Genomic DNA, 56243 nt, shown 5'->3' with positions numbered 1-56243 from the left:
CAGGCGCTGGTGTACCGACTCAGTGGAGACATGAACCCGCTGCACGCTGATCCCTCCTTCGCGAAGATGGCGGGCTTCGATGCACCGATTCTGCACGGCCTCGCGTCGTACGGCATCGTCTGCAAGGCCGTGGTAGACGGGATTCTCGACGGAGATCCGACGCGGGTGAAGAACTACTCGGTGCGGTTTGCAGGTTCGCTCTTCCCCGGCGAATCCATCACCACCTCGGTATGGCAGGACGGCAACACACTGACGTTGGCGGCGACGTGCCCCGAACGCGAGAACTCCCCGGTTCTCACGCACGCAACAATGGAGATCAACTGATGGACCTCGGTTCGCACCCCACAGCAGCGACACATCCGGGCGGCACGATTCTGACGTCGCCGCCGCAGGACGCCCCCGTCGACCGGGCCACGGCAGCAGCGCGTCGCGTTGTCGACGCGATGCTGCGCACCGACCGCGGAAACGCCAATTTGGACCGGGTTGCGGAGGAGCTCAACAGCATTGCAGAGCATCTCGAACAGCACTCACCCGAGGTGGCCGAGCGGTTGATCGACATGTGGAACGGTGAGGGCGTGACTCGTCACGACCCCGTGACCGGCCCCGAGAACGCCATTGCGCCGCCGCTCGTTCTGGAAGGGCTCGCTGACGGGTCGGTGCAGGGAGTGGTCACGTTGACGCTGCCGTACCAGGGCCCTCCCGGCCATGTGCACGGCGGTGTTTCGGCGCTGCTGCTCGATCACGTTCTCGGCGTCGCGAACGCCTGGGGTGGAACTTCCGGCATGACAGCACAATTGAGCACTCGGTACCATCGCCCGACTCCGCTGTTCGAGCCACTCACGATCAGCGGCAAATTCCTGTCCAAGGACGGCCGCAAGATTCACACCGTCGGTGAGATCAAAACTGCGGACGGCGAATTGTGTGTGTCGGTAGAGGGACTGTTCATCGACAAGACCGTGCCGCGCCCCAGGTAGGGGCTTCGCCCCCGTGCGCCTTTTTGGTAGTGGGAACTACCAAAAAGGCGCACAGGGGTTCTGACGAAGGAGGGCCCAGTGGGCAAGCTCGACGGACGTGTAGCAGTGGTCACCGGTGCCGGTATGGGCATCGGGCGCGGAGTGGCGGGCGCGTTCGCGCGTGAAGGCGCGTCGGTGTTGGTTGCCGAGATCGACGAGGCAGCGGGCCTCGAAACCACCCAGTGGTTGCGGGACGAATGGGGCGCGGAGGCGGAATTCGTCCGGACCGACGTCACTGACAAAGCTCAGGTTGTTGCCATGGTCGACAAGTCCGTCGAGCGGTTCGGACGCCTCGACATCCTGGTGAACAATGCCTGGCGGACTTTCGGTTTCGCGCGGCTCGAGAAGATGTCCGACGAGCAGTTGCGCGGCGGTTTCGACATGGCAGTGATGGCGGCATTCTGGGCGATGCAGGCTGCCCTGCCGGAACTGGAGCGTCACGGCACGGGCCGCGTGATCAACATGTGCAGCCTCAACGGCGTGAATGCTCACATGTACTCGGTGCAGTACAACGCGGCGAAGGAAGCATTGCGAACCCTGACTCGCACTGCTGCCCGCGAGTGGGCTACCAAGCAGGTGAACTGCAACGTCATCTGTCCCGGTGCGCAGAGTGCGGCGTACAAGCGTGTCGCCGAAGCCAATCCGGAGAACGTGGCAGTGATGGCCGCACAGAACCCGATGGGGCGGATCGGCGATCCCCTCGACGACATCGGCCCCGTTGCGGCCTTCCTGGCAAGTGACGACAGCCGTTACGTCACCGGCAACACCCTCTTCGTCGACGGTGGTGGGCACATCAACGGCGTGCAGTGGGCGCCGACCGTCGACTGATCGACGGCGACTCGGCCGGTGTATCCGGCGTCTATTTGGCCGTGAACCCGGCGTCGACCGGCAACGCGATACCTGTGACGTATCGAGCCTGATCCGAAACCAGCCAGGCTATCGCGTTGCTGACGTCGGCAGCTTCGATCAACTCGACATTCAAGAGGTTGCCCACGTCGGCTCCGCTCGATGTCGGGGAGTCCGCAAACAGCTTCGCGACCGCGTCGTTGACGACCATCGGTGTATTCGCGCCAGTCGGGTGCACGGAGTTGACACGAATATTGTGGGGAGCAAGCCAGTGCGACCACGTGCGCCCAAGCCCCACGATGGCGTGTTTACTCGCGCAGTAGCCGTCGGATCCGCCGGTGCCGTCACCTCCACGACCGACAAGTCCCAGAGTTGATCCGGTAAGGACTATTGCGCCACCTGTACCTTGTTCGATCATCGCGGGCGCTGCGGCCTGGACGGTATTCCAGACGCCGAATAGGTTGACCTCCATCTGGTCGCGGAAGGCGCGAGCATCGTCGATATCCGGGGACATCATGCCGATACCGGCGTTGGCCAGGACGATGTCGACGCTGCCCAGCTCCGCAATTCCTTCGGATACCGCAGTTCGCAGTGCGGACAGATCGCGAACATCCACTTCTCGCGCGACGATACTTCGTCCCAGGTTCTCGACCGCTGCTGTTGTCTGCCGCAAATCGTCGGCGGTTCCCATCGGGTAGGCCACCGATTCGATCTGACGGCAGATGTCGAGCGCAATGATGTTCGCGCCCTCCTGCGCCAATCGCACGGCGTGGCTCCTGCCCTGACCTCGGGCGGCCCCGGTGATCAGTGCGGTTTTGCCTTCCAACTGTCCGGGCATGCGTGCTCCGTCCGTCGTGAATCATGATTACTCGGTCATGAGTACTGACCCGAGGGGACGGCGAAATTCGTCGCCGGCGACGTAGTCTGAGTTCAGTTACAGCGGGAACTCGCTTCGGAAGAGAAGAGGCTCGGGATGTCCGATTGGGTGAAGAAGGTCGAAGCTGAAGCCAAAGGGCTCCTCGCCGAGGCGGAAGAAGAGCTGACCGTCCTCGAAGGTGTCGACACCATAGATCCGCTTGCCGACGACGATCCGGCACCAGAAGACGGCACCAAGCCGACGTCAGACTGACCCTGCGACCCGTCGGCGCGCCTCGACACTGCTCGGTATCTCAGAACGGTGGCGGGTCGTCCCCGTAGTCGATGGGTTCTCGGCGGGCTCGCGGTGATTTCCGCCGCTTGTATTGAACGTGCTCCTCTGCTCGTTTCTGTATCCGTCGGCGCTGGCGATTGCGTTCACTCTGGATACGGGCAGCTTTGTTCTCCGCCTGGGTCCGCCGATTTCGACCGCCCTGGGGCGGTGTCGGTTCGTGCGATCCAGCCATCAATCCTGCGGGTCGCGTTCGGTAACAATGCCCGGTCGGCGACGTCAGCGACATGGTCCGATCCACGTTCGACGTGAACCGCCACCGGTCGGAATGCTTGAGGCGATGATGATTGCGGCAGAACGCACTCAAATTCGACGCGATCGTTTTACCGCCACGTTCGGGGTCGCCATGATGGAACGGTTCATTGTGGTCCAGATCGGAATTCCAGGCCGGGACATCACAATGCAGCCATTGGCAGCTGCCCGCAATGATCCGTAACCAGGTATCGAGTACGGCGCCCGGCCGGTAGACGCGCGCCGAAGCAGGCACCGGCTCTACGACGTCATCAGCAGGTGCTCGGACGTTTCGAATTACGGCGTCACGGGCGATATCGCGAGCATGCTCAGCGCTGATCACCCCGTACCCGTCGAGGTGGGCGGGCTCACCGCCACCGTGCAGAGTGGAATCAGTCATCACGACGTGAACCACGGGCCGACGAACGACAACACCACCGCTACGATCCTGCGGGCAATCATCTCGGCCACAGTTGCACGGCAAGAATTGTGATCCGTTGGTCAACTCGAAGAGCGCGTCGGCTCGTCGCTGCTCGTACGTTCGTGAGTCGTTTCGGCATACCGACACTGCCAACTCGCGTAGTCGGCCGTCGAATGCCCGAGCCTGCTCTGCCGGAACGCTTCCCAAGATCTTTGCCATCCCGTCCTCGGCAGCGCTGACCCCGACGAAGCGATCGGTGAGAGCACGGCGTCGGCGTTCTCGCATACCTTCCGGGTCCACCATCGCCACGATCCGATCGATCGCCGCTGTCAGTCGTCTTCCCGTCAAGCCCGTTCCGCCTGCTACTGGTGGGGCGAGAACCTGCTCGAGCAGTAGTCGTTCCACCTCGTCGATCAATTCGTCTTTCACGTTCGCGGTCGCGGAATCGATCAAACCAACTCGGTACAGATCCAACTCGCCACGCGCCATCGCCGCTCGAGTGCGATGCAGACGAGTCTTTAACGAGAACCCCAACCCGATCAGCTTGCCGGCAGCCGCGCGACCCATCGTCAGTGACGCACCGACTTCCGATTCAGCCAACTCGTGTGCGGTCGACGACCACGCACCACTGGCGACGTGCTCCGAGCTTCGCCGCGAAAAGAACTCGGCAATCACAGCGAGCTTGCGTTCGACCAGCATCGCCTCGCATGCATGCAGATCGGTCATGAGATCAACCAGCGCACAATCAGTTTCGGTACCGGTCAGCTGTGCTGAGATACCGAAGAGCTCTGTCGTGGGGTTGACCATGTATCGATCTTATTCGAATATTCGTTCGAATGGCGTCGAATTCTTGAATCAGTCGGAATAGTCGGTTTCCTGAATTTCAGTGCATCTCAAGGGTTAGTCGTAATGCTGTCAGCGGATCCGAGGCATCTCGACGCCCACGCGGACCAGGCCCTTCGGGGTTGACGAAGCGGCCCTCGTCCGAGCGAGTCCACTCGCGTACGGCCCATCTCTCCTTGATCGCCCAACGGCCGTCGCGTCGCTCCATGTGGTCGATGAACCGCGCACCACTGGTGAAGTTGATCATTCCGATGTCTTCGGGCCCGCCCCAGTGTGTGGACATCGAATATGCCTCGCTGATCGCGTGGTCGCCGTGCAGTTCGACCAGGTGGTTGCCGATGTGGTGCATCGTGCCGCCGATCGCGGAGAGTTTTGTTGTGGCCCAGGCGATGTACTCGTCGATGGTGCCGTCGAATCCGGTGTGATGGTCGATCGCGTCCGGGTGGTAGGCGCTGCGGACGAGATCGAAGTCGAGGCGGTCGATGCCACGGCAGTACGTCAGAACCACCTCACGGATTGCCTGCTTGTCGATGAGATCTTGCAGTGCCCGGTCCATGTCACGCCTCCTTGATGCTGGTCATCCAGTCGAGTAGTTCTGGTAGTTCTTCGGCAGCGCAATCGAATACGGCAGGTCGAAAAACGACGACGGAGGCGCCGCGGGCGAACCAGTCCCGGGTCTTGTCTGCGGTTGCCGAGAGGTCGACGGACCCGTTGTCGCGTCGAACCGGCGCCGCAGACACTTGCACGCGCGCCGACTCGGGGTCACGTTGGTGGGCTTCGAACGTGTTGCGCAACAGTGCAACACTGTCGCTGAACGTTCCCAGATCGGTCGGGTTCACGGTCCAGCCGTCGGCGACGCGTGCGATGCGGTCGAAGTTCCGCCGGCTTGGTCCGAAACCGAAGAGCACTGGTATTCGGGATTGGATCGGCAGCGGGAGGCTGTGGTAATTCTCGAAAGCGAAGTCGCGTCCCTTGAAGGTGGCCGGTGCATTGGTCCACAGTTCGCGGCAGGCTGCGACGGTCTCTTCCATGCGCCCGAATCGCGCGTCGAAAGGCATGTTGGTGGCGGTGTATTCAGCTTCTTGCCATCCAACGCCGAAACCCATGACAGTTCGACCTTCGGACAATGAGTCGAGAGTGGCAACCTGCTTTGCAAGCAGGGCCGCCGGGCGAACAGTGGCGATCAGAACCGATACTCCGAGGCGAGCGCGTTCCGACACCGCGGCGATCGAAGACAGAAATGAAATCGGTTCGTACCAAGGGTGATCCAACGGGAACAGAAAGTTGTGTTCGACTACCCGCTGAGCGTGAGCGTCGGCATTGAAGCCGAGGTGGTCGCCGGTGCAGATCAGATCGATCCCGGCACGGTCAGCACGCGCGGCGAAGTCCAGAACCGGGCGAATCTTGCCGTCGAACAGGGCCTCGAGGCCCAAGATGTTGACGCCGATTTCCACAGTCGTCGTTCCTCTACAGTGCCCGCTTGGCATGCGCGGACATCTCGCCCATGTTGTCCAGACAGAAGAGTCTCGAGCTGAACTGCCACGACCCGTCGACGCAGGTGAAGCGATCGAAGTAGCGCCCCGCCAGAATAGGTTGCAGGGCAAGATCTTCGGCACCTTGGATGACCGTGACGTACGAGAGTGCCGTCGCTGATTCACCGTCGACCGCGATTCGCGTGTTGGTCAGCAGATGTTTGGTTCGTGGAACCGGCGGATCACCGTACATTCGAATGAAGCCGCTGCAGGCTGCGAACACTGCGTCGGCGTCGGACGAAATGAGCGTGGTGGCAACCCCGTCCGGCCCGCACTGCCCGTAGTCGGACGAGGCGAACAATGCAGCGACTTCACGCAATCGGCCCTGATCGATCAGATGCGTGTACTCGCAGAGCAGGTCACGGATCGCCGACTCGGCGACGATCCGTGACAGCTCCGCGGTCATACGGTGATCTCGCGCCGAACCATCTTGCCGGTTGCATTGCGAGGCAGCAGATCGCTGGTGATGCGCCACTTCGACGGCACCTTGAAATAGGACAGTCGCTCGGCAGCGTAATCACGCAGCTCCGCCTCCGTTGTGGCGGCTCCGGGACGCAGGACAACCACGGCGGACACTTCCTGGCCGAGGTCGGGGTGCGGCATGCCGATGACAGCGCACTCGATCACGTCGGGGTGTTCGTCGAGCGTCTGCTCGATCTCGGTGGGGTAGACGTTCTCGCCGCCACGCAGGATCAGGTCGGAACGGCGACCGGTGAGACGGAGACGCCCGTTCTCGATTACGCCGAAATCGCCGGTGCGGAGCCAGCGTCCGGGGGCAATTGCCGACTCGGTCGCCTCGTCGTTCTCCCAGTATCCGAGCATGACGAAGGGGCTGCGTACGCACACTTCACCTTCGATGCCGTCCGGCAGCCATTCGCCGAAGGGATCGCGAATCTCCATCGAGACGGTGATGATCGGACGCCCGAGAGTGCCTGGGAACTCTTCGAGTTCGGCGCCGACGGCGACCGCAATGGCGGTGCTGCATTCGGTGAGGCCGTAGCTGTCGACCAGAGCATTGCGTGCGAACGGCACCTGCTCCTTGAGGCGTTCCTTGAACGCGGGCGACGACGGCGCGGATGCCAGTGAGAATGCAGTCAACGAAGAGACGTCGTACTTGGCGATGTTGCCGTGCTCGAGTAGCCGCGATGCCATCGTGGGGACAGCACCCCAGTTGGTGACACGCTCGCGTTCGACCAACCCGAGCACCTTGTCGACGTCGAAGCCGCCCTCGGTCAGGATGACGGCACTGCCCGTCGCGAGACGGGGGACCACCAGATTGTGCAGGCTGGCGATGTGGAAGAGCGGGGAGGTGAGTAGATAACGCAGTGGGCTCGGCTTGGAAGCGTCGTACTCACGGCCGGTGAATGCCGCGCCGATCGCGTCGCTGTACTTGTGGTAGTCGACGACGGCCATCACGTTGCGGTGCGAATGGAGTGCGCCCTTGGGGCGGCCACTGGTACCACTGGTGAACAGGATGACGGCGGGGTCGTCCTCGTCGATGTCGGTGCTCGGCACGTCGGAGCCTGCATACTCCGCGATGAGCGCGGGCAGATCCTCTTCCATGGTGAGGACCGTGATGTCTGCCGGCAGTTCGGGGAGGGCGGCGCCGCGCTTGGCGTCCACGACCAGAACCTTCGGACGTGAGAGCTCGATCCCGTGGGTGACCTCGCGCGGAACCCACCAACCGTTGAGACCGACAGCGATCGCGCCGAGCGCCTGCGTCGCGAAGAACGTCATGACCCATTCGGGAGTGTTGGCAGCGAGGATGCCCACACGGTCGCCCTTGCGGACTCCGTACTTGTCCCGCAGAGCAGTTGCCAGCGCGGCAACGGAATCGGCATGCTCGGTGAACGAGATTCGACGATCGCTGGTGACGAGATAGTCGCCGTCGCCCCAGGCCCGGGATGCCGAGATCAGTTCACCGATGGCGTGACCGCGGTTCTTCATCACAGGCATGACGGTGCCGAGAACCTCTTCTTCGACGATCTCGAATGGCCCACCTGGACCGGTGAGGCGTGAGACCGCCTGGTCCAGAAGCAACTGCGGATCTGCGGGGGCAGTCATGGAATGGCCTTTCGTATTGTGGCGCTTTTCACGTCACAAAATCTCACGAGAAAATCATATCTGTGGCGGCGGTTACCACTGAGCGAGACTGGGACGGTTCCGGCTCTGAGGCGTCGATACGTTCGAGTCGTATCGCAGTTGGAGTAATCGACATTCCGATATCGACTAGGACACAGGACACGATGACGAACACCGCCACCGAAGCATCTTCGAATGCAGCTCTTGCAGCTCCTCAGCGCGAGGACGTCGCGCAGATGTTGATCGACCGTCTCGGTGATCAGCACCTGGGCCTGCGGACGCGGACGCAGGACTGGAGCTGGGACGAGGTGGTGCGCGAGAGCGCAGCGCGCGGCTCGCTGGCGAAGTCGCTTCGCGCGCCCGGACCGTTTCACATCGGAGTACTTCTCGAGAACGATCCGGAGTTCCTGTTCTGGCTCGGCGGCGCGGCCCTGACCGGGGCCACGATCGTCGGCATCAATCCGACCAGGCGTGGAGCTGAACTCGAGGCTGAGGTCCGGTACGTCGACTGCCAGCTGATCGTCACCGACAAAGCAGGCTACGAGAAGCTTGCCGGCCTGGACCTCGGGCTGACCGAAGATCGTTTCGTCCTGGTCGACGACGCGTCGTACCCGGACAGGATTGCAGCACATCACGTCGAGTCGCCTCAGATCGACCTCGGTGTCGACGCGTCGACGCTGTTCTTGCTTCTCTTCACCTCGGGCACCACCGGAATGTCCAAGGCAGTGCGGTGCAGCCAGGGGCGTCTGACGCGGTTGGCCTACGCGAACTGCGCCAAGTACGACATCGACCGCGACGACGTCTGCTACTGCTGCATGCCGCTCTTCCACGGCAACGCGTTGATGGCTCTGTGGGCGCCGGCCCTTTCGCAGGGAGCTACGGTCTGCCTCGTTCGTAAGTTCACGGCCTCGGGATTCATGCCGGACGTTCGGTTCTACGGCGCAACATATTTCACCTACGTCGGTAAGGCCTTGGGGTATCTCATGGCGACGCCGGAACTGCCCGACGACATCGAGAACACCCTCACCCACGGCTTCGGGACCGAGGCGTCGCCGGGGGACAAGGCAGAGTTCATCCGTCGTTTCGGTGCACAACTTTTCGAGGGATACGGTTCGAGTGAAGGTGCCGGTTCAGTAGTGCTCGATCCGAACCAACCTGCCGGAGCGCTGGGCCGTCCCGCGAGCGAGAACATCGTCATCGTCGATCCCGATACGCGCGAAGAGCGACCCCGCGCAATTCTCGACGAGCACGGTCACGTGCTGAACCCCGACGAATCCATCGGCGAGATGGTCGACAAGGCCGGATCGAAGAAGTTCGAGGGGTACTACAAGAACGAAGACGCGATCGCCGAGAAGATTCGCCACGGTTGGTACTGGACAGGCGATCTCGGCTACGTCGACGAGGCCGGCTTCATCTACTTCGCGGGACGCAAGGGCGACTGGATCCGCGTCGACGGTGAGAACACCTCGGCTTTGATGATCGAGCACATCCTGCGTCGGCACCCCAAGGTGATCGCCACGGGTGTCTTCGCGGTGCCGGATCCGCGTTCGGGTGATCAGGTCATGGCTGCGATCGAGGTCGCCGATCTCGCCGATTTCGATCCGGTCGAGTTCGCCGACTACCTTGCCGCGCAGGCGGATCTGGGTACCAAGGCAGCGCCACGATTTGTTCGCGTTTCGACCGACCTGCCCGTCACGGGCTCCAACAAGGTACTCAAACGTGAACTTCAAGCCGATCGCTGGCGGACCGACGAACCAGTGTTCCACTGGGTGGGCCGAGGCACTCCCGAATACACGTTGATGACCGAAGCTGACGTGGTGAACCTGGAGAAGGAGTTCGAGACGCACGGCCGCACGCGGTTCCTGTGAGTGGAGTTGCGCTGGTGACCGGCGCTTCCCGGGGGATCGGCCGAGAGTGCGCGCTTGCATTCGCGCGCGCCGGATTCGACGTTGCAATCACTGCTCGCACCGTTCGTGAAGGAGAGGGACGGGCAGCCCCGCGAACGAGGCAAGGCGAGCAAGTGATTCCGGTGCCCGGCAGCCTGGAGACGACGGTTGCCGAGATCGAGTCCTTCGGTGTGCGCGCATTGGCCGTTCCGATGAACCTGCTCGATCTGGCCTCCGTCCGCGGCGCCGGTGAACGGGTGCTGGCGGAGTGGGGACATGTCGACGTGTTGGTGAACAACGCCTACGCGCAGACGGTCGGAAACATGGACCGGGTGCTCGACATCGAGATCGACGACGCTCAGGCGATGGCGATCGGGAATTATCTGCACCAACTCGCTCTGGTCCAGGTGATACTCCCGTCGATGATCAAGAGCGGCAACGGCGTAGTGGTCAATCTGGCATCGGGCTCGGCGACCATGGATCCGCCTGCGCCTCCCGGCGAGGGTGGTTGGGGTCTGTCGTACGCCGCGTCGAAGGCGTCGTTCGGACGTATTGCCGGAGCGATCAACTCCGAGTACCGAGACGCCGGAATCAAAGCGTTCAACCTGAGTCCGGGATTTGTCATCACGGAATCAGGGAAAGCCCGTGGTGGCGCGGACGCAATCGTGGACGCCGGATTTGCGGCCACACCGGCATCCGTACCCGCTGCAGCGGCGGTGTGGCTTGCAACAGATCCCGATGCGGACCGGTACCTCGGTCGCGTCGTGGATGGTCCGAAATTGATGGCGACACTGGAGGAAACGGTATGAAGCTCGGCGTGGTCGTTCCGGTCGAACTGGGTCGAAGCGGAGACCCTGATTGGATTCTGCAATTCGCCCGTGCGGCCGAGTCGCTGGGTTTCGACGAGATCTCGGCAGTGGAGCACTCGGTGGTCATCGCCGACACCGAGAGCGAGTACCCCTATTCTCCGACCGGAAAATCGCATCTTCCCGATGACTGCGACATCCCGGATCCGCTCGAACTGCTTTCGTTCGTGGCGGGTGCCACAACCACTTTGGGCTTGTCCACTGGAGTTCTGGTGCTGCCCAATCACAATCCGGTAGTGCTCGCCAAACGATTGGCGACGCTCGATCGCCTTTCCGGTGGGCGATTGCGCATCTGCCTCGGCCTGGGATGGATGAAGGAAGAGATCGAGGCGTGCGGCGGTGACTTCGAGCGCCGCGGCAAGGTAGCCGATGAGGCCATCGCGGTGATGCGTTCACTCTGGGCGGGCAAGGAAGCAGTCGATTTCGACGGCGATTACTTCTCGTTCAAGGGTGCGTACAGCTGGCCGAAGCCGCACCGCGAATCCGGAGTTCCGCTCTACATCGGTGGACACAGTCTCGCTGCTGCTCGGCGAGCAGGCCGGTTGGGTGACGGTTTCCAGCCGCTGGGACTGGCCGGTGAAGATCTCGACAAGGCTGTAGCGGCGATGAAAGCGGCTGCGGTGAAGGCAGATCGAGATCCTGCCGACGTATCGCTGGTACTCGGTGCGACACTGCCCAGGCTCGACGAAGCGAAACTCGACTGGGCACGCGGGTTGGGAGCCGATCGAATCGTGTTGTCCGCGAGTCGTCGTGGCACGTCGCTGGAACTGATCATCGACGAAATGGCCGAATGCTCGAAGCGGCTGGGGCTGAGTAACTAGGAGTGCGGGCATGACCGGCAGCCATCGGAGCGGCTGCCGGTCATTGCTGTCGGAACGTCGATCAGTTATTGCTTGGTCAGCAATTTGCTCCGGAGCTTTGCGATCGTGTCGGCGTCAAGTTTCAGCACGTCCTGCGAAAACTTCTCCCACCCACCGAACTGGTCGCGAATCTTGTCGAGTACTGGCTGAATCTGGCTGGGACGCTGCTCCATCAACGGTTTCAACAGATCGACATCGATTCCTTTCGAAGACAGAAACGTGTAGGTCTGTTCGTTCTTGGCTTTGTTGTAGGTGTTCGACAGGACGAAGTCGTCGACGATGGTCTTGTCAGGAACACCCAGAATGCCGAGAAGTAGAGCTGTCATCAGTCCAGTGCGGTCTTTGCCTGCCGTGCAGTGGTAAGCGACTGCGGACTCGGAATCGGCGATGGTCCGTAGGGCTTGGGAATACCCGGCCATTCCGTCAGGCTTGGACAGTTGGTCGACGGCGCCGGTGTCGCTGATCCGGACGGCTTCACCGCCCCCGAGCACCTGCTCCACGATTGCAGGGTCACCAGATTTCAGGGCACTCGTAATCGCTGTGGCAAGAGCCTGAGTGCCGGCATCCAGGACTGCCGTGTTGACCACTTTCACGTTCGCGGGAACCTTGTCTGCTCCGTCCTTTGCGATCTCGCTGTCACCTCGGAAATCGACAACGGTCCGGATGCCTGCGTTCTCGATCGTTTGTTGATCGTCAGCAGTCAGATCGCTCAAGCGGTCGCCACGAAAAACCAGGCCCCACTTGACTGATCGGCCGTCGGCTGTCTCGTATCCGCCGACATCACGCACGTTGGCTGCGCCCTGCAGCGTCACGTGGCGGGTTGACGCGATGGTGGAAGTGCCGTCCTCGTCTATGACCTCGAAGTACCAGCGTGACAGTGGGTCGAGGCCGTCGACCTCAGTGGAGAAGCCGTCGACCGTGCCAATTTCCTTTCCTTCTGCGGCTGGGTTTTTCGGGTCGGTGGCGGCGAATACACGCACCTTTTCCGAGCCGCCGTGTTCCCAGACCAGTGAGTAGTGTCCGGCGGACGCTGATGTCACGTCGAGGTCGGTCGGCGTTTTCGCCGACTCGGCCTTGCTGCATGCGCCGAGTACGAGCATGAGTCCTGCCGCCGACAGCGCAAGAACTCGAGTTTTGCAAGTAGCCATGGGTCCTCCGAATCCAATTGGAAATCGGAGGCTACGCACCAGTGATCACTGTGTCGTGACCGTGTTGTGCAGAGCGGGAAAACTGCAGGCTGGAGTGCTTGTCGCCGATGATGATCAGGGATGGGCCAGCCCGTTCAGGAGCATCGCGCCGACAAAGATGGCACTGCTTGCGCGGGCGCTGCAGGACGGGTTGATCGCAATCGACGAACTCTGATCGAAGCGCGAGCGATCGGGTGCGTCGATCCGGGAGTCAGTCGAGGGCGGTGGCGTCGGTTGTCGGCGTCTTGGTGCCGGGAGTCGCTTCGATGTCGAGAACGACCTGGCTGTCGGTGGCTTCTTCGGGGAAGACGTACCGACGCATGGCCCACCAGCGGAAGGCCGTCGCCAGCAGGGTCCCGATGATCGATCCGCTGATGAAGTCCGCGAAGTTTTCCATCAACACCGACACCTCGGGTTGACGCAGATGGAACACGTACCGGGAGGTCCAGAGTGGTACCTGGTTGATGGCCAAACCGATACCCGCGACGATGAAGAACAGAGCGGCCTCGTGATGGCGCTGTCGACCACCGCGCTGCGCAAACGACCATTCGCGGTTGAGGACGTAGGACAGAACCGTCGCGATCAGGACCGCAAGGATGTTGGCCGTCACCGGGTGCTGAGGCAGAACCGTCCACTTGATGCCGAAGAACAGCACCGTGGTGACGATGAAGGCGATGCCGCCGACCACCAGGAACTTGAGCATTTCTGCGTGCGGCAGGACGCGCACGAGAACCCGCTCAGGAAGCCTATTGACCATCTTTTCGACAAACGCCATTGTTCGAGGCTAACCCTGAATACGACCGAGGGCACAAATCGTCGATGCCCGTGTCGGCAAGATCATCAGAATCCGTACCCGAGAATTGCGGGCTTCTGCGCGTTGAAAGCGAAGTCGAAATTCAGGATCTCCTGCGGATCGGACGCGTGGAGTCGGTGCGCCGCCGCGAAGGTCTTGGCCTGGTGCTCGCCCAGGTACAAGCTGCTCAGGACATCAGAGGGCATCGTGATCGCAGGCACCGCGTCAGTGGCCGTACAGGTGGCCTTGCCGCCCTTGACCTGAAGTGCGAAGGTTCCGCCGGCCTTCAGGAACGGATCTTCGACCTTGACGACTGTGTCCAGGTCAGCAGCATATTCACGAGCCTCGAGAGCCGCGGGAACGTCCATGATGCGCAGCCACAGTCGATCGGAGCGCGTCGTCGTCCGGGCAAGACGGTAGTCCGTCAGCATCAGCCGGAGAGGATCGGCAGGATGCTGGCGTGTCTCGATCCGGGTGACGAGGTCGAGGCCGCAGATCGTGCGCCACAGCGCCGCGTGCGCATCTTCGGTGATCGTCACGAACTCGTCGATCCGGGCGATGCTGTCGCGGCCCTCGCTCGTGTGCCGGTAAGCGATGTATCCGTCCGCGTGTGTCAGAAAGAACAGTCCGGAGGCGCCGTCACGATCCTCCGACGGGTCGGCGAACATGTGGTCCCAGAGTGGTTGCGGACGGACCTGCGCGCCGGGAGTCTGCAGTCGCCAGCGGTCGTAGATCTCGGGAAGAAGCGTCGAGGCAGCTTTGATGTCGACGATGGACACGCCACCGTTGTCGGGCACCTCGGGGCGGAATCGCGCGAAGCGGCGATCGAGGGTGATGCCTTCGCTGAAGGTGGCCGGGCCGTATCCGAAGCGGTTGTAGATGCCGGCCTCGCTTGCCGTCAGGGCGGCAAGCGGTGCTCCGGTCGACTCGATGTGGGCATGAAGCGCAGTGAACATCGAGCGTAGGACGCCACGACGACGGTGAGTCGGGGCGACGGATACCCAGGTGATTCCGCGCGTGGGGAGTTGGCGTCCGCCGGGCACGGTGAATTCCATGTCGATTTCGATGGCCACGCCGACGGGTAGGTCACCGTCGACGGCGAGGATGATGTCCTCGGGCTTGTAGAGCGCCTTCGTCAGTTCGCTGACCGCGGGAGACGGGTGAAAACCGAACCCCACCGAGTCGAGTAGTTGGAGAGCCGGCCAGTCACTCTCGGTAGCGGTGCGGATGGTGATCTTGTTTTCGGGGCTCACGTGTATCGACTCTGGCATAGATTGCGTGAAGACGCACATGAATATCGGGGCTGACGTTTCCGCACCGGCTCCCAGGGGTACCGCCCGACGGACCAGTCCTGCGGCACGGAGAAAACCGATACGGAGAAACACTGTGGCGATCACCGACATCAAGGAATATGCCCATCTGACCGAGGAAGACGTCGAGGCACTCGGGCGCGAGCTGGATGCCATTCGGCTCGACATCGAGGAGAAGCGCGGCGCGCACGACGCTCGATACATCCAGCGGACGATCGCGTTTCAGCGCTCTCTGATGGTGGCCGGCCGCATCGTCTTGTTCGCCAGCAAGAAGAAGCCTGCCTGGATTCTGGGGACTGCGCTCCTGGGGGTCGGCAAGATCATCGAGAACATGGAACTCGGCCACAACATCATCCACGGCCAGTGGGACTGGATGAACGATCCCGAGATTCACTCGAGCAACTGGGAGTGGGACAACACCTGCCCGTCCTCGGGATGGAAGCACTCGCACAACTTCACCCATCACAAGTTCACCAACATCGTCGGACTGGACAACGACGTGGGCTACGGAATCATGCGCGTCACGCGCGATCAAAAGTGGCACGCCGACTACCTCTTTCAACCGATCACGAATTTTGTGCTCGCGACCCTCTTCGAGTGGGGAGTGGCACTGCATCACCTCGAAACGGACAAACTCCGCAAGGGTGAGGTGAAGTGGTCCGAGAAATCGGAGATGGCCAAGGACGTCGGTAAGAAGATCGCGCGTCAGGTGGCGAAGGATTACATCCTGTTCCCCGCCCTGACCGGCCCCGCGTGGAAGACCACGTTGACGGCGAACGTCGTTGCGAACCTCATCCGAAACTACTGGAGTTACGCCGTCATCTTCTGCGGGCACTTTCCCGACGGTGCCGAGAAGTTCACGCTCGAGGAATTCGAGAACGAATCGCGCGCTCAGTGGTACCTACGACAGATGCTGGGCTCTGCCAACTTTCATGCCGGTCCCGTCATGGCCTTCATGAGCGGCAACCTCTGCTACCAGATCGAGCATCACTGCTTCCCGGATCTGCCGAGCAATCGGTACTCGGAAATCGCGGTGCCGCTGCGGGACTTGTGTGACAAGTACGACCTCCCGTACACGACCGGGCCGCTGTGGAAGCAGTACGGATTGACTCTGCGCACCATCTGGAAGTTGTCGCTGCCCAACAGGTTTCTCTCGGCTTCCCAGGACGACGCTCCGGAGACGCACTCGGAGTTGAAGTTCCGCATCCGAGGCGGAATCAAGGAAGTGTTCGGCGTCGATCCGCAGACCGGTAAGCGGCGCGGACTGCGAACAGCGATCGCGATGGTCTCGAGCTGATCAGTTACCGCTTGTGCGCCATTGAACGAACCACGAGATCGCCGGTCGACTGGATTGCCTGCACCAGCACGATCAAGATCACGACTGCGACGAACAGCACCGGTGTGTTGAATCGTTGGTAGCCGTACTTGATTGCGAAGTCGCCGAGTCCACCGGCGCCGATGGCACCTGCCATGGCCGAGAAACCGATCAGCATCACCGCCGTCAGGGTTGCTCCTGCTACCAATCCCGGTACGGATTCGGGCAGTAGCACCTTGGTGACGATGTCTTTGTCGGTGGCGCCCATGGACCGCGCTGCCTCGACGCGTCCGGAATCGACTTCACGCAAGGCGTTCTCGACGACGCGCGCAAAGAAGGGCACCGAACCGATGGTCAGCGGGACGATCGCTGCCGTGGCGCCGAGCGCTGTTCCGACGATCGCCCTCGTTGCCGGGATGAGGAGCACCAACAAGATGACGAACGGCAGCGAACGGCCGACGTTCACCACGGTGCCCAGAACCGAATTGAGGACGCGGTTGGGACGGATTCCGTCGGGCGCGCTCGCGTGCAACAGAACACCGAGAGCGATACCGATGATCACGGTGAGCACGAACGAGACACCGACCATGTAGAGCGTGTCGAGTAGGGCTTCCCATGCTTCGCCCAGGGAATCCTGCCAGGACGTCTTGTTCATGAGAACGTCACCTTCACTCCGCGCTGCGAAAGATGTTCTTCGACAGACTTTCTTGTCTCTTCGTTGGTGACGAGTCCCGTGTGCGAGGCGAACTCCACGCGAAGGCGACCGACCTGATGGGATCCGATGTCCTCGACACCGCCGGAGATCACGGTGACGTCGACGTCGAGATCTCGTGAGAGTTGGGAAATCACGGGTGAGGTGGACAGTGAATCGACAAAGGTGAGGAGCGCCGGAATTCCGGTCGTGGACGTTCGTACCGTTCCGGTCGGCAGTAGCGCCTCTCCGAGGGGTGAGTCCGGGTCTGCGACCAGTTCGGTGAGCGTTCCCTCGTCGACGATGCGGCCCTGATCGATCAGCGCAGCGCGATGGCAGATCCGTCGAACCACGTTGAGCTCGTGGGTGATCAGAACAATGGTCACGCCGAGTCGTCGATTGAGATCGGCGAGCAGGTCGAGGATCGAATCGGTTGTGTCCGAGTCGAGGGCGCTCGTGGCCTCGTCGCACAGGAGGACGTCGGGTGAAGCCGCCAAGGCTCTCGCGATGCCGACGCGTTGTTTCTGGCCGCCGGACAGTTGCGAGGGGAAGGCGTCACGTCGGTCTTCCAAGCCCACCAACTCGATCAGCTCGTCGACGCGGGCACGTCGATCTGCCCGCGAGTATCCCGCCACTTCGAGAGGGAAGGCGATGTTGGCGGCGACCGAACGGGAATGCAGCAGGTTGAAATGCTGGAACACGACACCGATCCGCTTGCGTGTGTCGCGCAGTTGCGCTGGGCTCAACGCGGTCAGATCGGTGTCGCCCAACAGAATCCGGCCACTGGTCGGGCGTTCGAGCAGGTTGAGGCAGCGCAGCAAAGTCGACTTGCCGGCGCCGCTCTTGCCGATGATGCCGAAGATTTCGCCGTCTTCGATTTTCAGGGATACGGAATCGAGTGCATGCAGAACTTGTGTGCCGCTGCGGTATTCCTTGGAGACCGATTCGATCGAGAAGACCATGACGGGTCTCGATCAGGTAGCGCTGGCCGGAATGACCGAGCCCTGGTAGGTCTGCTCGATGAACGTCGCGACGTCGGCGGACGTCAATGCCTCGGCCAACTTCTGTACTCGCGCATCGTTTTCGAGCGAGGTGCGTACGGTCAGGACATTGGCGTACGGGTTGCCCTCGGCCTTCTCGAGCACCAGGGCGTCCTTGGCCGGGTTGAGGCCACCTTCGATTGCGTAGTTGCCGTTGATGATTGCGAGATCGACATTTCCGTCGTCGAGCGTGCGCGGCAGCTGCGGGGGATCGACCTGGGTGAACGTGAGTCCCTTGGGGTTGTCGATGATGTTCTTCTCGCTGATCTGCGTGATGTCGGTGCCGGGGGCGCCCAACTGCTGATCGAGCTTGATCAATCCGGCCTGCTGCAGCAGGTACAGCCCACGGGCGAAGTTCGTCACGTTGTTGGACAAAGCGACCGTTGCGCCCTGGCGCAGGTCGGCCACGTTGGTGACCTTCTTGGAATATGCACCGAGGGGCTCGACGTGGACCTTCGCCACGGCGACCAGGTCGTCGACACCCTTTTCCTTCGACCACGATTCCTGGTACGGCACGTGCTGGAAGAAGTTGGCGTCGGTGTCTCCGGCTTCGAGCACCTCGTTGGCGTCGAGATCGCCGGTGATCTCGCTGACCTCGATCTTGGTGTCACCGAGCAGGCCCTTTTCTTCGACGAACTTCAGGATCTCGGCGTGCGGAACCGAAGAAGCGACGATGCGAAGAGGTGCGTTCTCGTCGGAGGAGTTGTCGCTTGAGCACGCGGCTACGGTTCCGACTGCGACGGCGGCCACTGCGAAGGCAGCGAGGAATCTTCTGGTGCGCGAGCGTGACATGTGAATCTCCAAGACATAGCCGAACGCACGCCGAGATGGCGTGACAGTTGCTGAACGCTAGCCCGGTAAACCTCCCGTGAGGAGATACAGAATCACCGCGATTTTTTCATGTACCTATTGTCCGAGCAGGATGACCGGAACGTCCTCGGCAAAATCGACTACCAGTTCGCGACGCGAGAACAGCCAGGTGCCGTCGATCTTTTCGAAGCTGTCCTGGTAACGAATCTCGATCCGGTTGTCCCGGTGGCCCTCGCCCCGCGGATAGATGTGGTGAGCGGAGCAGTAAGCCTCACCGTGTGCGGTGGTGGGGCCGTCGAGGTCGAGGATCTGCTGCTCGACGATGTGCCGGGTCGAGTGCAGATGTGAGACGGCATCGACCACCGAACTGCTGACGACGGAGTTCCCACGTATCTCCGTCGGCGCACCCGTTCCGTTCAGTGCCGGCGGCAAGACGAATGCCACGTCGTCAGTGAAGAGAGCCGCAAGTGCAGTGGTGTTTCGGCGGTCGACGGCCTGTGCGTACCTGGCGGCCAAGTCGGTGAGAGCGACGCGATCCGAGGAGTCCATGCGCATATCTCACCCTATGTGACGCCGCTCATGTTTCGGCTTCCCGCTCATCGAGACACTCACAGCGCCCACCTGGGCATCTGGTTAGCGTCCAGGCCAAGAGTTGCCAGCCATGAATGCCATAGGAGAAACAGCGATGGATCTGAGGGAATCGCCCGAGCAGCAGGAGCTCCGCAAGGAGTTGCGCGCGTACTTCGCGGCGCTGCTGCCGGAAGAGAAGCGTCGCGCGGCCGGCGAGCAAGGTGTGGGTGGCGAGTACTTCCGCGAGATCGTGAAGTTGCTGGGCAAGGACGGTTGGCTCGGTATCGGCTGGCCCAAGGAATTCGGTGGCCAGGGACGCTCCATCGAAGAGCAGTTCGTGTTCTTCGACGAGGTTCAGCGCGCAGGTCTGCCGTTTCCCTTCGTGACGGTCAATACCGTCGGACCGACGTTGATGAAGTACGGCACCGAAGAACAGAAGGAACGTTTCCTGCCCGGCATCCTGGCCGGCGACATCGTCTTCGCAATCGGGTACACCGAGCCCGAGGCCGGCACCGACCTCGCGTCACTCAAGACTCGTGCGGTTCTCGACGGTGACGAGTGGATCGTCGACGGCAACAAGATCTTCACCAGTGGCGCCAACACTGCCGACTACGTGTGGCTGGCCTGCCGCACCGACGCGGATGCCCCCAAGCACAAGGGAATCTCGATCCTGATCGTCCCCACCGAGGACGCAGGCTTCGAGTGGTCACCGATCAACACCGTCGGCGGCTTGATGGTGACGTCCACGTACTACTCCGGCATTCGAGTTCCGTCGAAGGACGTTGTGGGCGAGGTCAACGGCGGCTGGCAGCTCATCACGGCTCAGCTCAACCACGAGCGAATCGGCCTGGCGGCCATCGGTGGTCGCACGTACGGTCTGTGGAACCTGGTCCTGGACTGGGCCAAGGAAAACGGCGCCATCGACATCCCGTGGGTGCAACAGGACTTCGCTCGCACACACGCCAAGCTCGAGGCCATGCGACTGCTGAACTGGAAGATGACGGCAGCCGTCGCACAGGACACGCTCTCCGGAGCCGACGCCGGTGCCACCAAGACGTACGGGACCGAAACTCACGTCGACGTCTACCGCACCCTGCTCGGAATTCTCGGCTCCGCCGGTCGCATCCGCCCCGAGTCTCCGGGCGCTCTGCTTGCCGGTCAGATCGAGCAGATCTCGCGTCAGGGTGTCGTGAACACCTTCGGCGGCGGCGTCAACGAAGTTCTGCGTGACATGGTCGGCACCATCGGCTTGGGACTCGTTCGCGAAAAGAGGGTCAAGTGAGCGACATTTCGGCGCAACTCGACGCTTTTGTCGGCCAGACGCTTGTTCCCACCACCTGGGGGCCAGACGAGGTCAACATCCCCATGATCCGGCATTGGGCCGAGACCATGGGCGATACCAACCCCGTCTACCTCGACGACGACGCTGCCCGCGCCACCGGCCGTGACGGCGTCGTCGCTCCCGCTCAGATGCTTCAGGTCTGGATCATGCGGACCTTTACCGACAAGATGGCGGGCAACGACCCGTCGCAGGTGTGGACCGATCTGATCGCCACCCTCGACGCAGCCGGCTACAGCTCTGTCGTGGCCACCGATTCCGATCAGGAGTTCTTCGCCGAACTGCGCCCAGGCGATCGCGTTAACTACACCGAGGTCATCGAGTCGATTTCGCCGGAGAAGAAGACCGGCCTCGGTGTCGGACACTTCGTCACGACGCTCAAGACCTACCGCAACGGTGACGATCAGGTTGTCGGCACCCAGCGGTGGCGGACGCTGCGGTTCAAACCTCAGGAATCTGCTGCGCCCGAAGCTCCTCGTGCACTGCGTCCGCGTCCGGCTCTCAACGCGGACAACGCTTTCTGGTTCGAAGCAGCCAAGGAGCACCGTCTGGTGATCCAGCGCTGCACGTCCTGCAAGACGCTGCGTCATCCCACCGGCCCGATGTGCGGGGAGTGCCGGTCACTCGAGTGGGACACGATCGACGCGTCGGGTCGTGGCACGGTGTACAGCTTCGTGGTCAATCACCACCCCAAGATCGACGCGTTCGACTACCCGCTCATCGTTGCGGTAATCGAACTCGAAGAGGGAACCCGATTGATCGCCAACATGGTGGGTATCGCGCCCGAAGATGTCGTGGTCGACATGCCCGTGGAACTTGACTGGATCGACGCCGACCCGGATCTGACGCTTCCCGCGTTCCGGCCGGCCGTACGCGAGGAGCACTGATGGACTTCAATTTCAGCGAAGAGCAGGAAGCAATTCGCGCACTGGCCGACGAGGTCTTCACCAGCAAGGCAACGATCGAGCGCACCAAGGAGATCGAACTCTCCGCCGAGCGCGTCGACCGTGAACTGTGGCGCGAACTCGCGAGCACCGGCCTGCTCGGTATCGCCCTGCCGGAGGAGTTCGGCGGCGGTGGCCTCGGCTTGTCCGAGCTGTACGCACTGCTCGAACAGCAGGGACGTCACGTTGCGGCCGTGCCGATCTGGGAAACGACCCTTGCAGCATTGGCTGTCAACGAATTCGGCTCTGATTCCCTTCGCGCCGAACTCCTTCCGGGAGTTGCCGACGGCAGTCGATTCCTGACCGTCGGTCTCGAAGAGTTCGGTCCGTACACGGGCGGCGACCCACTGACCACGGCTGAGCAGGACGCCGACGGCAACTGGACTCTGACGGGTGAGAAGGCAGTAGTGCCGATGACTCACGTCGCGAACCTTGCTCTCGTTTCGGCAACCGCTTCCACTGGTACGGCACTGCTGCTGGTCGACCTGAGTGCCGAGGGAGTGACGCTCGAACAGACGCAGTCCACCAGTTGGGAGATCTGTGCCAACGTCACCTTTGCCGGTGCCCCCGCGCAGCTGATCGGTGCGGCTGACGGCACCACGGTTCCGTGGCTGATCGACCGCGTTCAGCTGGCATTGGCCGCAATCCAATGGGGCGTCGGGTCGGGTGCAGTCGCGCAGGCCGTCACGTACCTGAACGGCCGCAAGCAGTTCGGCCGTCCGCTGGCGACCTTCCAGGCCGTCAATCATCAACTCGCTGACTGCTACATCGATCTCGAAGCGATGCGCGTGACACTGTGGCAGGCCGCCTGGCGCATCTCCGAGGGACTGGATCTCGGCACCTCGGTACTGGTCGCCAAGTGGTGGGCTACCGACGGCGGACAGCGCGTCGTGCATCGCACCACGCATGTTCACGGCGGCATGGGCGTCGACACCGACTACCCGGTTCACCGTCACCTGTTGTGGGGCAAGCAGATTGCTGCCACCCTCGGTGGTTCCAGCTCCGATCTGGCGCGTCTGGGTGCGCAGCTCGCATCCGGTGTGGAGGTGCTCGCATGACCGTACTTGCCGGTCGCAGTTACGCAGACGTCGTTGTCGGAGAGGCATTGCCCGAGTTGGCGATCCCGCTGACCCGCACGTTGATCGTCGCCACGGCAATCGCCACTCGCGATTTTCAGGACGTGCACCACGATCCGAGCCTGGCGCAGGAGCGTGGCTCGAAGGATGTCTTCATGAACATCCTCACGAGCAACGGTCTTGTCGGTCGATACGTCACGGACTGGGCCGGATCTGCATCGACCCTGCGCCGCATCGCCATTCGTCTCGGGGCGCCCAACTACCCGGGTGACACCATGACGATGACCGGTGAGGTCGTGTCCAAGGAAGACGGAGTGGTCGTGGTCAAGGTGCAGGGTGCAAACAGCCTCGGCAACCATGCATCCGGCACCGTCGCAGTCGCTTTCAAGGAAGAGGAGAGGCCCTGATGGCGATCAGCCCACTCTCGGGAGCCGCCGCCATCGTCGGCATCGGATCCACCGAGTTCTCCAAGAACTCCGGCCGCACCGAACTGCAGTTGGCGTGTGAGGCCATCGTCGCGGCACTCGCTGACGCCGGTATCGATCCGTCCGAGGTCGACGGTCTGTCCACCTACACGTCGGAGACGAACGGCGAAGCGATCGTGGCTCGCAACTGTGGTCTCGGCGAGCTGAAGTTCTTCTCGCGCATTCACTACGGTGGCGGCGCTGCGTGTGCCACCGTGCAGCAGGCGGCCATGGCAGTTGCGACGGGTGTTGCCGACGTCGTGGTTTGTTACCGCGCCTTCAACGAGCGCTCCGGTGTGCGCTACGGCCTAGGGCAGCACGATCGCCCCATGGACAGCACCGCGGATCGCGCGGCATATGCGTGGATGACTCCGCAGGGATTGTCGACTCCCGCTCAGTGGGTCGCCATGTTCGCCCGCCGCTACATGCACCAGTACGGTGCGACGAGTGAGGACTTCGGACGAGTTGCAGTGGTGGCGCGCAAGCATGCCGCCAACAACCCGGCTGCTTGGTTCTACGAGCGTCCGATCACGCTCGAGGACCACCAGAACTCGCGCTGGATCGCCGAGCCGCTGCACCTGCTCGACTGCTGCCAGGAAACCGACGGTGGCCAGGCATTGGTCATCGTCTCTGCCGAGCGCGCAAAGGATCTGGCCAACAAGCCCGTCGTCATCAAGGGCGCCGCTCAGGGCAGTAGCAAGGATCAGCACATGATGACCAGCTACTACCGGCCCGACATCTCCGGTATCCCGGAGATGGGCCTGGTTGCTCGTCAGTTGTACGGCCAGAGCGGCCTGACCCCTGACGACATCAACGCCGCGATTCTGTACGACCACTTCACTCCGTTGGTGCTTCCCCAGCTCGAAGAACTGGGCTTCTGCAAGCCAGGCGAAGCAAAGGACTTCATCCGCGAAGGCAACCTCGAGATCGGTGGACGCCTGCCGTCCAACACTCACGGTGGTCAGGTCGGCGAGGCGTACCTGCACGGTGTCAACGGAATTGCCGAAGGTGTGCGACTGGTGCGAGGCACGTCGACCAACCAGCCCGAGGGCGTCGAAAACGTATTGGTCACAGCCGGAACAGCAGTACCCACCAGCGGTCTCGTTCTCGGCGCTGTTTGAGAGGAAAAGACAGTGACAACTTCGGAAGCTGCGAAGACCGCCGGCGATTGGCGTGGAGCCGATCTCGGGACCCGCACCGTGTCGTACACCGAGCGCGACGCGATCCTGTACGCACTTGCCGTGGGCGCCAAGGCGACCGAGCTGGACCTCGTCTTCGAGGATCAGCTTCGGGTACTGCCGACCTTTGCTCTGACGCTGGCGCAGTGGGCTCCCGACGCTCTGGGTTCGGCGGGCGCCTTCGACACCTCGACGGCGTTGCACGGCTCGCAAGAGCTGAAAGTGCTTGCTCCGCTTCCGCGTAGCGGTGACGTGACCTTGAAGGCTTCGGTCGGCGAGGTGTGGGACAAGGGCGCAGCGGCCGTGTTCGAAGTGAAGGTGGAGTGCGAATACTTCGTCGCGACCTGGTCACTTTTTGCCCCCGGTGCCGGTGGATTCGGCGGAGAACGTGGACCCTCACGTCCGGCGGAGCCGACCGGCGAGCCTTCGTTGACCGGTGTGCTGACCACAGCGGAGAACCAAACGGCGATGTACCGGCTCCTGGGCGACAAGCACCACATCCACATCGATCCCCAGGCTGCGGCGCGGATCAACCAGCCGCGTCCGATCATGCACGGCCTGTGCACGTTGGCCGCCAGCACACTCGAGCTTGCTCGGGTCGCCGGAGTGCATCCGGCTGATCTTGTCAGTCTCGAAGGTCGATTCGCTGCGGCGATCCATCCGGGTGAGGCGCCGTCCATCGTTGCGTGGGGAACTCCCGACGACCTGGCCTTCCAGGTCACCAAGGGTGATCAGGTAGCGATTTCCGGTGCACGAGTGAGCTTCTCCGCTCGCTAGTCCCTCCAGACTCAACTGCGGGGTGCTTGACCCCTCGTCGCGCCCCGCAGTTGTTCACACGAAGAAGCAGCCCCCGAGCGAATCCGCTCAGGGGCTGCTTCGTATTTGTTTCAATCCTGGTGGGTCGCCATGTAGCGAGCCGGGTACTCACCGCCGCCGTGAACGGCGATGTCGGCGCCGTTCACGTACGAGGAGAGCGGGCTCGCCAGGAACAGGCAGGAGTTGGCGATATCGGCCGGCACGGCCATGCGCTCCATCGGAATGGTCCTGGTGACCGCAACGCCGCCGTCGGCGCCGTAGACCTCGGCGGCAGCCTCGGTACGGATCAGGCCGGTGGTGATGTGGTTGATCCGGACCTTCGGCGCCCATTCGAGGGCCAATGCCTTGGTCAGAACGAGGAGGCCTGCCTTGGCTGCGCTGTACGCCGCGGTTCCGGGCTGCGGGTCGATCGCCGAGACACTGCCGATGTTGATGATGGCACCGCCGTCGTCCTGAGTCTGCATCACTGCATTTGCGGCCTGGGCAACGTTGAAGGGTGCCAACAGGTTCAGGGCCACGATCTTCTCGACGAAGCGGGGTGACACCGTCGCAGCATCGGCATCGGGGGAGCCGCCGGCGTTGTTGACCAGGACGTCCAGACGGCCGAAGCGCTCGACGGCATCCTGGACGAGGGCTGCGGCGTCGGCGGGATCGCGGACGTCAGTGGCGCGAAAGGCTGCGCTACGGCCGTCGGCGGTGGGTAGGTTTTCGGGCTCGTTACGGCCACAGACCAGCACGTTCGCACCCGCGGCGAGGAAGGTTTCGGCGATGACGTAGCCGATGCCTTTGGTGCCGCCGGTGACGATCACCGAGCGTCCGCTGAAATCGACGGGGTTGGGCAGTGTCACGGTGGAGCCTTCCTGGTGCGGTGCCGAGCTGAATTGCCGCCCAATGTGATTGACGCGACGTGGTCGCACACCTTAGGGTCAAGCAAGTGCTTGGTTGTTTTGTAGGTCGAGTGTAGACGACAAACGGCGGCAGTCACCAGAATCGACCGGTCCCTCCCGCAAAGGGACCTCTGCGTCGACAGACATTGGAGTAGTCACATGGGCAAGCTCGAAGGCAAAGTTGCACTCATCACGGGTGCGGGTCAGGGAATCGGGCAGGGGATTGCCCTGGCCTTGGCCAAAGAGGGCGCCGTGATCGCCGTTGCCGGCCGCACCGAATCCAAGTTGCACACCACGTGCGGACTACTGGCTGACATCGGTGCGCGCGGTGAGGCGGTGGTCTGCGACGTCAGCAAGAAGGACGACATCACCGACGCCGTGGACCGTACCGTCGAACTGTTCGGCGGAATCGACATCCTGGTCAACAACGCCAACGACTGCAAGCCCGGCCCACTCTCGAGCGTGCTCGACGAAGACTTCGAGCGTTCCTTCGCGACGGGGCCGCTCGCCACCCTGCGCATGATGCAGGCGTCGTACCCCCACATGAACAGTCGTGGCGGTGGCGTCATCATCAACATGGTCACCTCGGCGGCGGTGCGCTGGGATGCCAGTAACTACGGCGCTTACGGTTCCATCAAAGAAGGCATGCGCTCGTTGACCCGCGCTGCGGCCTGTGAATGGGGCAAGGACAACATTCGCGTTCTCAATGTTGCCCCGCACGCCAAGACTCCCGCGTTGCAGTGGTGGATGGACAAGAATCCCGAAGAGGCAGCGGCATTTGTCGCAGGTATTCCGCTGGGACGCGTCGGAGACCCCGAGACCGACATCGGTCGTGCCGTCGTCTTCCTCGTCAGCGAAGACGCCGGGTACCTCACGGGTGCCACGATCCCGCTCGACGGCGGCCAGTCGCGCTGGGGCTGACCGCCATCGACCCGATCAGGTCATCACGGCGCCGCCGTCGACGGCAATCGTCTGGCCGGTGACGTTGCGAGCCTTGTCACTGAGCAAGAAGGCGACCATCTCGGCGATGTCTCCGGGCGTCTGAGCTCGACCCATCGGAACCATCTGTGCGACAAAAGAATCGAAGACGTCAGCATCGGAAACATCTGTGAGCGAGGGATCGCGTCGACGCAGTTCCTTGATGGTTCGAAGCCACATGTCGGTGAGGATCAGGCCGGGCATGACCGTATTCGAGCGAAGTCCTCGAGTCGCACCGATCCGGGCGACGCTGTGACTCATCTCGATCACGGCGGCCTTCGACGGTCCGTAGTGCGCGAGCATGTCACCGCCCAAGCGGGCACCGATCGACGCGATGTTGACGATCGCTGCCGGACCCTCGGTTCTGCTCACGAATTCGCGGCACATCAGGAAGCTGCCCTTGGTGTTCACCGCAAAGGTGTTGTCCCACTGGTCTTCGGTGATCTCGAGGAACGGAGTGAAGACGCCGATTCCGGCGCCGTTGACGAGTGCAGTCGGGCTTCCGGCCGATGCAGCCACGTCGAAGGCGTTCTTGACGTCACCTTCACGTCGAACATCGCATCGTGCCGTGTGGACTGCTACGCCAAGGCTTTCCAGGCGTGCTGCGGTGTCGGCGAGTGCGGCCTCTTCGATGTCGAGGAGAAGCAGGGTGCCGAAGTCCTCCGCAAGGCGCTCGGCAATAGCGGCGCCCAACCCGGCAGCTGCGCCGGTGACAATGGCTACGGGCGCGCTCACGGCAGGTGCGTTTCGAGCAGTGGGGCAAGCAGTTCGGCTGCGCGCGCCGCCGTGATGACTTCGCTCGGGTCCACCTTGGTCACGACTTTCGAAGCAGAATCTTCGTAGACATGCTCACCGATGAGTCGCCCCTGCTCGTCGTACGGCCAGACAAATGCCAAGGTCCGACGCACGAGATACCAACCGTCGGGGTCGATGTCCGACGACTGTTCGGGGGCTGCGGGGGTGGATCCACCCGATTCGTGCACCGCGCCGAACACCCCGTCTCCCAGAATCGATCCTGGGACGAATTGACTGAAGAGAGTCTCACCCGAGAATCCGCTGTCGGAGACCGCGAAGTCGGACTGTCCGGTCCACATGACAAGGGTGTCCGTCTCGGCGAGTGACTGGTAGAAGTTGGTGACGGCGTCCATGCCGTCCAGAACAATCGACTGTCCGTCTTCGAACAACCGGTAGACGGGTTCTTCGACGGTCATGTCGGGCGAGAGGATTTCCTTGTAACGACCGGAGACCTCGAGCAATGCGTGGCGCCGGTAGTTTCGGAGGATCTTCTGGTGCCGCGGATTGTCGATGGTTTCCAATTGCTTTTCGACGCCATCCATCATGTGGACGAATTCGTGCTCGTACTTGCTCATCACATCTCCTGGTTTCGCGGATTCGGCGGGCTGTCCGGATCTGCGACAACTGTGACCTGACGTGGCATTCGCTGTACATGTAGAACTTCGTTCGACAATTGCCGGTTTGCTTAACTCCGCTGTTCAGATACCGTGATGGTCATCACTTTGCTGGCGAACGGCGGCCTAAGACAACCGAATGGACGGTAATGAAAAAGGCGAGAAGAGGTGAAGATCTGAATCTGCGGTTGGTGTCCTCGTTGCTCGTCGTCGTGGCGGAAGGGCACTTCGGACGAGCGGCAGACCGGTTGTTCGTCACGGCGCCTGCTCTCAGTCAGCAGATTCGTCGACTCGAGGAGCAGGTGGGAACCGAGTTGATCGATCGCAGTTCGCACCCGGTGGTGCTCACCGCCGCGGGTGAGGTGTTCGTCGCGGATGCACGGCCCGCTCTCGAGTTCGCCGTCCGCGCGATGAACGGGCTCGACGCACTCGAGCGTCGGCGGGCCAGGCGGTTGCGGATCGGATTCATCAACGGGGCGGCCGGAAGTTTGGGACGTGCGGTGATCGATTCGTTGCATGCGGAGGTGGAGCTGGTCCAATTGGACTGGTCCCAACAGGTTTCCGCGGTGGCGAGCGCGACCGTCGATGCCGCCTTCGTGCGCCCTCCACTGCCGGTGCTCGACGGTGTGGTGCTCGAACGGATCGGCGTCGAACCGCGGGTGGTGGCCCTGCCTCGAGGACACCGACTGGCGGGCCGTACGAGTATCGAGATTTCTGAAATAGATGGGACTGTGCAGGTTTCGAGTGACGGTGCGCCACCCGAATGGGTGAAATGGTGGTCGGTGGACCCGCGCCCCAGTGGTGTACCCGTCCGGTACGGTCCCTCTGTCCGCACGATGGACGAAGCGCTCGAGGTTGTCGCCAACGGTCGGGCGGTGGTGATAACGGCAGCAACCATTGCCGAGTACTACACCCGCTCGGATATCAGTTTCGTGCGCATTTCCGATATCGAGCAGTGTTCGATCGATCTGTGTACCCGTGAGGGCGACAGCAGTCCGGCGGTGATCGAGCTACGCAAAGCTGTTTCAGCCCTCGGTGCCGACAGGTGATTGCCGTGTCCTGATGTGATGCGCATGTACTCGGATGGAATATGCATTCTTGCCGTCTTCGTTTTAGTCGGTTAGACTAAAACCATGAAAACGATCAGCACGGCACTTGAAATCGTCGAGGCAGCACGAGTTTCGGCCGATGTCTTCGGGGGAGACTCCAGCGATCTCGACACCCGTCGCGCTGCAAAGCGTCGTTTTCATCGGCTCGCCTCAGCCATTCATCCGGACCGGGCGAAGCCCGAAGATCGGGTGCGATACTCGGCCGCAACATCTCGGTTGAACGAGCTATACCGCAGTTGGACAGCGGAGTTCGAGCCGGCAGATTCTCGGCCCGTTTATGTCGGCGAGCGGGGCGAGTACACGTTGGGTGGACTGGTAGCGCGCGGCTCGGTCGCTAACCTGTACCGGTCCGATGCCGGTGTCGTACTGAAGATTCCGCGAGACCCTCGGGCGAACTCGATGATCGAGGCCGAACGGAATGTGTTGACGGACATCGAGAATTCGTGCGAAGCCGGTTGGGCAGTCTCGTACTTCCCGCGATTGATCGATCAAATCACCCATGTGGGCAGCGGCACGAGACGTCAGATCGATGTGTTGGACGATCTGACCGAAGGTTTTGTGAGTCTCGCCGACGTCCGTGAGGCGTATCCAGGTGGCCTCGATCCACGGGACTGGGCGTGGATGCACCGACGGCTACTTCGGGCTCTGGCAGCAGCGCATGCGACTGGTTGGGTGCACACCGCGATTACCGCGGAGAACGTGCTGATCGAGCCTGATCGGCACGGGGTGGTGCTGGTCGGCTGGTCCTTTGGCACCCGTACGGGCAGCCGCCCGGTGGCGACGATCGGTTCCGATCGTGATTCGTACCCACCGGAACTCGGCGAAGGAGCGTCTCCGGCCTGGGACGTCTACATGGCTCATCATTTGATGCTCCGAATGCTGGGCGAGCAGACCCACGAACGGATGAAGGTGTTTGCCGACGGCTGCATGCAGGACAACCCGAGATTGCGTCCCGACGCGGTCGACCTACTGGGTGAGTTCGACGAACTCCTCGATCTTCTCTATGGCCAGCGGACATTTCGTCCGTTCGCCGTTCCATCCACGAAAGGACAGTGATTGTCATGGGCTACGGATACTGGGACGACAACACCTATTTGGCGGGCAAGACTTTTCGTGCCGCACGCGGTGTCGACGATTTCGGTTACACCGATTCGCTTCGGTCGCGTCCGCGAAGCAGTTGGAAAGCGGACCCGACCCTCGACCCCTTCGGCGTCGACAAGCGTGAATGCCGAGACTCGGCCGGGCACCCCGATTCTCTCCCGATAGCAGTGCTTTTCGATGTCACCGGCTCGATGGGCGCTGTTCCTCGAATCATGCAGGACAAGCTCGGAAAGCTGCACGGGCTGCTGCAACGCAAGGGATACGCGGATGATCCGCAGATTCTGTTCGGTGGTATCGGCGACGCCGATTCCGATCAGGTGCCACTACAAGTCGGCCAGTTCGAGTCGGGTAACGCGATGGACGAGCAGCTTCGGACCATCTTCCTCGAGGGCAACGGTGGTGGACAGAAGTCGGAAAGCTATGAATTGGCAGCATATTTCATGGCGCGCCACACCAGTACGGATGCCTGGGAGAAGCGCGGAAGGAAAGGCTACCTCTTCATCATCGGCGACGAGCTGAACAAGCCGCGGCTCTCGGCTCGTCACATCCGTTCGGTGATCGGCGACAAGGTACGTCAGGACGTATCGGTCTCGTCGATCTACCGTGAACTCGAAGAAAGATGGAATGTCTACTTCGTTCTGCCAGATCAGTCGTCGTACTTCAACGATCCGGAAATCGCGGATCACTGGAAGAAGTTGCTCGGTGAACGCTTCGTCAAACTCGACGACCCCGCTGCGGTGTGCGAACTGATCGCGCTGACGGTCGGAATCGGTGAGGACCGCATCGACCTGCGTGACGGACTGGCGGATCTCCGCGACATCGGTTCAAGAGCTGAATCCGAGACCGTCGGCAAGGCTCTCGCTGTGATCCCAGGGCGCAGCACCGCGACGGTGGCCGGGTTGCCCCACGATCTCGGAACCGATACGGACGATGTTGATTTCGCATAGAAGGAGAGCATGATGGAGCCGTTCGAAGACCGCGATATCGTCGTCGTAGACCTCGGGTTCGGAGATGCGGGGAAGGGAGCAACCGTCGATTGGCTTTGCTCCGACCAAGCCGATTTGGGTGTGGCCGCAGTGGTCCGGTTCAACGGTGGCGCACAGGCAGCGCACAACGTGACGGTCGGCGAGCGCCACCACACGTTTTCGCAGTTCGGTTCGGGAACGCTGTCCGGCGTCCCGACGTTTCTCTCGAGATTCGTGTTGGTCGAGCCCATCGCGCTCGCCCGGGAGGCGCGTGCTCTGGAAGCGCTCGGAGTTCGAAATCCGTTCGATTTGATACGGATCGACGCGCGCGCATTGTTGACGACGCCGATTCACGTGGCCGCCAACAGGGCCCGTGAGGATGTTCGCGGCGGTAACCGACACGGCTCGTGTGGCAAGGGGATCGGTGAGACCGCGGCGTATGCGCTCGAAGTTGCGAATGCGCCTACGGTGGGAGACTGCCGGCGACCTGACTCCTTGCGTCGTAAGTTGTCGGCGTTGGCCACATTCTACGGACCGTTGATCGCGGAGAGTCGCCACGGTTTTCCGCCGATCGACGACATGGTCGACATGTACGCGGAATTCGGTGACGTCGTGGACATCGCCGACCCGGATGCGCTGGGCGCGTTGGGTGCCGGTGGTCGCCTGGTATTCGAGGGGGCACAAGGTGTCCTTCTCGACGAGTGGCGGGGGTTTCACCCACACACCACGTGGTCGACGGTCGAGCCGTCCAACGCGCGAGCAATGATCGACGAGTTGGGCCGGGACAGTTACGTACTCGGCGTCACCCGCACCTACATGACACGACACGGAGCTGGGCCCTTCCCGACGGAGGATCCGGAGTTGGCGAAGGTGTTGCCCGAGCTGCACAACGGGACGGGTGAGTATCAAGGCGGATTCCGGACGGGCCACTTCGACGAGTTGTTGTTGCACTACGCAATCGAGGTGAGCGGTGGCGTCGACGGTTTGGCGCTTACTCATCTCGATGCGATGGATCGCGCGCGGGCTGCAGGCATCCCGATCCACGGGGTGCACGCGTACGAAGGATTGCCGTTCGTTCCCGTCGGAGAGTGGAAGGATCTCGATCACCAGCAGGCGCTGACAGATTCCCTGAAAGCCGTAGGGGTCGTGCCGAAGGAACTTCCGGCCGACCCGGAGGATTTCGCCCGGTATCTGAGCGAGGAAATGGGTGCGCCGGTAGTGCTGACCGCGAACGGTGCGGACCGGGTCGATCGTCAGGTGCGCTGCCCAGTGCCTGCATGATGGACGGTGTGGACCAGTCACTTGTCTCGATCGATGTCATCGCGCTCCGGTTCGGCAATCCGGAACCCGGGATGTTGCGATTTGCCGTCACTCCGCGGCAAGCGGAGCCGTACACCGGGCAGTTGGCGCTGCCCGGTGTACTGCTGGGCGCCGGTGAGCGGTTGCAGGACGCCGCCAGGCGAGCCGTGACCACCAAGCTCGGAATTCCCGACGAGAAGATCCTCGTCAGCGGTCAATTGACCGTGTTCGACGAACCCAATCGAGACCCCCGCGGTCCGACGCTCTCGGTGACCATGTGGGCAGTGATCTCGTCGGACGAGGTGCCGGGTTCGGCCGAATGGGTGAGCTGGGACAACCCGGGGGACCTTGCGTTCGACCACAATCGGATAGTCGCCGATACCCGCCCGATCCTTGCTGACACCCTGTTGTGGCGAGATCAGGCATTCACGCGGGCATTACTGGGTCCGTCGTTTCCGGCGTCGTACGCGCTGGCCGTGGCGGAGGAGCTTTCCGGTGTGCGTCCGGACCCGGGCAATTTGAACCGGACGCTCAAAGCGTTGCCAGGGCTGGAACGTACGGACGAACGAGTCCGGGTCAGTGCCACCGGGCGACCCGCGGTGGTCTGGGCGTGGACCGAAAACAGCTGACCTACCTCAGAAGTTGCCCCGCGCGGCCTGCTCACGCTCGATCGCTTCGAACAGGGCTTTGAAGTTTCCCAGTCCGAATCCCAGTGAGCCGTGGCGTTCGATGATCTCGAAGAACACGGTGGGACGATCTCCGATCGGCTTGGTGAAGATCTGAAGAAGATAGCCGTCCTCGTCGCGGTCGACGAGGATGCCTCGCTTCTGCAATTCCTCGATCGGAACTCGAACCTCTCCGATACGCGCGCGCAATTCGGGATCCTCGTAATACGAAGCAGGAGTAGAGAGAAACTCGATTCCTTCGTCGACCAGAGCATCGACTGCTCCGAGGATGTCGTTGGTCGCAAGTGCGAGATGCTGAGCGCCGGGACCTTGGTAGAACTCGAGGTACTCGTCGATCTGTGACCGCTTCTTCGCGATGGCAGGTTCGTTGAGTGGGAACTTGACTCGGTGATTGCCGCTCGAGACGACCTTGCTCATCAGCGCGGAGTAGTCGGTGGCTATGTCGCCGCCCACGAACTCGGCCATGTTGGTGAATCCCATGACCCGGTTGTAGAAGTCGACCCACTGGTCCATCTTGCCGAGTTCGACATTGCCGACGACGTGGTCGAGGGCCTGGAAGATTCGCTTGGGCGCGCCGTCACGCTTGCGGTACGACGACGTCCGTTCGACGTATCCGGGAAGGTAAGGGCCGGTGTAGCGGGAACGGTCGACGAGGGTGTGCCGAGTCTCGCCGTACGTCGCGATGCTGGCCAGGCGAACGGTGCCGTGCTCGTCGGTGACGTCGTGCGGTTCGCTCAACACTGTCGCGCCTTGGGTGATGGCGTGTGCGATGCACTTGTCCACGTCGGGGACGCTGAGCGCGATGTCGCGGATACCGTCGCCGTGACGGCTGTGATGTTCGATCAGCGGACTTGCCGGATCCACAGCGCCCTTGACGACAAACCGCACGGCCCCGCTTTTGAGTACAAACGCGTGGTGGTCGCGGTTTCCCGTCGACGGGCCTGAATAGGCCACCAATTCCATGCCGAATGCGGACTGGAAGAAATGTGAAGTCTGCGTGGCATTTCCGACGATCCATTCGAGGCCGTCCCAACCGCTCACGGGGAAGGGATCGTGATCGCTGTCGTACTCGACCAAGCCGACCAACTGGCGCAATTGCTCCAGATCCAGGCCGGCCAGCTGTTCGTCGTCGGTGAGAGTCTGTTCGACGGTCATGATGAGTCCCCTCTGAGTGCGATGTACACAGCGCGGTGCGCGAGTCATGTTCGGCACTGCCAGTACAAACAGATAAGTCCTTCAGAGGTTGGGTAGTCAACGGAGGTAGTTGAAAGTAGACACAGCGCCGGAATGCGAAGATGGTGGCACTGTTTTGTAGGCAATTTGCATAGTTGAACGACGAGTGGAGCAGACGTGAATCTCGACGCAGTGGATCTGGCTCTGTTGGACGCGATGAACAAGCACCCGAGAGCCGGTGCGTTGGAGCTTTCGCGTCAGGTCAAGGTTGCGCGGGCGACAGTGCAGGCGAGATTGAAAAGGATGGAAGATGCCGGAGTGATCGCCGGGTATGCTCCGCACATCAACTTGGCTGCAGCGGGTTTCGGAGTACAGGCATTCGTGACTTTGCAGATCGCTCAGGGGGCGCTCGACACCGTCACAGCGGAACTCGAGGCAATCCCCGGTGTGCTCGAAGCCTTTGCCACCACCGGCTCCGGCGACGTGCTGTGCCGGATTGCCGCTGCGTCGCACGAGGATTTGCAAGCGACGCTGCTCGAACTGAATCGGTCGGGGATAGCCACCCGGTCGACCAGCGTCATGGTTCTCTCGGTTGTGGTGCCGCTCCGGTCGATGCCCCTCCTGCAGACTCTGCAGTCGGAGCAGACGACCAAGGCCCCGGCGTACCGACGAGGCGGTCAGTCTCGCTGACGACCCGGAGCCCAGAATCCCAGAACGATCGCGGATACCCACATGATCGCAGCGAGCGTGAGTGCTCCTTGATCCATGCCTTTGATGAAGGCTTCACGGGCGAATTCGGCCAACTGGGCGCCCTGCGGCCCGGCTGCTTCGGCGACGTGGAGAGCGGCGGCCAGAGAACCGGATACCGGCTCCTTGGCCGGTTCGGGTAGCAAGTCGACCGCGGGCTGGACGTGATTTCCGTAGCCGGCGGCGAGGATACTTCCCGCCAGTGCAACGCCGATGGCGGAGCCGATCTCACGGGTTGCGTCGTTGACTGCTGAGGCAACCCCCTGTTTGGAGTCCGGTGCGTTGGAGACGATGGCAGCAGTGGCGGGGGTTGTCGACAAACCCAATCCAATGGCGGCCACTACCAAGGGAACACAGACTTCGGCATAGGTCGAACTGGCATCCAAGCGCGTCAGGAGTGCAATTCCGGTTCCGAGGAAGGCAACCCCGGTGGCGGTGAGAGCGCGAAGGCCGATACGCGGAATCAGTAGGGGAGCAACCACGGACAGCGCCATCACCGGCACAGTGATCGGCATCAGGGCGAGCGCCGATTGCAGGGGGGAGTAGTCGAGCACAAGTTGGAGATACTGCACGATCAGGAAGAACAAGCCGAAAGTCGCCAGGAATTGCAGGGTCAGTGACGCTGCGCCGCTGCCGAATGCGCGATTGGCGAACAGTCTCACGTCCAGAAGTGGATGGCGAGTACGTAATTCGACCCAGCTGAATACCGCGGCCATGGCAATTCCGCCGACCAGCAACGCGAGAACTACCGGATCGAGCCAACCACGGGCCGGCGCCTCGATCATCCCCAGGACAAACAGCCCGATCGAGCCGGCGATCAGCGCTGTACCAGGTAGATCGAGTGGAGTTGCCTCCGTGTCCTTCGACGTCACGATCGTGAACGACACCACGAGGATGAGAACTGAGACGACGGCCAGGCTGACGAATATCGAATGCCACGACCATTTTTCGAGGAGCAACCCGGAGACGACAAGTCCGGCGATTGCACCGGACCCTGCGACGCCGGACCAGACTCCGACGGCGCGGGCACGCTGCGCCGGCGGGAAACCTGCAGTGAGTAGAGACAGCGTCGCCGGCATGACAAACGCGGCGCCGACGCCGGAGATCACGCGGGAGACGATGACCCACGACGGTTCGTCCGCGAAGACCGGAATCGACGAGCCGGCAGCAAAAACGAGTAGTCCGAACATGAGCAGTTCTCGTCGACCGTATCGATCGCCGAGTGCGCCCGCCGGCAACAAGAGACAAGCCAGCGTGAGCGTATACCCGTCCACGATCCACGTGAGCTGGCTCTGTGTTGCACCGGTATCGCGGGCCAAGTCGGGAAGGGCCGTGTTGAGCGCGGCCATCGCTGCGACGACCAGCGCGACGGCGCAGCACGCGACCGTCAGCATCCAGATCTGTCGGATGGTCCACGTGGACTGTTCGAGCGTCGTATCGCTACTCACGAAACCTCCCGATAGAAACAAGACCATCAGTATCGTTACAAGAACAGCAGTTCCACAACCCCCAAGTGGGTATAACTGAAGTTGTGACGGTGGGAATCGACAAGCAGGGAATCGAACAGCAGGGAAACGACGAGGACCCGCGCAAACAGCGTTCCAGGTCCAGGTTGCTCGACGCAGCGACCACGCTGCTGGCAGAAGGCGGCGTCGACGCCGTGACGATCGATGCCGTCACCAAGTTGGCCAACGTCGCGCGTGCGACGCTGTATCGCCATTTCGACAGCGGCACGGAGTTACTCGCCGCGGCATTTGCACGTCTACTGCCGCCGGTGCCGGAGATGTCCGGTGAAGGCGATCTCCGCGCGCAGTTGCTCGAGTTGTTGACCAGTCAGGCCAAGGCCATCGAAAGCGCACCGATCCAGGTGACGGCGATGTGCTGGCTCGGCTTGGGGCCGGAACTGAAGGGTTATTCGAGCGTCGATGCCCTGTCCACGGACAAGCCCGAATTGCGATCGCTGCGCCAGACGGTTTTCGAGCAGTACCGACACGCGTTCGATCGGATCCTGCGCTCGCCGGACGCGATCGACGCGTTGGGGGAGTACGACTACGACGTCGCACTTGCTCAGTTGGTCGGACCTTTGGTGCTCACCAAGCTGGCCACGCTGACGCCTCTCGGGGAGGCTGCGTGTGAGCAGATCGTGGACGACTTTCTGGCTGCACGCGGAGTGTCGAGCTGAGAGCTCACGGCTCCAGATTGCGGCGTAGCACGTACTGCTCGAGCCTGTCGATGCCGCGCACTCGTCGCGGACGAAGGTGTCGCAGTTTGAAATTGGCGTCCGAGCCGAGCTGGGTGGCCAGCTCGGAGTCGATCAGCACAGTGCCGGGACGAGCAGAGCTGGTGAGACGCGCGGCCTTGTTGACCACCGAACCGTAGAGATCTCCGAAGCGAACCAACGTCGGCCCCATGGCCAGACCCACCCGAAGCTGCGGATCGTCGTGATCGGCGAGGACCGCCTGCTGGATCTGCAAAGCGATCTCGGCGGCGTGGTGGGGACTTTCAGCGGCAAACATGACCTCGTCACCGACGGTCTTGACCACCCAGCCGTAGTTGCGACCGATGATTTCGGTGGACGCGGACTCGAACCGCTCGAGCAGATCGTTGAGTTCGGCGGAGTCGAGGCCGCGGGTCAGCGAGGTGTACCCGACGATGTCGGCGAAACCCACGACCAGAACACGACTCGCTACTTCTTCGCCCGGGTTTCCGACGTTGCGGCCCGTCGACGACGCGACGTGGCGCTTCCACACGTACGTCTGCAGAGATTCGACAGCGGGAATGATCTCGGCGCCGAGGCGCAGAACGATCTTCCGGATCGCTTCGGGCTCGTGATCTGCCGAGTCGGCGAGCTGGTCGATGATGTGTGTGCTGATCAGCGAGACCTGCCACTCAGCCAACCTCGACATCGACTGCCCCAGTGAACGGGCGGCAGCCACCTCACTGCTCTGCGAGATGACTCCTCGATTGACCATGTCGATGATCGTCTTGAGGGCGTTGGCGTCTTGCTGGGTGAACATGACGGCGTCGGGATCCTCGTCGACGGCAAAGCCCATCGCGACCCACAAACGATCGGCACGCTCGCGTGTCACACCGGCGAATTCCGCGATCTGCGATTGCGTGAAGCAGCGCGGTCCGCCGAGGAGGGACTCCTCGATGTCGGCTTGAATCCGGCTGAGCAGATGAGCATCGACGTCGACCGGATCAGCGGTGTGAGGTTCGGCAACGTGAGATTCAGCAGGGGCGGGTTCGGTGACCTCGTCGATCCACTCTGACTCCGAACTGCTCACCGTGCTCCTTATTGCCGCAACGAATTTCTGTCCACCATCTTCCACGCGGTGCCCCGAGAACAGTACTGAATTGGCCGAACCGTCTACGGATCCTCGGGCTCAGGCGGGCGGTGAGAGTCAACACGTCGGTGGCTTGTGCAAGAGTTGCCCCGAGAAAAGCACTGTCGATACCGAAATGCACGAGATACTTCTGAAAGGACCTGCGCATGCCACCCCGTAGACGTTCCGGCGCTGCCGCATCAACGCCGGATCACCTCACTGCGGACAATCTGGCAGCGCTCGCCACGGCTGTCGCCGAAGGCAAGCGCGCCACCGTCTATCTGCGCGAGGCGACTCCCAGCCTGGGGATCGAAGCCGGTACCTCGGCGAAAGTCGTGTCGGTGGACGGCAACACCGTGATGATCCGCCCCAAAGGCGTCAACGACGAATTGCCTTTCGAGGCAGAGGAATTGCGCATCAACCGCGTCTCCGCGGCACCGGCCAAACCGGCGCCACGGCCCAAACCAGTTGTGGAGTCCGAGCCCCTGATGGAGCCACTCGTAGAGCCTGTTCGACCGAAGCCGCGTGCGCAGCCTGCACCCGCTCCGGTACCGACTACCACTGCTGCCCCTGCCGCGACACCTCGTCCGGCCGTCAAGCGTGCGAAGAAACTGCCGGCCGGCATCAGCGTCACGATCCATGCGGGCGCGGACAACGACTGGAGCGTGACGGTCACACAGGGCGCGAAGCGTCCGGGCAAAGCAGTTCCGGTCGCACCCGATGCGGTCGAGCGAGCTGTCCGCGAGTTGGGTGAGCCCACCGCAATCGAGGCTGTCGAGTCCATCATCGTCGCTGCACGGGACATGGCTGCAGCGCGAGTCGACGAGTTGAGTCGTCAGCTCGAGGAGGCACGCAAGATGCTCGAAGCGCTCGGAGCTACCGACTAGAAACGCTGCGTAGGTCCGCACTTTCCGGGGTATGCGTTTTTTGCAGCGGGGAGATTACCGGCGGAGAGATTGTGATGTTGCAGCGAATTGTTTCGGCTCTGGCAGCGTTGGTCTTGGCACTCGGACTCGGGTTCATCGTCAGCAGCAACGCTGTTGCTGCACCCACGCCCATGGGTGGTGGTTCGGGCATCATCATCGACAATCAGCTGGTCTGTACGTTGACCACTATCGGTCACGACAACGGCGGCAGACTCGTGGGTATCACCGCAGGTCACTGCGGTGGTCCTGGATCGTTCGTGATCCCGGAAAGCAACGAGGACGCAGGCGTGGTCGGCACGTTCGTCGAGTCGAACCCGGACCTGGACTACGGGGTCATCCAGTTCGATCCGGGCAAGGTCACACCAGTTCGAACGGTGGGCGCGGCAACCATCACCTCGATCGGCGCTCCAGCCAGCTTCCCGGCTACAGCCTGCAAGGAAGGCCGTACGACGGGCACGACCTGCGGCGTCGTCTGGGGAGACCTGAGCGCCGACGCATCCACCTGGACTCAGATCTGCGTCGACCACGGTGATTCGGGAGCCCCGGTCACGGTCGGGACGACGCTGGTCGCGATGGTCAACGCCTACCTCTGGGTGCCGTGCCTGGGGCCGGAACTCGGCACCAACATGACCTCCATCGTGGACACGATCAATGCCCACGGAGGTGTCGGCGCCGGGTACCGGCCGATCTAGCGGCGGGCTGGGATCAGCCGCACACTGCTCCACCCGAGGCTGATCCCACGAGCTTGGAGTACTTGGCCAACACACCACGTGTGTAGCGAGGCGGCAACGGCTCCCAGCCCTTCTTGCGGGCTTCCAATTCGGAGTCGTCGACCAACAATTCGAGTTGTCCGGTACCCACGTCGAGTCGGATCTGATCGCCGTCGCGAACGAACGCGATGGGACCGCCGTCAACCGCCTCGGGCGCAACGTGTCCGACGCACAAGCCAGTAGTGCCACCAGAGAATCGTCCGTCCGTCAGCAGCAGGACGTCCTTGCCGAGACCCGCGCCCTTGATCGCGCCCGTGATGGCCAGCATCTCGCGCATCCCGGGACCACCCTTCGGGCCCTCGTAGCGGATGACGACAACGTCACCGCCGGTGATGGTGCCGTCCTCGAGAGCATCCATCGCGGCGCGCTCGCGTTCGAAAACCCGTGCAGTGCCGACGAATACATCAGACTCGAATCCTGCCGACTTGACCACCGCGCCGCCGGGCGCGAGTGACCCCTTCAAGATCGTGATGCCTCCGGTCGGGTGAATGGGCTTGTTCATCGCCCGCAGGACCTTGCCGTCCGGATCGGGCGGGGTGATGTGCGCCAGGTTCTCCGCAACAGTCTTGCCGGTGACGGTCAGGCAATCTCCGTGCATGAGTCCCGCGTCGAGTAATGCCTTCATGATGACGGGGACGCCGCCGATACGGTCGACGTCCGTCATGACGTGCTTTCCGAAGGGCTTGACGTCGGCGAGGTGCGGGACCTTCGCGCCGACGCGAGCGAAGTCGTCGAGCGTCAGCGGGACGTACGCTTCGTGCGCGATCGCGAGGAGATGGAGCACCGCATTGGTGGATCCGCCGAATGCCATGACTACTGCAATGGCGTTCTCGAACGCTTCCTTGGTGAGGATGTCCCTCGCGGTGATACCTCGACGCAGGAGTTCGACAACGGCTTTGCCGCTCTCGCGGGCGAAGCCGTCGCGGCGACGATCCGGTGCGGGCGGTGAAGCGCTGCCGGGCAGCGACATTCCCATGGCCTCGGCGGCGCTGGCCATCGTGTTTGCCGTGTACATGCCGCCGCACGCGCCTTCGCCCGGGCAGATCGCCCGTTCGATGGTGTCGACGTCGGCGCGGCTCATCAGCCCACGCGAGCAGGCGCCAACCGCCTCGAACGCGTCGATGACGGTGACTTCCCGCTCACTGCCGTCGGAAAGTTTGGCGACGCCGGGGAGGGTGGAGCCGGCGTAGAGGAACACGCTGGCGAGGTCGAGGCGGGCCGCCGCCATCATCATGCCGGGCAACGACTTGTCGCAGCCGGCGAGAAGGACCGATCCGTCGAGACGCTCGGCCTGCATGACGGTCTCGACGCTGTCCGCGATCACTTCACGGGAGACGAGGGAGAAGTGCATGCCCTCGTGCCCCATCGAAATGCCGTCGGAGACGGAGATAGTGCCGAATTCGAGAGGGAACCCGCCGGCTTCCCGTACGCCCTCCTTGACGGCCTTGGCCAGGCGATCGAGGGACAGGTTGCATGGCGTGATTTCGTTCCAGGACGAGGCGACGCCGATCTGCGACTTGACCCAGTCGTCGTCGCCCATTCCTACTGCACGCAACATGCCGCGCGCTGCGGTCTTTTCGAGTCCGTCGGTGACGTCACGACTTCTGGGCTTGATGTCGGGTTCGGTCATTTTCCAAGCATAGGCGTCAGCGGGGTGTGTTTCCGGCAGACGAGCGACTCGACTTGCCGACAAACGCCGTCCGTCGTGAATAGACTCGTCGCATCGCAGTTGGGGCTGAGTGTGCAGGTGATTGACGTACAGGGGGATTCACGTGGAGTCGGAACTGACTTCGGCTTTCGGATTTGCAGTTCTGGCCGCCTTCTTGACCGGTAGTGGTGTCTTCCTGGTCGTTCTGACGGTTCTGCACGAGATTGCCCGGTGGAAGGGCCGCTTCGTATCGGTGTGGGTGACTTTCTTTGCCGCTCTGCTGATACTGCCCATCCTGTTCGGCGCGTTGATCGCAGGCTATTCCGCGTTCTCCGAGGTCGACGGGTCCGAGGCTCTGCTTCCGCCGGCGTTCTGGATCCTGATCGCGGCCGGGGGTGCACTCGGCGGTTACATCGGAGTCAAGGTCGGTGTGGTTCGAGGCTCGGCCCTCGATTACCGGTTGTAATCGGGATCGACTCGATCAAACTTCCAGAGAAGCGCAGGCGAAGCCTGGGTGAACATCCCGAAGCTCTCTTGAACGCCCGTTCAGGTGCGGGTTCACTCCTAGCGTGCACACGAATGCCTTCGATCGAATATCCAGACGTGGCCTGCTGCAGGGATCGGCGGCCCTCGCCGGCGCAGTAGGTCTCGGTGTCGCTTCGGCGAGTCACGCCGGTGCCGAGGTTCCGGGTGGCAGCCCGGGCTTCGCGCACGGCGTGGCATCCGGTGACCCGTTGCCGGATGCGGTGATCATCTGGACCCGCATCACCCCGACGGCAGACGCGACGCCCGGTTCCGGCGTCGGGCCGGCGGTGACTCTCAACTGGCAGGTCGCGACCGATGAGGGGTTCGCGAGCGTCGTTGCGTCCGGAAGTGTTGCTGCTTCGGCGGATTCCGATCACACCGCGAAGGTCGACGTCACCGGACTCGATTCGTCGACGACGTACTGGTACCGATTCACTGCGGGTTCGGCTGTTTCTCCGGTGGGCCGCACCCGCACGGCTCCGTCGAACTCGGCAGATCTCGATCGTCTCCGCTTCGGCGTGGTGTCCTGCTCCAACTGGGAGGCGGGGTATTTCGGTGCCTATCGTCACCTCGCATTCCGCGAAGACCTCGACGCGATCATCCACCTCGGTGACTACATCTACGAGTACGGGCAGGGGGAGTACGGCGCGAGAAACGGATCCGTTCGCCTTCACGAGCCGGCCCACGAGATCATTTCGCTGGCCGACTACCGAATTCGGCACGCGCAGTACAAGACAGACCCGGATCTGGCAGCTCTGCACCTGAAGCTCCCGTTCATCACCACGTGGGACGATCACGAATCGGCCGACAACGCGTACCGGGACGGCGCCGAAAACCACACTCCCGGTGTCGAAGGTGACTGGGCAGATCGAAAGGCCAACTCGGCCAAGGCATATTTCGAGTGGATGCCCGTCCGGCCGTCGGGTAGTGGTTCGAGCGTTCAGCTGTATCGTCGGTTCCGCTTCGGGAATCTGGCCGAGATCTCGATGCTCGATCTGCGTACTTACCGCGACGAGCAACCGACCATGAAGCAGGTCGACGATCCGTCGCGCACCATTACCGGACGCGCACAGATGGATTGGTTGACCAACGGAATCGTCACCTCCCCGACGCAGTGGAAGGTCGTCGGCAATCCGGTCATGATCACGCCCTGCGTGTTCCCGCCGCTGGAACCGGCGACCACCGCGGCGTTGACCGAACTGGTGGGTGTGCCGCAGGCCGGTGTCCCGTACAACACGGATCAGTGGGACGGGTACACCGCCGACCGCACCAGGCTTTTCGACGCGATCACCTCGAACGGTGTGGACAACACCGTCTTCATCACCGGTGACATCCACACGTCATGGGCCTGCGACCTACCGACCAACGCCGCCAACTATCCGGGTGGGCCGACCGTCGGCGCCGAGTTCGTCGTCCCGTCGGTGACGTCGCCCAATATCGACGACATGCTGAAAGTGCCACCGCGCACGGTAACCGTTGCGGCAGAAGAAGCATTCAAGGCCGTGAACCGCCACGTGCGGTACGTCGAACTGGATTCGCACGGCTACGGCGTATTCGAAATCGCCCGCGAAGGTACTCAGATGGACTGGTACTACGTCGACGATCTCACCAATCCGCAGAGCAATGCGCACTACGCCGTGAGCTACCGTCTGCCGGCAGGCGCGGGCAGTAGAGTCTCACCCACCTCGGCCGCCCTCGATCAGGCCTCGTACCGACCAGGAGTCGACCAGTGAGTATCGAAGTTTCGCGTCGTAGCGTTCTGATCGGTGGAAGTGTTGTCGCCGGAACGGCATTGCTCGGAACGCCCGCTCGCGCGAGTGTTCCCACCAGCGCCGGAATCCCAGACCTGGACGTGCATGTCATAGTCGTAGACGGCATGCGGCCGGACGAGCTGCGATCGGAGCTCACCCCGACGCTGACCGGGCTTGCGGCCGGCGGTATCCACTACCCGGACGCCAGTGCCATCACGATCGCAGAGACGCTGCCGAACCACACGGCGATGATGACGGGAGTGCTGCCGGCGCGTTCGGGTGTACCCGCCAACTCCGTCTACGATTCGTCCATCGACAAGAAGCGGGACCTCGATCGGCCTTCCGACCTGCAGGCATCGACGGTCCTGGATCGGGTACGCACCGAACTCGGATTGACCACTGCGAGTGTGCTGTCGAAGCGCTACCTGCACGGGTTGTTCGGTGACCGCGCCTCATTGGTGTGGGATCCGCAGCCGCTCGTTCCCGGTACCGAGCATGCGCCGGACAACTTCACGATCGACGCCTTGATCCGTATCGTCGGCGGGAACTCGCCGCGGCTCTCGTTCACCAACCTCGGTGACGTCGATCGGGTCGGGCACCTGGATCTGTCCGGTCCGTCCATCCGTATCGCCCGCACGGCTGCACTTCAGAACACCGACAACCAGGTTCGCCGTTTCGTCGACTTCCTTCATGACACGGGTCGCTGGAATCGGAGCATTCTGATCGTGTTGGCCGACCACTCCATGGACTGGTCGGAGCCCGCGCGGCTCATCGGCTTGGATCGACCGCTGAACGCGGACCCGTTGCTGGCAGGCAAGATTCGAATCGCCCAGAACGGTGGCGCAGACCTGATCTACTTCATCGGACCCGATGGCGAACGGGCGGAAGCCGTCAGCCGGATTCAGCAGATCGTGGATGGTGTGGACGGCGTCGAATCCAGCCACCTCCCCGCCGAATTCGGTCTTGGTACCAATGCCGGTGACGTCGTTGCGTTTTGCGCCCAGAGCTGGCGGTTCAGTGATCCGACTCCACTGTCCAATCCGATTCCCGGCAACCACGGCCACTTCGTGACGCTGCCCATTCCGTTCTTCCTCAGCGGCGGACATCCCGCTCTGGACGGTGGACGGAAGATCGACACGCAGGCTCGCACGATCGACGTCGCGCCGACGGTTGCGGCTCTGCTCGGCCTCGGTGCACCTGCCGGCGGCTGGGACGGCGTCGCTCGCACGACGGGTGTGTCGCTGAACGTCTAACGAGGATCGCGACCGGTCAGGGCAATCAGCCTGTCCTGCAACGACGCATCGTCCGGGAGGTCGACGGGATCGGAGAAGAGTCCGCTCTCGGCGAGCATGTCGCGCTGCCCGTCGAGGTCGGACCAGACGGCCTCGACGAGGTCTGGATCGAGCCGCTCGTCTGCTCCGACCGCTCGCGCAAGGTCCCAGGTGTGGATGGTGACGTCCGAGGTCTGCTGGCGCAGATAGGGTTCCACCTTCACCGTGCCGTACGAGAGGTGAACGTGGGCACTGAGGTCCGTCGATTTCCACGCTTTGATTGCGGCATCGGAGTACTTCTGCCATTCGGTCCACAGGTCGTCCCCGACGGGAACGATGTCCGGCGTCGCCTCGCCGACCGTCAGTCCGGCCAGGAGCGGCGGTACCCACTGCTGCTCCTCGATGACGTGGCGGACGAGGTGTTCGACGTGCCAGTCGGAGTCGGGCGTGGGTGCGTTCCAGTCCTCGACCGCAGCGAGTCGTGAACCGAATTCGCGGTGGGCGGTGAGTACGAGTTCGAGCCAATCGAATGCCATCACTCGAGGGTAACCCGATCAGCGTGACGTTAATCGGTGCGTGAGGCTTCGATTCGGTGAAGACTGTCGGGGTTGTCGCTCAGTCGAATCGAGGAGTTTTCATGACCGTCCCCACCGTCACTCTGGCCGAAGGTCTCACTGTCAGCGCCCAGGGATACGGCGCGATGTCCGTCGCCCCGGTCTACGGCCCGGTGGATCCGGCCGAGGCGCTCGCCACGCTGCACCATGCGGTGGACATCGGGATCACGTTCATCGACACCGCCAACGTGTACGGCGAGGGCTCGAGCGAGCGTGCGGTGGGAGAGCTTCTCAAAGACCGCCGGGACGAAGTGCAGTTGGCGACCAAGTTCGGTCTGGTCGGCAACATCGCCAACGGTCAGCGCGGGATCAACGGAGACCCGGCTTACGTGCCGCGGGCACTCGACGAGTCTCTGGGACGACTCGGCGTCGATCATGTCGACCTCTACTACTTGCACCGGGTCGACCCGAACGTGCCGATCGAAGACACCGTCGGCGCGATCGCGGAGCAGGTGAAGGCGGGCAAGGTCCGCAACATCGGCCTGTCCGAGGCGACTGGCGATGAACTGCGTCGTGCGTACGGGGTGCATCCGATCGCGGCGATCCAGTCGGAATGGAGCATCTGGAGTCGGGACGTCGAGAACAAGGTAGTACCCACCGCCGCGGAACTCGGAGTCGGATTCGTGCCCTTCTCACCTGTGGGCCGAGGCTTCCTGGCGGGATCGTTCGATGCGGAGACGCTCGGTGACAACGACCTGCGCCGACGCTTCCCCCGCTTCTCGGACTCCGCGCTCCCTGCTAATCAGAAGGTTCTCGACGTGGTCCGCGCCGTCGGTGAGGAGCTCGGCGCGACGCCTGCACAGGTTTCCCTGGCATGGCTCGATGCCAAGGGCCGTCAGCACGGGTTGCCTTCCGTTTCGATTCCCGGCACGCGGTTCGCTGCACGAGTCACGGAAAACGCCGGAGCGTTGGACATCGTTTTGAGCGAAGACCAGATCGCTCGCCTCGACTCCCTCGCCGCGATTACCGAAGGCTTCCGTTCGGCTGATTTGAATTGGGTCTCTCAGGGCCGCGAATAATCATGTCCTGAGCCTTGCGAAAGACAGGAGTAACATACAGACCCGATGAAAAAAGTGTGGTTGGTCTGGGGTGTCGGTGTTTTTGCCTACGTGATCGCCGTGCTTCACCGCACTTCGTTCGGTGTCTCGGGTCTGTCTGCTGCTGATCGGTTCTCGATCTCGCCCAGCGTTCTGTCGAGCTTCGTCGTGCTGCAGATCGTTGTGTACGCCGGTATGCAGATTCCGGCAGGAGTTCTCCTCGACCGCTACGGTTCGCGGATCATGATCGCAGTCGGTGCGTTCATCATGATGTCCGCGCAGTTGGCTCTCGCCTTCACCGAATCGCTGCCCGTCGCGATCGGTGCACGTATTGCCGTCGGTGCCGGGGATGCACTCACCTTCATCTCGGTGTTGCGGTTGGTACCGCAGTGGTTCCCGCCCCGGCAGGTGCCGTTGGTCTCGCAGTTCACGGGCATCCTCGGTCAGCTGGGCCAGGTGATGTCTGCGCTTCCGTTCATGTTGCTGTTGTCCGGACCGGGCTGGACTTTTGCCTACGGCAGCGCTGCCGCTGTCGGACTGTTGGCGTTTGCACTGGCGTTGAGTGTCATCCGCGACGCGCCTCCCGGTGCCGACGTGGTGGCCGTGCCGGCCGGCGCCAAGGAGATCGGGCGACAGATCAAGACGGTGTGGATGAGACCCGGCACCCGCCTCGGGTTCTTCAGTCACATGGGGACGCAGTTCTCGATAACGACGTTCGCGCTGCTGTGGGGTGTGCCGTATCTGAAATCGGCTCAAGGCCTCGACTCCGCCACCGTCGGCTCGCTGCTGACGCTGTCAGTCATCTCGGCAATCGTGGCCGGTCCGATACTCGGCATCCTCACCGGCCGCTATCCCATGCGTCGATCGTGGTTGGTTCTCACCATCATGGTCGCCAGCGCGCTCATGTGGACGATCGTGCTTTCACGAAGCGAACCGTCTCCGCTCTGGCTGTTGACGATCCTGGTGGTCGTCATCTCGGTGGGTGGGCCGGGTTCGGTGATCGGCTTCGACTACGCGCGTACGTCGAACCCGAGTTCGGCGATGGGCACCGCGCAAGGCATGGTCAACATCGGGGGATTCCTCGCTTCCCTCATCGTGATTCAAGTGATGGGCGTCATCCTCGGACACATGGGCGGGTACACGTTCGACGGATTCCGTGTCGCCTGGATGGTGCAATATCCGGTTTGGATTCTCGGTATCGTCGGTGTGCTCGTCACCCGAGGCAAAGCCCGGCGAGCCCTCGCAGCAGAAGGCGTACACGTACGGCCGATTCGCGAAGTCATTCGCCGCAACAAATAACTCGATCGCATCGGGTAATTCATCCCCTGCGGGTGAGGTTCCCAAGCGTCCGAGCCACCAGGCTTGATGGATGAACGACGCAATGAACATCGGACCGGTCGAGCTCGTGGTGCTGGCATTCCCAGGTTCAACTGTGGATCCTGAAGCTGTCGCCGCGCTGCAGAACGTGGTGGAACGAGGTTTTGTCACTCTGCTCGACCTCGTGTACATCGCCAAGGACGCGGACGGACAGGTGTCGCAGATCGATGTCGACGAAGATCTCACCGACATCGGACTGGCGATTCTGTCCATCGAAGCCAAGGCATTGATCAGTGACGAGGACCTGGACGTGGTCCGTGAGTCACTCGAACCAGGAACGTCCGCCGCAGTCATCGTCTACGAGCAGACGTGGGCGCGTGAGCTCGCGTCGACGGTTCGCGGTGGCGGCGGCGACGTAGTCCTTCACGTTCAGATACCGCGCGAGGTAGTCGTCGCAGCGGTCGAAGCAGCATTTCAGTAGCGACAATTACCCAAGGAGTTCGGCATGGTTTTTCGAGGTGGACGCAGAGGGCGGCCGGGGTTGCTCGGCACGGTGGCGCGCACGGCGGTAGTGGCTGGAACCGCAAAGGCGACGTCCAACGCCATGGATCGACGGAGTCAACGAAAGGCCAGCGAGCAGCAGCAGGAATATCAGCAGGAGTACCAGCAGCAACAGCCGCCGCCGCAGCAGCAGGTCGCCCCCGTGCAGTCCGTTCCCCCTTCAGGCGCGGACGATCTGGTCTCCAAGCTGCAGGAGTTGGGACAGCTTCATCAGTCCGGCGTGTTGACCGATGCCGAGTTCGCGGCGGCAAAGGCGCAGTTGCTGAGCTAGCCCTGCTGTTCTCTTCAATTGCGGCAATGCGCATTGCCGCAATTCGGCGTGAAAGGCTGACTTATGATCGACCCACGTGCGGCATCGGCCGCAATCGAAGCCGCGAACGCCCGAGTCGCCGAGACTCTACCGTTCTCCGACGGCGCCGACTTCACCGAGGCGAAGCGGGGTTTCGTCGCCGCGCTCGATCCGGGGCTGGTTGCCGATTCGGACGGGAAAGTCCTGTGGAACAACGATTCCTACGCCTTCCTTGACGAGGACTGCCCGCCAACGGTCAATCCGAGCTTGTGGCGTCAGTCGAAGTTGGTCGCCAAGCAGGGACTCCTTGCGGTGACGGATTCGATCTATCAGATTCGCGGACTTGATCTGTCGAACATGACGTTGATCGAGGGAGATACCGGAATCATCGTCATCGATCCACTGATCTCCCGGGAAACCGCTGCTGCCGGGCTCGCGTTGTACCGGGAACACCGTGGTGATCGACCAGTAGTCGCGGTGATCTACACGCATTCGCACATCGACCACTTCGGCGGGGTCAAAGGTGTGACCACCGACGACGACGTCGCCGCCGGGCGATGCGTGATCGTCGCACCCACCGGGCTCGTGGAGCACGCGGTCGAGGAAAACGTCTATGCGGGAACGGCAATGGCTCGAAGCGCGGCCTACATGTACGGGGCGGCCTTACCCCGAGGTCCCCGAAGTAGCGTCGGAGCCGGGTTGGGGCAGACCACCTCAACCGGCACACCGACGCTCATTTCGCCGACGGTGTCGATCTCGAAGACAGGTCACACGGAGACGATCGACGGCGTTCGGATCGAATTCCAGATGACGCCCGGAACCGAGGCCCCGTCCGAGATGAACTTCTACTTCCCGGATTTGCGCGCACTGTGTATGGCGGAGAACGCAACTCATACTCTCCACAACCTGCTCACGCTTCGCGGTGCCCTGGTACGAGATCCTCACGTCTGGTCTGCGTACCTGACGGAATCGATCAATCGTTACGCCTCACGATCCGACGTTCTGTTTGCGTCCCACCACTGGCCGACGTGGGGGACCGAACGGCTCACCGAGTTCCTGTCATTGCAGCGCGACCTCTACGGGTACCTTCACGATCAGACACTTCGTCGAATCAATCAGGGGTGGACCGGTCTCGAGATCGCCGAATCGATCGAGCTGCCAACTGCATTGGCGCAAGCGTGGCACACGCACGGGTACTACGGTTCCGTCAGTCACAACGTCAAAGCCATCTACCAGCGATACATGGGTTGGTTCGACGGTAACCCTGCGCATCTGTGGGAGCATCCACCCGTCGAATCGGCCAAGCGTCACGTGGAGTTCATGGGCGGATCAGCAGAAGTGTTACGGAAAGCTCGGGAATCGTACGAGCGCGGCGACTTTCGCTGGGTTGCGCAGGTGGTGAACTACGTGGTCTTCGCTGAACCGGACAACGTCGAGGCCAAGAATCTGCAGGCCGATACCTTCGAGCAACTCGGGTACGGCGCCGAGAACGGCACCTGGCGGAACTTCTACCTCACCGGTGCGTACGAACTGCGCAACGGCTCAGTGGGGACGCCCACGGTTGCCGCGGCGCCCGACATCACCGCAGCGCTGTCGGTAAGTCAAGTCTTCGATGCAGTATCGCTGCGCGTGGATGGAGTGCGCGCAGCGGGCTCGCACATCGTCGTCGATTGGAACATCACTGACGAAAACATCGTTCACCGAACGGAACTCAGCAACGGAGTTCTGATCCATTTCGACGTGGAAGGTGAGTCTGCAGATGCTGGGTCTGTGGATGCGATGTTCAGTTTGAGTCGGCGCGACTTACTCGGTGTGCTGCTCGGTGGTGTGGACTTGGGTGCCGAGATTGCGAATGGAACCATCTCGGTTTCCGGCGACCCGGCGAAGCTCGCAGAACTTGCCGGATACCTCGACGAGCCGGATCCGAACTTTGCGATAGTCACTCCGACCTAGCGCTGTATCAGTCGTGAACGAGCCTGTACTTCAACAGGTCTCGAGTCGCGCACCTTTTTGAAGTTGTCCGTTTTGTCTCTGGTTCTCGAAAGTATGTTCGATTAAACTTTCGGCATGGATAGTCGGGGAGCGTGGCAGCTGGATGGTGAGGACCTCAAGAGTGAGGTTCTGGATCTGGTGCGTGTCCGGCACGAGTTGCAGTCGCGGTTGGTGTTGTTGATCGTGGAGATGTTTTCCCGTGAGGTTCTTGGCGGGAAGGGTTTTCGGGCGATCGCGCTGTGGTTGCATGGTTCGACGAATTTGGAGATCGGTGAGTGCAGTCTGCTGGTCGGGTTGGCGCGGTTGTTGATGCTCGAACCCGTGGTGGGCGATGCGTTTCATCGTGGTGACGTGGATGCGTTGAAGGCGCGGCAGGTGGCGTCGTTTTGTCAGCATCCACCCAAGAACATGACGCCGGCGGATGTGGACAAGGCTCGCGGGATCCTGTTGGGTTTGGCGTCGAAGAACATTGCGGATTGTGATGCGGTGCGGGCGGCGATTCGGCGGATCGAGAAGCAGTACGGCAAGCGCGAAGACGGGGTTCCGGTGGGTGAGGATTCGGAGCGTAACGAGTTCTACGCGTCGAAGGGCTTGTACGGGCGCGTGTCGGTGAAGGGTGATCTGGATGCGGTGAACGGGGCACGGTTGATCACGTTGTTGTCGAGTCTGTCGGCTCCGACGCCGGAGAAGGACGGCGTCAAAGACACCCGCACTCCGGCACTGCGGCGGGCGGACGGGTTCTGCGAATTGTTGCGCCGGTACGAGCGGGCGGGGTTGGGTCCGATCGAAGGCGGCGTGAAACCGCACGTCACGGTCACGGCCAGCGCGAAAGACCTGACGGATATGCAGGCGCTCAAGGATTTGTTGCCGTCGACCGAAGAACTGGGTTTCGCGTGGACGGATTGGGTGGGTCCGATCAGCATCGATACTGCGCGGATGTTGGCGTGCGACTGCACCGTGACGCGGATTTTGTTGGATGAGAATGGTGTTCCGCTCGACTGTGGCAAAGAAGCAAGGACCGCGACGGTACCCCAGCGGCGGGCGTTGGCGGTTCGTGATGGTGGGTGTGCGTTTCCAGGGTGCGGGACGCCGTCGGGGTGGTGCGATGCCCATCATATTGTTCACTGGGGTGATAGTGGCCCAACGGATCTCGATAATCTGGTCTTGTTGTGTGGTCATCATCATCGGACACTGCACCACACGGAGTGGCGGGTCGAGATCGGCCCCGACCGAAAAACAGTGTTCTATCCACCGATGTCGATTGATCCGTTCCAGCGGCCCATCGGCGGGAACAGTCCGCCCACCGCGGCGTGAATCGCGACAACTGAAGACGTGAGCACCGGGGCACAACCATGCCCCGGTGCTTGCTCAATCCAGTATTTACTCAAGACAACGTGATGTCGGCAATCAGGCCGTGGTGATCGGATCCCTCGATCTCGATCCGTTCCAAGGATGTCGCCACGGCGCCTTTCGTGATGATGTGGTCGATACCGACCACCGCCGGATACCGCTTGTCGGTCGGATAGGTCGGGATCAGGCCGGAACCCAATTGGTCGGCGGCGCTGGTGTATCCGTTCGTGAGAAGATTCCGGAACTGTTTGTTCGAGTACGACGCGTTGAAGTCGCCGCTCACTATCACGTTGTCCCGTCCGGCGACTTTGTCCATGTAAGACCCAAGCCTTCGCTGCTCGTCCGCCCACACCGAAGGCGGTGAGATGTACGCCGGTGCCGGATGCACGGCGAACAATGTGACTGGCTGCGCCAAGCCGACATTCAGTTCTGCGGACAGCGTTTCGGGTGAGAATCCGTCGAGGCTACGCGGATTGGAGAGTGGAAAGCGACTGTAGATTCCTGCCCCGCCACCACCGTCGGTGTACGGGACGAGGAATTGGTGGCTCAGAACCTCGTCAAGCCCGGCGGCTTTGAGCGCGTCGGCTTCCTGGTACGTCAACTCCTGGACCGTCACCACGTCGACCTCGCGTTCGCGGACCATCGCCACAAGCGACTCCGGATCCGCTGCACCGACCATCAAGTTAGCCTGCATGATTCGAATCGATGGACCGTTCGCAGACGTCGACTCCCCAGTTCCGCCGATGTACAGCGGGCTCACAGACCATCCGAACAACCCAAGGACGAGGATCGAGGCGGCGCACACGATCCACTGACGCCCGATACCCGAGACGACGGCACCGATCAGCGGAGCAATCATCAACAAGGGCGCCACTGACGCCAGAACGATCACGATGTTGTGATCGACGTCCAACTGAGTTGCGATCAAGGCAACCAAACCAGTCACGATGCCGGCCACACCGGCCACGGCCGAAAGGCGGCGAAGAACCAGTCGACGAGGGGTCACGGCATCGGGTTGCATGACGTCCATGGAAGCAGAAGAGCGTCATAGCTCCGGGAAACTGCAGGTGGAGTCGGTGCGCCCTATTGTTTGCGCCCTATTGTTGCGGATACGGAAGGTGGCTGCTGCTGTTCTCACTGACGGAGATCGAGCGGCCGAGTTGGGGGAAGGCGCGTTGAGAGCACGCTGGCCTGTCACAGACTTTGCACCCCGCGCCGATCGGCACGATGGTCGCGGGGTCGTCCGTCTGAATTCCGTGTGAGTAGACCATGCGATCGGCGTAGCCGATGTCGCAACCGAGTCCGACGGCGAAGTTGCGCTCGGGTGCGAGGTACCCGAGTCCGCCGCTGTGGGTAGTGCGCGCCACCCAGAGGTATGTCCGGCCGTCGGGCATCTTCGCGACCTGAGTGAGGATGCGACCTGGGCTCGCGAATGCCTCGTGGATGACCCACAGCGGGCAGCTGCCTCCGACTCTGGAGAAGTGAAAGGCGGTAGCAGACTGACGCTTCGAGATGTTTCCGGCGCGATCGGTTCGGACGAAGAAGAAAGGGATGCCGCGTTGGCCGTGTCGTTGGAGAGTGGACAACCGGTGGCAGACTGTCTCGAAGCCGACCTCGAACTTGAGGCTGAGCAGGTCGATGTCGTACCGCAAGGCCTCAGCGGATTGCAGGAATTGGGTGTACGGGAGTAGCAGTGCGCCGGCAAAGTAGTGTGCGAGTCCGACGCGAGCCAGCGCTGCGGACTCGGCGCTCAATGATTCATCCTCGGCGACAAGGGAATCGATCACGTCGGCCTGCGTGAAGAAGGCCAACTGCATTGCGATCTGGAACGCGCGTTGTCCTGCCGACAGACGACGGGCGAGTGTGAGGACCGACTTGTTCGGATCGTAGTAACGCTTGGGGCCGAGCTTGTCGGGTTCGTCGGTACGGATCGTCACGGTGACGCCGTGCTGATCGCGAAGTAGTCGTGCCAGTTGCAAATCCACTGCGCCCACGGACAATCCGTTGTCCAGGAACATCTGCTCGGCAGCGTCGTCCAGAACGGCGATGTGATTCTTTCGGTCGTAGAAGAAGTCCCGAACTTCCTCGTAGGGCATCGGTACGAGTGACACATCGGACGCTGGTTCGCCGGACAACTGCGTCGAGAACTGGTCCAACTGCTCTGTCGCGGCGTGAAGGCGGCGGTGCAACATCACGAGGGTGCGTCCGACCGCCGGCATGCGGGCCACCAATTCGTCCACCTCGGCCAGAGATACGTCTCCAGATTCCGAAGTTTCGGCCAAGGCGTGATGAACGTCCGCAACCAGGCGTGCGTCGGAATCGGAGGCGAACAATTGCACGTCGAGATCGAACTCGGCGTTGAGCTTGAGAAGGACGGGCACCGTCAGCGGTCGTTGATCGTTCTCCAGTTGATTGACATAGCTGGGGGAGAGTTCGAGTGCCTTCGCCAGTGCGGACTGTGACAGGTTTCGTTCCTCCCGCAGCCGTCGCAGCCGCGCTCCCGCGTACATCTTCTTCATCAAATCTCCTCGGTGCCGATCGCGTTCACCCTACCGAGAAGCTATTCGCAACATTCGCAACATCGCAGCATTGTCATTGCACAAATAGGCAATTGCGAGGGCCTATCCCGAGGTGAATGAGCTGCGTAGCGTGCAAATAGATACCGAAGAACGTGAGAAGAGGACCGATGAAGACGCATCTCGTACGCACTCACCGCTCTGCCGAAGAGTTCCCCAAGGAAGACCACCTCGCGTGGAAGATCGCGGAAGTTGCGACGGATTCCGTCGACGTCACCGACGCCACTTCCGACATGATCGTCAACCGGATCATCGACAACGCGGCAGTTGCCGCAGCTTCCCTGGTGCGCCGTCCCGTGGTGAATGCGCGGGCGCAAGCACAGTCGCATCCGTATACGCCGGGCTCCACCGTGTTCGGTATCCCCGGTACGTTCTCGCCTGAATGGGCCGCCTGGGCCAACGGTGTCGCGGTTCGTGAACTCGATTTCCACGACACGTTCCTCGCCGCCGAGTACTCGCACCCCGGAGACAACATCCCGCCGATCCTCGCCGTCGCTCAGCACACCAGCCGTGACGGTCGAGACCTGATTCGTGGTCTGGCGACCGGCTACGAGATCCAGATCGACCTGGTTCGGGCTATCTGCCTGCACGAGCACAAGATCGACCACGTCGCACA

General features: G+C 62.2%; 58 protein-coding genes (2 of these 58 running past the window's edge). 35 read left to right on the top strand and 23 right to left on the bottom strand.

Annotated elements, in window-relative coordinates; translation table 11 throughout:
• From P0M12_RS07350 to P0M12_RS07340, 3 genes are all read left to right on the top strand, one after another.
• Positions 1–324 carry the 3' end of a MaoC/PaaZ C-terminal domain-containing protein gene (locus tag P0M12_RS07350; protein WP_054826825.1) on the top strand. Its footprint begins 546 nt before the window's first position, so 324 of the gene's 870 nt are visible here — the last part of the coding sequence; the start codon falls outside the window, past its left edge; the stop codon is at positions 322–324.
• Positions 324–974: a PaaI family thioesterase gene (locus tag P0M12_RS07345; protein ID WP_003940283.1), complete on the top strand. Its 651-nt coding sequence runs from the start codon at positions 324–326 to the stop codon at positions 972–974. Before P0M12_RS07350 ends, P0M12_RS07345 begins: the two co-directional genes overlap by 1 nt.
• 78 nt (positions 975–1052) lie before the next feature.
• The gene (locus P0M12_RS07340) at positions 1053–1841 is read left to right on the top strand and encodes an SDR family oxidoreductase (RefSeq protein WP_277377557.1); all 789 of its coding nucleotides are present in this window, start codon (positions 1053–1055) and stop codon (positions 1839–1841) included.
• A 31-nt stretch (positions 1842–1872) separates the two neighbouring features.
• On the opposite strand, the gene P0M12_RS07335 is transcribed toward P0M12_RS07340, so the two are convergent.
• The gene (locus tag P0M12_RS07335) at positions 1873–2697 is read right to left on the bottom strand and encodes a mycofactocin-coupled SDR family oxidoreductase (protein ID WP_003940537.1); all 825 of its coding nucleotides are present in this window, start codon (positions 2695–2697) and stop codon (positions 1873–1875) included.
• 135 nt (positions 2698–2832) lie between these two features.
• Between P0M12_RS07335 and P0M12_RS07330 the strand changes: the two genes are divergently transcribed.
• Entirely contained in the window at positions 2833–2988 is a 156-nt protein-coding gene (locus P0M12_RS07330; protein WP_003940615.1) for a hypothetical protein, read from the top strand.
• A 40-nt stretch (positions 2989–3028) separates the two neighbouring features.
• On the opposite strand, the gene P0M12_RS07325 is transcribed toward P0M12_RS07330, so the two are convergent.
• The 5 genes from P0M12_RS07325 to P0M12_RS07305 form a co-directional block, all read right to left on the bottom strand.
• Positions 3029–4525, bottom strand: a complete 1497-nt coding sequence (locus tag P0M12_RS07325) for a DUF222 domain-containing protein (RefSeq protein WP_277377556.1) — start codon at positions 4523–4525, stop codon at positions 3029–3031.
• Between the two features lie 76 nt (positions 4526–4601).
• Positions 4602–5117 carry a nuclear transport factor 2 family protein gene (locus P0M12_RS07320; protein ID WP_050656595.1) on the bottom strand — a complete coding sequence of 172 codons (516 nt, stop codon included), beginning with the start codon at positions 5115–5117 and terminating at the stop codon, positions 4602–4604.
• Position 5118: 1 nt separating this feature from the next.
• A complete protein-coding gene (locus P0M12_RS07315; protein WP_151098229.1) occupies positions 5119–6015 on the bottom strand; it encodes a TIGR03619 family F420-dependent LLM class oxidoreductase in 897 nt (298 codons plus the stop codon).
• Positions 6016–6028: 13 nt separating this feature from the next.
• Positions 6029–6499, bottom strand: a complete 471-nt coding sequence (locus P0M12_RS07310; protein WP_151098228.1) for a nuclear transport factor 2 family protein — start codon at positions 6497–6499, stop codon at positions 6029–6031.
• Entirely contained in the window at positions 6496–8157 is a 1662-nt protein-coding gene (locus P0M12_RS07305) for a class I adenylate-forming enzyme family protein (RefSeq protein ID WP_007732670.1), read from the bottom strand. The genes P0M12_RS07310 and P0M12_RS07305 overlap by 4 nt, the downstream gene beginning before the upstream one ends.
• 182 nt (positions 8158–8339) lie before the next feature.
• Between P0M12_RS07305 and P0M12_RS07300 the strand changes: the two genes are divergently transcribed.
• From P0M12_RS07300 to P0M12_RS07290, 3 genes are read left to right on the top strand one after another with little or no spacing between them, the layout of a single operon-like run.
• Positions 8340–10043 (top strand): AMP-binding protein, encoded by a 1704-nt coding sequence (locus P0M12_RS07300; protein WP_047270718.1) that lies wholly within the window; start codon positions 8340–8342, stop codon positions 10041–10043.
• The gene (locus P0M12_RS07295) at positions 10040–10870 is read left to right on the top strand and encodes an SDR family oxidoreductase (protein WP_042924818.1); all 831 of its coding nucleotides are present in this window, start codon (positions 10040–10042) and stop codon (positions 10868–10870) included. The genes P0M12_RS07300 and P0M12_RS07295 overlap by 4 nt, the downstream gene beginning before the upstream one ends.
• Positions 10867–11748, top strand: coding sequence for an LLM class F420-dependent oxidoreductase (locus tag P0M12_RS07290; RefSeq protein WP_058037669.1), 882 nt, complete (start codon positions 10867–10869; stop codon positions 11746–11748). The genes P0M12_RS07295 and P0M12_RS07290 overlap by 4 nt, the downstream gene beginning before the upstream one ends.
• Before the next feature lie 65 nt (positions 11749–11813).
• Here P0M12_RS07290 and P0M12_RS07285 read toward each other — a convergent pair whose 3' ends face one another.
• The gene (locus P0M12_RS07285) at positions 11814–12935 is read right to left on the bottom strand and encodes a tyrosine-protein phosphatase (RefSeq protein ID WP_082239179.1); all 1122 of its coding nucleotides are present in this window, start codon (positions 12933–12935) and stop codon (positions 11814–11816) included.
• 55 nt (positions 12936–12990) lie between these two features.
• Here P0M12_RS07285 and P0M12_RS07280 point away from each other — a divergent pair, with 55 nt between their 5' ends.
• Positions 12991–13149 carry a hypothetical protein gene (locus P0M12_RS07280; RefSeq protein ID WP_223304510.1) on the top strand — a complete coding sequence of 53 codons (159 nt, stop codon included), beginning with the start codon at positions 12991–12993 and terminating at the stop codon, positions 13147–13149.
• A 36-nt stretch (positions 13150–13185) separates the two neighbouring features.
• Here P0M12_RS07280 and P0M12_RS07275 read toward each other — a convergent pair whose 3' ends face one another.
• The gene (locus P0M12_RS07275; RefSeq protein WP_003939753.1) at positions 13186–13749 is read right to left on the bottom strand and encodes a GtrA family protein; all 564 of its coding nucleotides are present in this window, start codon (positions 13747–13749) and stop codon (positions 13186–13188) included.
• A 65-nt stretch (positions 13750–13814) separates the two neighbouring features.
• The gene (locus P0M12_RS07270) at positions 13815–15170 is read right to left on the bottom strand and encodes an enhanced intracellular survival protein Eis (RefSeq protein ID WP_007732665.1); all 1356 of its coding nucleotides are present in this window, start codon (positions 15168–15170) and stop codon (positions 13815–13817) included.
• Here P0M12_RS07270 and P0M12_RS07265 point away from each other — a divergent pair.
• Positions 15154–16374, top strand: coding sequence for a fatty acid desaturase (locus P0M12_RS07265; RefSeq protein WP_007732653.1), 1221 nt, complete (start codon positions 15154–15156; stop codon positions 16372–16374). The genes P0M12_RS07270 and P0M12_RS07265 overlap by 17 nt on opposite strands.
• 4 nt (positions 16375–16378) lie before the next feature.
• Here P0M12_RS07265 and P0M12_RS07260 read toward each other — a convergent pair whose 3' ends face one another.
• The 4 genes from P0M12_RS07260 to P0M12_RS07245 form a co-directional block, all read right to left on the bottom strand.
• Complete coding sequence (locus P0M12_RS07260; RefSeq protein WP_217017839.1) at positions 16379–17047, bottom strand: methionine ABC transporter permease; 669 nt, start codon at positions 17045–17047, stop codon at positions 16379–16381.
• Positions 17044–18045 (bottom strand): ATP-binding cassette domain-containing protein, encoded by a 1002-nt coding sequence (locus tag P0M12_RS07255; protein ID WP_277377555.1) that lies wholly within the window; start codon positions 18043–18045, stop codon positions 17044–17046. The genes P0M12_RS07260 and P0M12_RS07255 overlap by 4 nt, the downstream gene beginning before the upstream one ends.
• 12 nt (positions 18046–18057) lie before the next feature.
• Positions 18058–18915: a MetQ/NlpA family ABC transporter substrate-binding protein gene (locus P0M12_RS07250; protein WP_003940478.1), complete on the bottom strand. Its 858-nt coding sequence runs from the start codon at positions 18913–18915 to the stop codon at positions 18058–18060.
• A 114-nt stretch (positions 18916–19029) separates the two neighbouring features.
• Positions 19030–19488 (bottom strand): nuclear transport factor 2 family protein, encoded by a 459-nt coding sequence (locus tag P0M12_RS07245; RefSeq protein ID WP_030537000.1) that lies wholly within the window; start codon positions 19486–19488, stop codon positions 19030–19032.
• A 130-nt stretch (positions 19489–19618) separates the two neighbouring features.
• Between P0M12_RS07245 and P0M12_RS07240 the strand changes: the two genes are divergently transcribed.
• Genes P0M12_RS07240 through P0M12_RS07215 form a run of 6 tightly spaced genes read left to right on the top strand, consistent with a single transcriptional unit; the run spans position 19619 to position 25281 of the window.
• Positions 19619–20785: an acyl-CoA dehydrogenase family protein gene (locus P0M12_RS07240; protein WP_003940442.1), complete on the top strand. Its 1167-nt coding sequence runs from the start codon at positions 19619–19621 to the stop codon at positions 20783–20785.
• Positions 20782–21729 carry a MaoC family dehydratase N-terminal domain-containing protein gene (locus P0M12_RS07235; RefSeq protein WP_042448383.1) on the top strand — a complete coding sequence of 316 codons (948 nt, stop codon included), beginning with the start codon at positions 20782–20784 and terminating at the stop codon, positions 21727–21729. The genes P0M12_RS07240 and P0M12_RS07235 overlap by 4 nt, the downstream gene beginning before the upstream one ends.
• Positions 21729–22844, top strand: a complete 1116-nt coding sequence (locus tag P0M12_RS07230; RefSeq protein ID WP_030537002.1) for an acyl-CoA dehydrogenase family protein — start codon at positions 21729–21731, stop codon at positions 22842–22844. The genes P0M12_RS07235 and P0M12_RS07230 overlap by 1 nt, the downstream gene beginning before the upstream one ends.
• On the top strand, positions 22841–23269 hold the full coding sequence (locus P0M12_RS07225) for a MaoC family dehydratase (protein WP_003940399.1): 429 nt from the start codon (positions 22841–22843) through the stop codon (positions 23267–23269). Before P0M12_RS07230 ends, P0M12_RS07225 begins: the two co-directional genes overlap by 4 nt.
• Entirely contained in the window at positions 23269–24447 is a 1179-nt protein-coding gene (locus tag P0M12_RS07220; RefSeq protein ID WP_003940050.1) for a lipid-transfer protein, read from the top strand. The genes P0M12_RS07225 and P0M12_RS07220 overlap by 1 nt, the downstream gene beginning before the upstream one ends.
• A 12-nt stretch (positions 24448–24459) precedes the next feature.
• The gene (locus P0M12_RS07215) at positions 24460–25281 is read left to right on the top strand and encodes a MaoC/PaaZ C-terminal domain-containing protein (RefSeq protein ID WP_007732645.1); all 822 of its coding nucleotides are present in this window, start codon (positions 24460–24462) and stop codon (positions 25279–25281) included.
• Between the two features lie 110 nt (positions 25282–25391).
• Here P0M12_RS07215 and P0M12_RS07210 read toward each other — a convergent pair whose 3' ends face one another.
• Positions 25392–26168 carry an SDR family oxidoreductase gene (locus P0M12_RS07210; protein WP_054187449.1) on the bottom strand — a complete coding sequence of 259 codons (777 nt, stop codon included), beginning with the start codon at positions 26166–26168 and terminating at the stop codon, positions 25392–25394.
• A 198-nt stretch (positions 26169–26366) separates the two neighbouring features.
• Between P0M12_RS07210 and P0M12_RS07205 the strand changes: the two genes are divergently transcribed.
• Positions 26367–27128, top strand: coding sequence for an SDR family oxidoreductase (locus tag P0M12_RS07205; RefSeq protein WP_058226566.1), 762 nt, complete (start codon positions 26367–26369; stop codon positions 27126–27128).
• Between the two features lie 15 nt (positions 27129–27143).
• On the opposite strand, the gene P0M12_RS07200 is transcribed toward P0M12_RS07205, so the two are convergent.
• Positions 27144–27920, bottom strand: coding sequence for an SDR family NAD(P)-dependent oxidoreductase (locus P0M12_RS07200; protein WP_007732641.1), 777 nt, complete (start codon positions 27918–27920; stop codon positions 27144–27146).
• Entirely contained in the window at positions 27917–28555 is a 639-nt protein-coding gene (locus tag P0M12_RS07195; protein WP_007732640.1) for a hypothetical protein, read from the bottom strand. The genes P0M12_RS07200 and P0M12_RS07195 overlap by 4 nt, the downstream gene beginning before the upstream one ends.
• A 188-nt stretch (positions 28556–28743) precedes the next feature.
• Between P0M12_RS07195 and P0M12_RS07190 the strand changes: the two genes are divergently transcribed.
• The 5 genes from P0M12_RS07190 to P0M12_RS07170 all read left to right on the top strand — a co-directional run bounded on the left by P0M12_RS07190 (position 28744) and on the right by P0M12_RS07170 (position 33697).
• A complete protein-coding gene (locus P0M12_RS07190) occupies positions 28744–29643 on the top strand; it encodes a LysR family transcriptional regulator (protein WP_064687711.1) in 900 nt (299 codons plus the stop codon).
• A gap of 84 nt (positions 29644–29727) precedes the next feature.
• Positions 29728–30759, top strand: a complete 1032-nt coding sequence (locus P0M12_RS07185; protein ID WP_003939712.1) for a hypothetical protein — start codon at positions 29728–29730, stop codon at positions 30757–30759.
• Positions 30760–30764: 5 nt separating this feature from the next.
• Complete coding sequence (locus tag P0M12_RS07180) at positions 30765–31751, top strand: hypothetical protein (RefSeq protein WP_277377554.1); 987 nt, start codon at positions 30765–30767, stop codon at positions 31749–31751.
• A 12-nt stretch (positions 31752–31763) separates the two neighbouring features.
• Positions 31764–33050 carry an adenylosuccinate synthetase gene (locus P0M12_RS07175; protein WP_277377912.1) on the top strand — a complete coding sequence of 429 codons (1287 nt, stop codon included), beginning with the start codon at positions 31764–31766 and terminating at the stop codon, positions 33048–33050.
• Positions 33047–33697, top strand: coding sequence for an NUDIX hydrolase (locus P0M12_RS07170; RefSeq protein WP_020909123.1), 651 nt, complete (start codon positions 33047–33049; stop codon positions 33695–33697). The genes P0M12_RS07175 and P0M12_RS07170 overlap by 4 nt, the downstream gene beginning before the upstream one ends.
• Before the next feature lie 6 nt (positions 33698–33703).
• Here P0M12_RS07170 and hppD read toward each other — a convergent pair whose 3' ends face one another.
• Positions 33704–34909, bottom strand: a complete 1206-nt coding sequence (gene hppD / locus P0M12_RS07165; RefSeq protein WP_007732631.1) for a 4-hydroxyphenylpyruvate dioxygenase — start codon at positions 34907–34909, stop codon at positions 33704–33706.
• Positions 34910–35104: 195 nt separating this feature from the next.
• On the opposite strand from hppD, the gene P0M12_RS07160 reads away from it, so the two are divergent.
• Entirely contained in the window at positions 35105–35617 is a 513-nt protein-coding gene (locus P0M12_RS07160) for an Lrp/AsnC family transcriptional regulator (RefSeq protein ID WP_003939810.1), read from the top strand.
• Here the strand turns inward: P0M12_RS07160 and P0M12_RS07155 are convergent.
• Entirely contained in the window at positions 35605–37149 is a 1545-nt protein-coding gene (locus tag P0M12_RS07155; protein ID WP_277377553.1) for an MFS transporter, read from the bottom strand. The genes P0M12_RS07160 and P0M12_RS07155 overlap by 13 nt on opposite strands.
• A 56-nt stretch (positions 37150–37205) precedes the next feature.
• Here P0M12_RS07155 and P0M12_RS07150 point away from each other — a divergent pair, with 56 nt between their 5' ends.
• Positions 37206–37856 (top strand): TetR/AcrR family transcriptional regulator, encoded by a 651-nt coding sequence (locus tag P0M12_RS07150; protein WP_030537009.1) that lies wholly within the window; start codon positions 37206–37208, stop codon positions 37854–37856.
• Between the two features lie 4 nt (positions 37857–37860).
• Here P0M12_RS07150 and P0M12_RS07145 read toward each other — a convergent pair whose 3' ends face one another.
• A complete protein-coding gene (locus tag P0M12_RS07145; protein ID WP_208690623.1) occupies positions 37861–38853 on the bottom strand; it encodes an adenylate/guanylate cyclase domain-containing protein in 993 nt (330 codons plus the stop codon).
• A gap of 314 nt (positions 38854–39167) precedes the next feature.
• On the opposite strand from P0M12_RS07145, the gene P0M12_RS07140 reads away from it, so the two are divergent.
• Together P0M12_RS07140 and P0M12_RS07135 are read left to right on the top strand one after the other, a co-directional pair.
• Complete coding sequence (locus P0M12_RS07140; protein WP_003940205.1) at positions 39168–39887, top strand: DUF6319 family protein; 720 nt, start codon at positions 39168–39170, stop codon at positions 39885–39887.
• 74 nt (positions 39888–39961) lie between these two features.
• The gene (locus P0M12_RS07135; protein ID WP_007732621.1) at positions 39962–40618 is read left to right on the top strand and encodes a S1 family peptidase; all 657 of its coding nucleotides are present in this window, start codon (positions 39962–39964) and stop codon (positions 40616–40618) included.
• A 13-nt stretch (positions 40619–40631) separates the two neighbouring features.
• Here the strand turns inward: P0M12_RS07135 and ilvD are convergent, their stop codons facing one another.
• Entirely contained in the window at positions 40632–42326 is a 1695-nt protein-coding gene (ilvD, locus tag P0M12_RS07130; RefSeq protein ID WP_003940201.1) for a dihydroxy-acid dehydratase, read from the bottom strand.
• Positions 42327–42468: 142 nt separating this feature from the next.
• On the opposite strand from ilvD, the gene P0M12_RS07125 reads away from it, so the two are divergent.
• The 3 genes from P0M12_RS07125 (at position 42469) to P0M12_RS07115 (ending at position 45873) form a co-directional block, all read left to right on the top strand.
• Positions 42469–42810, top strand: coding sequence for a hypothetical protein (locus P0M12_RS07125; RefSeq protein ID WP_003940142.1), 342 nt, complete (start codon positions 42469–42471; stop codon positions 42808–42810).
• 103 nt (positions 42811–42913) lie between these two features.
• Positions 42914–44602, top strand: a complete 1689-nt coding sequence (locus tag P0M12_RS07120) for an alkaline phosphatase D family protein (protein WP_003939836.1) — start codon at positions 42914–42916, stop codon at positions 44600–44602.
• The gene (locus P0M12_RS07115) at positions 44599–45873 is read left to right on the top strand and encodes an alkaline phosphatase family protein (protein WP_277377552.1); all 1275 of its coding nucleotides are present in this window, start codon (positions 44599–44601) and stop codon (positions 45871–45873) included. Before P0M12_RS07120 ends, P0M12_RS07115 begins: the two co-directional genes overlap by 4 nt.
• Here P0M12_RS07115 and P0M12_RS07110 read toward each other — a convergent pair.
• Complete coding sequence (locus P0M12_RS07110) at positions 45870–46427, bottom strand: TIGR03086 family metal-binding protein (protein ID WP_042924783.1); 558 nt, start codon at positions 46425–46427, stop codon at positions 45870–45872. The two genes, P0M12_RS07115 and P0M12_RS07110, sit on opposite strands and share 4 nt — an antisense overlap.
• Before the next feature lie 101 nt (positions 46428–46528).
• On the opposite strand from P0M12_RS07110, the gene P0M12_RS07105 reads away from it, so the two are divergent.
• The 6 genes from P0M12_RS07105 (at position 46529) to P0M12_RS07080 (ending at position 53015) form a co-directional block, all read left to right on the top strand.
• Complete coding sequence (locus tag P0M12_RS07105; RefSeq protein ID WP_050656831.1) at positions 46529–47524, top strand: aldo/keto reductase; 996 nt, start codon at positions 46529–46531, stop codon at positions 47522–47524.
• A 45-nt stretch (positions 47525–47569) separates the two neighbouring features.
• A complete protein-coding gene (locus P0M12_RS07100) occupies positions 47570–48841 on the top strand; it encodes an MFS transporter (RefSeq protein WP_054827066.1) in 1272 nt (423 codons plus the stop codon).
• A 70-nt stretch (positions 48842–48911) separates the two neighbouring features.
• Positions 48912–49340 carry a DUF6325 family protein gene (locus P0M12_RS07095; RefSeq protein WP_007732604.1) on the top strand — a complete coding sequence of 143 codons (429 nt, stop codon included), beginning with the start codon at positions 48912–48914 and terminating at the stop codon, positions 49338–49340.
• 24 nt (positions 49341–49364) lie between these two features.
• Complete coding sequence (locus P0M12_RS07090; protein WP_003939954.1) at positions 49365–49691, top strand: SHOCT domain-containing protein; 327 nt, start codon at positions 49365–49367, stop codon at positions 49689–49691.
• Between the two features lie 63 nt (positions 49692–49754).
• Positions 49755–51662 (top strand): alkyl sulfatase dimerization domain-containing protein, encoded by a 1908-nt coding sequence (locus P0M12_RS07085; protein ID WP_277377551.1) that lies wholly within the window; start codon positions 49755–49757, stop codon positions 51660–51662.
• Between the two features lie 114 nt (positions 51663–51776).
• Positions 51777–53015, top strand: a complete 1239-nt coding sequence (locus P0M12_RS07080) for an HNH endonuclease signature motif containing protein (RefSeq protein WP_277377550.1) — start codon at positions 51777–51779, stop codon at positions 53013–53015.
• A gap of 70 nt (positions 53016–53085) precedes the next feature.
• Here the strand turns inward: P0M12_RS07080 and P0M12_RS07075 are convergent, their stop codons facing one another.
• Together P0M12_RS07075 and P0M12_RS07070 are read right to left on the bottom strand one after the other, a co-directional pair.
• A complete protein-coding gene (locus P0M12_RS07075) occupies positions 53086–54081 on the bottom strand; it encodes an endonuclease/exonuclease/phosphatase family protein (protein ID WP_050656987.1) in 996 nt (331 codons plus the stop codon).
• Positions 54082–54148: 67 nt separating this feature from the next.
• Complete coding sequence (locus P0M12_RS07070) at positions 54149–55570, bottom strand: short-chain fatty acyl-CoA regulator family protein (RefSeq protein WP_277377549.1); 1422 nt, start codon at positions 55568–55570, stop codon at positions 54149–54151.
• 167 nt (positions 55571–55737) lie between these two features.
• Between P0M12_RS07070 and prpD the strand changes: the two genes are divergently transcribed.
• A protein-coding gene (gene prpD / locus P0M12_RS07065) for a 2-methylcitrate dehydratase PrpD (RefSeq protein WP_007732586.1) crosses the window boundary here: on the top strand, positions 55738–56243 show its beginning. 997 nt of this gene lie beyond the right edge of the window; the window shows 506 of its 1503 coding nt (coding positions 1–506); it begins with the start codon at positions 55738–55740; the stop codon falls past the right edge of the window.

The organism is Rhodococcus sp. RCBS9 (assembly GCF_029457415.1).
GTDB lineage: Bacteria > Actinomycetota > Actinomycetes > Mycobacteriales > Mycobacteriaceae > Rhodococcus_F > Rhodococcus_F qingshengii.
Note: the sequence above shows the minus strand (reverse complement) of the source record. Positions and strands in the feature narration are given on the sequence as shown.

Coding starts and splice junctions, on each gene's coding strand:
- P0M12_RS07345 (WP_003940283.1), top strand. CDS start 324: ATGGACCTCGGTTCGCACCCCACAGCAGCGACACATCCGGGCGGCACG.
- P0M12_RS07335 (WP_003940537.1), bottom strand. CDS start 2,697: ATGCCCGGACAGTTGGAAGGCAAAACCGCACTGATCACCGGGGCCGCC.
- P0M12_RS07330 (WP_003940615.1), top strand. CDS start 2,833: ATGTCCGATTGGGTGAAGAAGGTCGAAGCTGAAGCCAAAGGGCTCCTC.
- P0M12_RS07325 (WP_277377556.1), bottom strand. CDS start 4,525: ATGGTCAACCCCACGACAGAGCTCTTCGGTATCTCAGCACAGCTGACC.
- P0M12_RS07320 (WP_050656595.1), bottom strand. CDS start 5,117: ATGGACCGGGCACTGCAAGATCTCATCGACAAGCAGGCAATCCGTGAG.
- P0M12_RS07310 (WP_151098228.1), bottom strand. CDS start 6,499: ATGACCGCGGAGCTGTCACGGATCGTCGCCGAGTCGGCGATCCGTGAC.
- P0M12_RS07305 (WP_007732670.1), bottom strand. CDS start 8,157: ATGACTGCCCCCGCAGATCCGCAGTTGCTTCTGGACCAGGCGGTCTCA.
- P0M12_RS07300 (WP_047270718.1), top strand. CDS start 8,340: ATGACGAACACCGCCACCGAAGCATCTTCGAATGCAGCTCTTGCAGCT.
- P0M12_RS07290 (WP_058037669.1), top strand. CDS start 10,867: ATGAAGCTCGGCGTGGTCGTTCCGGTCGAACTGGGTCGAAGCGGAGAC.
- P0M12_RS07285 (WP_082239179.1), bottom strand. CDS start 12,935: ATGGCTACTTGCAAAACTCGAGTTCTTGCGCTGTCGGCGGCAGGACTC.
- P0M12_RS07275 (WP_003939753.1), bottom strand. CDS start 13,749: ATGGCGTTTGTCGAAAAGATGGTCAATAGGCTTCCTGAGCGGGTTCTC.
- P0M12_RS07270 (WP_007732665.1), bottom strand. CDS start 15,170: ATGTCGGTGATCGCCACAGTGTTTCTCCGTATCGGTTTTCTCCGTGCC.
- P0M12_RS07260 (WP_217017839.1), bottom strand. CDS start 17,047: ATGAACAAGACGTCCTGGCAGGATTCCCTGGGCGAAGCATGGGAAGCC.
- P0M12_RS07255 (WP_277377555.1), bottom strand. CDS start 18,045: ATGGTCTTCTCGATCGAATCGGTCTCCAAGGAATACCGCAGCGGCACA.
- P0M12_RS07250 (WP_003940478.1), bottom strand. CDS start 18,915: ATGTCACGCTCGCGCACCAGAAGATTCCTCGCTGCCTTCGCAGTGGCC.
- P0M12_RS07245 (WP_030537000.1), bottom strand. CDS start 19,488: ATGCGCATGGACTCCTCGGATCGCGTCGCTCTCACCGACTTGGCCGCC.
- P0M12_RS07240 (WP_003940442.1), top strand. CDS start 19,619: ATGGATCTGAGGGAATCGCCCGAGCAGCAGGAGCTCCGCAAGGAGTTG.
- P0M12_RS07230 (WP_030537002.1), top strand. CDS start 21,729: ATGGACTTCAATTTCAGCGAAGAGCAGGAAGCAATTCGCGCACTGGCC.
- P0M12_RS07225 (WP_003940399.1), top strand. CDS start 22,841: ATGACCGTACTTGCCGGTCGCAGTTACGCAGACGTCGTTGTCGGAGAG.
- P0M12_RS07220 (WP_003940050.1), top strand. CDS start 23,269: ATGGCGATCAGCCCACTCTCGGGAGCCGCCGCCATCGTCGGCATCGGA.
- P0M12_RS07205 (WP_058226566.1), top strand. CDS start 26,367: ATGGGCAAGCTCGAAGGCAAAGTTGCACTCATCACGGGTGCGGGTCAG.
- P0M12_RS07195 (WP_007732640.1), bottom strand. CDS start 28,555: ATGAGCAAGTACGAGCACGAATTCGTCCACATGATGGATGGCGTCGAA.
- P0M12_RS07190 (WP_064687711.1), top strand. CDS start 28,744: ATGAAAAAGGCGAGAAGAGGTGAAGATCTGAATCTGCGGTTGGTGTCC.
- P0M12_RS07185 (WP_003939712.1), top strand. CDS start 29,728: ATGAAAACGATCAGCACGGCACTTGAAATCGTCGAGGCAGCACGAGTT.
- P0M12_RS07180 (WP_277377554.1), top strand. CDS start 30,765: ATGGGCTACGGATACTGGGACGACAACACCTATTTGGCGGGCAAGACT.
- P0M12_RS07175 (WP_277377912.1), top strand. CDS start 31,764: ATGGAGCCGTTCGAAGACCGCGATATCGTCGTCGTAGACCTCGGGTTC.
- P0M12_RS07170 (WP_020909123.1), top strand. CDS start 33,047: ATGATGGACGGTGTGGACCAGTCACTTGTCTCGATCGATGTCATCGCG.
- hppD (WP_007732631.1), bottom strand. CDS start 34,909: ATGACCGTCGAACAGACTCTCACCGACGACGAACAGCTGGCCGGCCTG.
- P0M12_RS07155 (WP_277377553.1), bottom strand. CDS start 37,149: ATGGTCTTGTTTCTATCGGGAGGTTTCGTGAGTAGCGATACGACGCTC.
- P0M12_RS07140 (WP_003940205.1), top strand. CDS start 39,168: ATGCCACCCCGTAGACGTTCCGGCGCTGCCGCATCAACGCCGGATCAC.
- P0M12_RS07135 (WP_007732621.1), top strand. CDS start 39,962: ATGTTGCAGCGAATTGTTTCGGCTCTGGCAGCGTTGGTCTTGGCACTC.
- ilvD (WP_003940201.1), bottom strand. CDS start 42,326: ATGACCGAACCCGACATCAAGCCCAGAAGTCGTGACGTCACCGACGGA.
- P0M12_RS07110 (WP_042924783.1), bottom strand. CDS start 46,427: ATGGCATTCGATTGGCTCGAACTCGTACTCACCGCCCACCGCGAATTC.
- P0M12_RS07105 (WP_050656831.1), top strand. CDS start 46,529: ATGACCGTCCCCACCGTCACTCTGGCCGAAGGTCTCACTGTCAGCGCC.
- P0M12_RS07100 (WP_054827066.1), top strand. CDS start 47,570: ATGAAAAAAGTGTGGTTGGTCTGGGGTGTCGGTGTTTTTGCCTACGTG.
- P0M12_RS07095 (WP_007732604.1), top strand. CDS start 48,912: ATGAACGACGCAATGAACATCGGACCGGTCGAGCTCGTGGTGCTGGCA.
- P0M12_RS07090 (WP_003939954.1), top strand. CDS start 49,365: ATGGTTTTTCGAGGTGGACGCAGAGGGCGGCCGGGGTTGCTCGGCACG.
- P0M12_RS07085 (WP_277377551.1), top strand. CDS start 49,755: ATGATCGACCCACGTGCGGCATCGGCCGCAATCGAAGCCGCGAACGCC.
- P0M12_RS07080 (WP_277377550.1), top strand. CDS start 51,777: ATGGATAGTCGGGGAGCGTGGCAGCTGGATGGTGAGGACCTCAAGAGT.
- P0M12_RS07075 (WP_050656987.1), bottom strand. CDS start 54,081: ATGGACGTCATGCAACCCGATGCCGTGACCCCTCGTCGACTGGTTCTT.
- P0M12_RS07070 (WP_277377549.1), bottom strand. CDS start 55,570: ATGAAGAAGATGTACGCGGGAGCGCGGCTGCGACGGCTGCGGGAGGAA.